At 65.7% G+C, this 57,671-nt stretch carries 50 protein-coding genes and 1 tRNA gene (2 of these 51 running past the window's edge); 24 read left to right on the top strand and 27 right to left on the bottom strand.

Annotated features, from left to right (window positions below; translation table 11 throughout):
- Nucleotides 1–309 carry the end of an ethanolamine permease gene (eat, locus tag ACYQML_RS10160; RefSeq protein WP_461235464.1) on the top strand. It extends 1,068 nt beyond the left edge of the window, so only the last 309 of its 1,377 coding nucleotides appear in the window; the start codon falls outside the window, past its left edge; it ends in the stop codon at nt 307–309.
- Between the two features lie 46 nt (nt 310–355).
- The gene (locus ACYQML_RS10155) at nt 356–1,054 is read left to right on the top strand and encodes a glutamine amidotransferase-related protein (protein ID WP_461235463.1); all 699 of its coding nucleotides are present in this window, start codon (nt 356–358) and stop codon (nt 1,052–1,054) included.
- Between the two features lie 43 nt (nt 1,055–1,097).
- Here the strand turns inward: ACYQML_RS10155 and ACYQML_RS10150 are convergent.
- Nucleotides 1,098–1,184, bottom strand: a tRNA-Leu gene (locus ACYQML_RS10150).
- A 143-nt stretch (nt 1,185–1,327) separates the two neighbouring features.
- Between ACYQML_RS10150 and ACYQML_RS10145 the strand changes: the two genes are divergently transcribed.
- Together ACYQML_RS10145 and ACYQML_RS10140 are read left to right on the top strand one after the other, a co-directional pair.
- On the top strand, nt 1,328–1,909 hold the full coding sequence (locus ACYQML_RS10145; protein WP_461235462.1) for a YqaA family protein: 582 nt from the start codon (nt 1,328–1,330) through the stop codon (nt 1,907–1,909).
- Nucleotides 1,906–2,397, top strand: coding sequence for a disulfide bond formation protein B (locus ACYQML_RS10140; RefSeq protein WP_461235461.1), 492 nt, complete (start codon nt 1,906–1,908; stop codon nt 2,395–2,397). Before ACYQML_RS10145 ends, ACYQML_RS10140 begins: the two co-directional genes overlap by 4 nt.
- Nucleotides 2,398–2,415: 18 nt before the next feature.
- Here the strand turns inward: ACYQML_RS10140 and ACYQML_RS10135 are convergent, their stop codons facing one another.
- The 4 genes from ACYQML_RS10135 to cpdR all read right to left on the bottom strand — a co-directional run bounded on the left by ACYQML_RS10135 (nt 2,416) and on the right by cpdR (nt 4,526).
- Nucleotides 2,416–2,901 (bottom strand): DUF1178 family protein, encoded by a 486-nt coding sequence (locus ACYQML_RS10135; protein WP_461235460.1) that lies wholly within the window; start codon nt 2,899–2,901, stop codon nt 2,416–2,418.
- Between the two features lie 25 nt (nt 2,902–2,926).
- On the bottom strand, nt 2,927–3,802 hold the full coding sequence (locus ACYQML_RS10130; protein ID WP_461235459.1) for a carbon-nitrogen hydrolase family protein: 876 nt from the start codon (nt 3,800–3,802) through the stop codon (nt 2,927–2,929).
- The gene (gene grxC, locus ACYQML_RS10125) at nt 3,799–4,071 is read right to left on the bottom strand and encodes a glutaredoxin 3 (RefSeq protein ID WP_207411540.1); all 273 of its coding nucleotides are present in this window, start codon (nt 4,069–4,071) and stop codon (nt 3,799–3,801) included. The genes ACYQML_RS10130 and grxC overlap by 4 nt, the downstream gene beginning before the upstream one ends.
- Before the next feature lie 98 nt (nt 4,072–4,169).
- Complete coding sequence (gene cpdR, locus ACYQML_RS10120; protein WP_003603128.1) at nt 4,170–4,526, bottom strand: cell cycle two-component system response regulator CpdR; 357 nt, start codon at nt 4,524–4,526, stop codon at nt 4,170–4,172.
- A gap of 208 nt (nt 4,527–4,734) precedes the next feature.
- Here cpdR and ACYQML_RS10115 point away from each other — a divergent pair, with 208 nt between their 5' ends.
- Nucleotides 4,735–5,643, top strand: a complete 909-nt coding sequence (locus ACYQML_RS10115; protein WP_207411539.1) for an N-formylglutamate amidohydrolase — start codon at nt 4,735–4,737, stop codon at nt 5,641–5,643.
- Between the two features lie 330 nt (nt 5,644–5,973).
- On the opposite strand, the gene galU is transcribed toward ACYQML_RS10115, so the two are convergent.
- Nucleotides 5,974–6,840: a UTP--glucose-1-phosphate uridylyltransferase GalU gene (gene galU / locus ACYQML_RS10110; RefSeq protein WP_461235458.1), complete on the bottom strand. Its 867-nt coding sequence runs from the start codon at nt 6,838–6,840 to the stop codon at nt 5,974–5,976.
- Between the two features lie 188 nt (nt 6,841–7,028).
- Between galU and galE the strand changes: the two genes are divergently transcribed.
- From galE to ACYQML_RS10095, 3 genes are all read left to right on the top strand, one after another.
- Nucleotides 7,029–8,021 (top strand): UDP-glucose 4-epimerase GalE, encoded by a 993-nt coding sequence (galE, locus tag ACYQML_RS10105; RefSeq protein WP_056431395.1) that lies wholly within the window; start codon nt 7,029–7,031, stop codon nt 8,019–8,021.
- Nucleotides 8,018–9,244: a lytic murein transglycosylase gene (locus ACYQML_RS10100; protein WP_461235457.1), complete on the top strand. Its 1,227-nt coding sequence runs from the start codon at nt 8,018–8,020 to the stop codon at nt 9,242–9,244. Before galE ends, ACYQML_RS10100 begins: the two co-directional genes overlap by 4 nt.
- Before the next feature lie 112 nt (nt 9,245–9,356).
- Nucleotides 9,357–10,763, top strand: a complete 1,407-nt coding sequence (locus tag ACYQML_RS10095; protein ID WP_461235456.1) for an SGNH/GDSL hydrolase family protein — start codon at nt 9,357–9,359, stop codon at nt 10,761–10,763.
- Between the two features lie 79 nt (nt 10,764–10,842).
- Here the strand turns inward: ACYQML_RS10095 and ACYQML_RS10090 are convergent, their stop codons facing one another.
- The 3 genes from ACYQML_RS10090 to gltB all read right to left on the bottom strand — a co-directional run bounded on the left by ACYQML_RS10090 (nt 10,843) and on the right by gltB (nt 17,700).
- On the bottom strand, nt 10,843–12,276 hold the full coding sequence (locus ACYQML_RS10090) for a glutamate synthase subunit beta (RefSeq protein WP_056431403.1): 1,434 nt from the start codon (nt 12,274–12,276) through the stop codon (nt 10,843–10,845).
- A 101-nt stretch (nt 12,277–12,377) separates the two neighbouring features.
- Nucleotides 12,378–12,980, bottom strand: coding sequence for a glutathione S-transferase family protein (locus ACYQML_RS10085; RefSeq protein ID WP_461235455.1), 603 nt, complete (start codon nt 12,978–12,980; stop codon nt 12,378–12,380).
- 7 nt (nt 12,981–12,987) lie between these two features.
- Nucleotides 12,988–17,700, bottom strand: coding sequence for a glutamate synthase large subunit (gene gltB, locus ACYQML_RS10080; protein WP_461235454.1), 4,713 nt, complete (start codon nt 17,698–17,700; stop codon nt 12,988–12,990).
- A gap of 652 nt (nt 17,701–18,352) precedes the next feature.
- Between gltB and ACYQML_RS10075 the strand changes: the two genes are divergently transcribed.
- Nucleotides 18,353–19,282, top strand: a complete 930-nt coding sequence (locus tag ACYQML_RS10075; RefSeq protein ID WP_461235453.1) for a hypothetical protein — start codon at nt 18,353–18,355, stop codon at nt 19,280–19,282.
- An 85-nt stretch (nt 19,283–19,367) separates the two neighbouring features.
- Here ACYQML_RS10075 and ACYQML_RS10070 read toward each other — a convergent pair whose 3' ends face one another.
- From ACYQML_RS10070 to ACYQML_RS10045, 6 genes are all read right to left on the bottom strand, one after another.
- Nucleotides 19,368–19,661 carry a formate dehydrogenase subunit delta gene (locus ACYQML_RS10070; protein WP_207411533.1) on the bottom strand — a complete coding sequence of 98 codons (294 nt, stop codon included), beginning with the start codon at nt 19,659–19,661 and terminating at the stop codon, nt 19,368–19,370.
- Nucleotides 19,662–19,704: 43 nt separating this feature from the next.
- Nucleotides 19,705–20,562: a formate dehydrogenase accessory sulfurtransferase FdhD gene (gene fdhD, locus ACYQML_RS10065; protein WP_461235452.1), complete on the bottom strand. Its 858-nt coding sequence runs from the start codon at nt 20,560–20,562 to the stop codon at nt 19,705–19,707.
- Nucleotides 20,549–23,410: a formate dehydrogenase subunit alpha gene (gene fdhF / locus ACYQML_RS10060; RefSeq protein ID WP_461235451.1), complete on the bottom strand. Its 2,862-nt coding sequence runs from the start codon at nt 23,408–23,410 to the stop codon at nt 20,549–20,551. The genes fdhD and fdhF overlap by 14 nt, the downstream gene beginning before the upstream one ends.
- A 13-nt stretch (nt 23,411–23,423) precedes the next feature.
- Nucleotides 23,424–24,983, bottom strand: coding sequence for a formate dehydrogenase beta subunit (locus ACYQML_RS10055; protein ID WP_056431425.1), 1,560 nt, complete (start codon nt 24,981–24,983; stop codon nt 23,424–23,426).
- Nucleotides 24,980–25,453 (bottom strand): formate dehydrogenase subunit gamma, encoded by a 474-nt coding sequence (locus ACYQML_RS10050; protein WP_018044994.1) that lies wholly within the window; start codon nt 25,451–25,453, stop codon nt 24,980–24,982. Before ACYQML_RS10050 ends, ACYQML_RS10055 begins: the two co-directional genes overlap by 4 nt.
- A 123-nt stretch (nt 25,454–25,576) precedes the next feature.
- Nucleotides 25,577–26,485: a LysR substrate-binding domain-containing protein gene (locus ACYQML_RS10045; protein ID WP_207411621.1), complete on the bottom strand. Its 909-nt coding sequence runs from the start codon at nt 26,483–26,485 to the stop codon at nt 25,577–25,579.
- A 410-nt stretch (nt 26,486–26,895) separates the two neighbouring features.
- Between ACYQML_RS10045 and coxB the strand changes: the two genes are divergently transcribed.
- From coxB to ACYQML_RS09975, 14 genes are all read left to right on the top strand, one after another.
- The gene (gene coxB, locus ACYQML_RS10040; protein ID WP_056431428.1) at nt 26,896–27,747 is read left to right on the top strand and encodes a cytochrome c oxidase subunit II; all 852 of its coding nucleotides are present in this window, start codon (nt 26,896–26,898) and stop codon (nt 27,745–27,747) included.
- Between the two features lie 107 nt (nt 27,748–27,854).
- On the top strand, nt 27,855–29,483 hold the full coding sequence (ctaD, locus tag ACYQML_RS10035; protein WP_056452074.1) for a cytochrome c oxidase subunit I: 1,629 nt from the start codon (nt 27,855–27,857) through the stop codon (nt 29,481–29,483).
- A 154-nt stretch (nt 29,484–29,637) separates the two neighbouring features.
- Nucleotides 29,638–30,600 (top strand): heme o synthase, encoded by a 963-nt coding sequence (locus ACYQML_RS10030; protein WP_311275014.1) that lies wholly within the window; start codon nt 29,638–29,640, stop codon nt 30,598–30,600.
- On the top strand, nt 30,597–30,770 hold the full coding sequence (locus ACYQML_RS10025) for a hypothetical protein (RefSeq protein ID WP_056431437.1): 174 nt from the start codon (nt 30,597–30,599) through the stop codon (nt 30,768–30,770). Before ACYQML_RS10030 ends, ACYQML_RS10025 begins: the two co-directional genes overlap by 4 nt.
- Nucleotides 30,771–30,813: 43 nt before the next feature.
- Complete coding sequence (locus ACYQML_RS10020) at nt 30,814–31,428, top strand: cytochrome c oxidase assembly protein (protein ID WP_056431440.1); 615 nt, start codon at nt 30,814–30,816, stop codon at nt 31,426–31,428.
- A 164-nt stretch (nt 31,429–31,592) separates the two neighbouring features.
- Complete coding sequence (locus tag ACYQML_RS10015; protein WP_056431442.1) at nt 31,593–32,444, top strand: cytochrome c oxidase subunit 3; 852 nt, start codon at nt 31,593–31,595, stop codon at nt 32,442–32,444.
- A gap of 151 nt (nt 32,445–32,595) precedes the next feature.
- Nucleotides 32,596–32,964, top strand: coding sequence for a DUF983 domain-containing protein (locus tag ACYQML_RS10010; RefSeq protein ID WP_461235450.1), 369 nt, complete (start codon nt 32,596–32,598; stop codon nt 32,962–32,964).
- Entirely contained in the window at nt 32,964–33,740 is a 777-nt protein-coding gene (locus tag ACYQML_RS10005) for an SURF1 family protein (protein WP_461235449.1), read from the top strand. Before ACYQML_RS10010 ends, ACYQML_RS10005 begins: the two co-directional genes overlap by 1 nt.
- Nucleotides 33,741–33,834: 94 nt before the next feature.
- The gene (locus ACYQML_RS10000) at nt 33,835–34,269 is read left to right on the top strand and encodes a DUF4864 domain-containing protein (RefSeq protein WP_461235448.1); all 435 of its coding nucleotides are present in this window, start codon (nt 33,835–33,837) and stop codon (nt 34,267–34,269) included.
- Between the two features lie 203 nt (nt 34,270–34,472).
- The gene (gene thrC, locus ACYQML_RS09995) at nt 34,473–35,885 is read left to right on the top strand and encodes a threonine synthase (RefSeq protein WP_056431453.1); all 1,413 of its coding nucleotides are present in this window, start codon (nt 34,473–34,475) and stop codon (nt 35,883–35,885) included.
- Between the two features lie 6 nt (nt 35,886–35,891).
- Nucleotides 35,892–37,187: a M16 family metallopeptidase gene (locus ACYQML_RS09990; protein ID WP_419951872.1), complete on the top strand. Its 1,296-nt coding sequence runs from the start codon at nt 35,892–35,894 to the stop codon at nt 37,185–37,187.
- A 322-nt stretch (nt 37,188–37,509) separates the two neighbouring features.
- Nucleotides 37,510–40,395 carry an EAL domain-containing protein gene (locus ACYQML_RS09985; RefSeq protein WP_461235447.1) on the top strand — a complete coding sequence of 962 codons (2,886 nt, stop codon included), beginning with the start codon at nt 37,510–37,512 and terminating at the stop codon, nt 40,393–40,395.
- Nucleotides 40,396–40,509: 114 nt separating this feature from the next.
- A complete protein-coding gene (locus tag ACYQML_RS09980; protein ID WP_207411522.1) occupies nt 40,510–40,887 on the top strand; it encodes a hypothetical protein in 378 nt (125 codons plus the stop codon).
- A gap of 76 nt (nt 40,888–40,963) precedes the next feature.
- Entirely contained in the window at nt 40,964–41,920 is a 957-nt protein-coding gene (locus ACYQML_RS09975) for a ferredoxin reductase domain-containing protein (protein WP_419951875.1), read from the top strand.
- Between the two features lie 101 nt (nt 41,921–42,021).
- Here ACYQML_RS09975 and ACYQML_RS09970 read toward each other — a convergent pair whose 3' ends face one another.
- From ACYQML_RS09970 to ACYQML_RS09960, 3 genes are all read right to left on the bottom strand, one after another.
- Nucleotides 42,022–42,732 (bottom strand): RlmE family RNA methyltransferase, encoded by a 711-nt coding sequence (locus ACYQML_RS09970; RefSeq protein WP_461235446.1) that lies wholly within the window; start codon nt 42,730–42,732, stop codon nt 42,022–42,024.
- Nucleotides 42,729–43,817 carry a Ppx/GppA phosphatase family protein gene (locus ACYQML_RS09965; protein ID WP_405030588.1) on the bottom strand — a complete coding sequence of 363 codons (1,089 nt, stop codon included), beginning with the start codon at nt 43,815–43,817 and terminating at the stop codon, nt 42,729–42,731. Before ACYQML_RS09965 ends, ACYQML_RS09970 begins: the two co-directional genes overlap by 4 nt.
- 130 nt (nt 43,818–43,947) lie before the next feature.
- Complete coding sequence (locus ACYQML_RS09960; protein WP_056431476.1) at nt 43,948–44,418, bottom strand: response regulator; 471 nt, start codon at nt 44,416–44,418, stop codon at nt 43,948–43,950.
- Nucleotides 44,419–44,810: 392 nt separating this feature from the next.
- Between ACYQML_RS09960 and ACYQML_RS09955 the strand changes: the two genes are divergently transcribed.
- Entirely contained in the window at nt 44,811–45,575 is a 765-nt protein-coding gene (locus tag ACYQML_RS09955; protein ID WP_461235445.1) for a cold-shock protein, read from the top strand.
- A gap of 416 nt (nt 45,576–45,991) precedes the next feature.
- Here the strand turns inward: ACYQML_RS09955 and lpxB are convergent, their stop codons facing one another.
- The 9 genes from lpxB to ACYQML_RS09910 all read right to left on the bottom strand — a co-directional run.
- Complete coding sequence (lpxB, locus tag ACYQML_RS09950) at nt 45,992–47,182, bottom strand: lipid-A-disaccharide synthase (RefSeq protein WP_461235444.1); 1,191 nt, start codon at nt 47,180–47,182, stop codon at nt 45,992–45,994.
- An 8-nt stretch (nt 47,183–47,190) separates the two neighbouring features.
- Complete coding sequence (locus ACYQML_RS09945; protein ID WP_461235443.1) at nt 47,191–48,075, bottom strand: LpxI family protein; 885 nt, start codon at nt 48,073–48,075, stop codon at nt 47,191–47,193.
- On the bottom strand, nt 48,072–48,884 hold the full coding sequence (lpxA, locus tag ACYQML_RS09940) for an acyl-ACP--UDP-N-acetylglucosamine O-acyltransferase (protein ID WP_461235442.1): 813 nt from the start codon (nt 48,882–48,884) through the stop codon (nt 48,072–48,074). The genes ACYQML_RS09945 and lpxA overlap by 4 nt, the downstream gene beginning before the upstream one ends.
- Nucleotides 48,881–49,336, bottom strand: a complete 456-nt coding sequence (gene fabZ / locus ACYQML_RS09935; RefSeq protein ID WP_409565651.1) for a 3-hydroxyacyl-ACP dehydratase FabZ — start codon at nt 49,334–49,336, stop codon at nt 48,881–48,883. Before fabZ ends, lpxA begins: the two co-directional genes overlap by 4 nt.
- Before the next feature lie 194 nt (nt 49,337–49,530).
- Nucleotides 49,531–50,595: a UDP-3-O-(3-hydroxymyristoyl)glucosamine N-acyltransferase gene (gene lpxD, locus ACYQML_RS09930; RefSeq protein WP_461235441.1), complete on the bottom strand. Its 1,065-nt coding sequence runs from the start codon at nt 50,593–50,595 to the stop codon at nt 49,531–49,533.
- 47 nt (nt 50,596–50,642) lie between these two features.
- Nucleotides 50,643–53,228 (bottom strand): outer membrane protein assembly factor BamA, encoded by a 2,586-nt coding sequence (bamA, locus tag ACYQML_RS09925; protein WP_461220856.1) that lies wholly within the window; start codon nt 53,226–53,228, stop codon nt 50,643–50,645.
- A 353-nt stretch (nt 53,229–53,581) separates the two neighbouring features.
- Nucleotides 53,582–54,742: an RIP metalloprotease RseP gene (rseP, locus tag ACYQML_RS09920; RefSeq protein WP_056431493.1), complete on the bottom strand. Its 1,161-nt coding sequence runs from the start codon at nt 54,740–54,742 to the stop codon at nt 53,582–53,584.
- 164 nt (nt 54,743–54,906) lie between these two features.
- On the bottom strand, nt 54,907–56,484 hold the full coding sequence (locus ACYQML_RS09915; RefSeq protein ID WP_461235440.1) for a DHA2 family efflux MFS transporter permease subunit: 1,578 nt from the start codon (nt 56,482–56,484) through the stop codon (nt 54,907–54,909).
- 9 nt (nt 56,485–56,493) lie between these two features.
- Nucleotides 56,494–57,671 carry the 3' portion of an HlyD family secretion protein gene (locus tag ACYQML_RS09910; protein ID WP_461235439.1) on the bottom strand. Its footprint extends 25 nt past the window's final position, so the window shows 1,178 of its 1,203 coding nt (coding positions 26–1,203); its start codon lies beyond the right edge, outside the window; it ends in the stop codon at nt 56,494–56,496.

Below are 57,671 nucleotides of genomic sequence, written 5' to 3'. Positions count from 1 at the left end.
CTCACCGCGAGCATCGTGACCATGGCGGTGTTCGGCGCGCTGGTGATGTACGGCATGAGCATGGCGGCCCTGTTCAAGCTGCGCCGCAGCGAGCCCGACCTCGCACGTCCCTACCGGGCACCGTTCTTCCCCATCGCCCCCGCCTTCGCCCTGGCCATGGCCGGCATCTGCTTCATCGCTCTGGTCGTCTTCAACCCGGTGATCTTCGCGATCTTCCTGGCCGTGATGGTGGTCGCGGTCGCCGCCTCGCATTTCCTGGCAAAACCGGTGGCAGCCGCTCCCGCCGCGACGCTCGATCCGGCTATCTGAGGGGCTGAGGCTCGCATCACGCGCGGGGCTTGGCCATAAGGCAGCGATGAAAATTGGAATCATCGAGGCGGGCGCACCGCCCGCCCGCCTGGCCGAGTCCTACCCGTCCTATGGCCGCATGGTCGAGACACTCCTCGGCGACCCCGCTGATGTCACGATCTTTCCGGTGGCGGAGGGACAGTTTCCCACCGCCCCCGAGGCGTTCGACGCGTTCGTCGTGACGGGATCGGCGGCGGGCGTCTATGACGACCTGCCCTGGATCGCGCCGCTGAAGAGCTTCCTGCGCGACGTCGACGGGCGCGCCAAGCTCGTCGGGCTCTGCTTCGGTCACCAGATCCTCGCGGCGGCGTTCGGCGGCACGGTGGAGAAATCGGCGAAGGGATGGGGCATCGGCCTCCACACCTATGACTTGTTCGAACGGGCGGACTGGATGGACGACGCGCGCCGCGTCTCGGTGCCCGCGATCCATCAGGATCAGGTGATCGCTCCCCCTTCGGGCGCGCGCGTTCTCGGCGGCAACGTCTTCACGCCCTACGGCATCCTGTCTTACCCGCAACGCCGGGCGATCTCGTTCCAGGTCCACCCGGAATTCGAGAGCGAGTACGCCACGGCCCTCATTGCAGGGCACCGACCCGCTGTGCCCCATGACGAGGCGTTCCAGGCAGCAGCCGTTGCGTCACTGCGCGGCGAGAGCGATGCTCCCCGCGTTGGCGGCTGGATCCGCCGCTTCCTGCAATCGAGATAAGCACCGTCCGGGGCTGGCTCACGGGCCGCGTTGCCGGGACGATTGGTGCGGGCGGTCGGAATCGAACCGACACTCTGTCACCAGAACCGGATTTTGAGTCCGGCGCGTCTACCAGTTCCACCACGCCCGCAACATCCGCCTCATGGCACAGGATCGCGCCGACGGCCAGAGGGGTTTTGCAGCGAGACCGCGCCGCGGTGGTTCCCGCTCGCAAGTCCGGCCGGGTTGTGCTCAAAGGGCCTCGCGCCCTCCCCTATCGGATAGAAGCTCTTCATGATCCGCCGCCTTTACGAGTGGATACTCGCGCTCGCGGGCAAGCCATCGGCCCCCTACGCGCTCGGTGCGGTAGCGTTCTCGGAGAGCTCGTTCTTTCCGGTCCCACCCGACGTGATGCTGGTGCCGATGGCGGTGAGCCGGCCCGACAAGGTCTGGCTCTACGCGACGATCACCACCCTGTCGTCGGTGGCCGGGGGTCTGCTCGGCTACGCCATCGGCGCGCTGCTCTACGATTCCATCGGAGTCTGGCTGTTCTCGCTCTATGGGTTGAACGAGAAGGCGGCGAGCTTTCAGGCCTCCTACGCCCAGTACGGGCATTGGGTGATCCTGCTGAAGGGCCTGACACCGATCCCGTTCAAGCTGGTGACGATCACGTCGGGCTTCGCCCATTACGACCTGTTCTGGTTCGTGCTGCTCTCGCTCATCACACGAGGCGCGCGCTTCTTTCTCCTCGCTGGGCTTCTGAAGCGCTACGGCGTATCCATTCGCGCCGTCCTCGACCGGCATCTGAACGTCGTCGCGGCCATCACGGTGGCCGTCATCATCCTCGGCTTCGTCCTGTTCAAGGTGCTGCTGTGATCGATTACTCCACCCTTCTCCGTCTTCGCCGGGCCGCGCTGGCGGTCCTGATCGGGTCTGTCCTGGCGATTGCCGGAGCGTTCTATTTCCAATGGGTCCTCGGCTACGTGCCGTGCAAACTCTGCCTGACAGAGCGCCTGCCCTATTATGCGGCGATCCCGCTGGCATTGCTGGCCCTGTTCACGCCCGAGCGCATCACCAGGCTGATCCTTGGGATCACTGCTCTCGGCCTCCTCTATGGGGCGGGCCTCAGCGTCTATCATGCCGGTGCCGAATGGGCGCTCTGGGCCGGGCCGTCCGATTGCGGCGGCGGCAGCGGCGCCAATCCCAGCGATGTCGGCGACTTCCTCGATACCCTGAAGGCGACGCGGGTCGCCGATTGCTCCACCGCCGCCTGGCGCTTCCTCGGCATCTCGCTGGCCGGCTGGAATGCGGCCATCGCCTTCATCCTGGCCTCCGTCGCCGGAACGGCCGCCCTCAAACGCTGAACGGGCGGCGGCGAATCTTCAGTTGAGGTCGCCGGGCAAGGCAGGGAGCGGGGCCACGTCGATCCCCTCCTCCACGAGGGCACGGGCCTCGGAAGGGCTGGCGACGCCGTAGATCGGGCGGGACTCGGCCTCGCCGTAATGCATGCGCCGCGCTTCTTCGGGGAATTGCGGACCGACATTGTCGGCCGTCCGGATCACGTGCTCGCGGACTGCACGCATCAGCGCGCGCAGCTGCCGCTCCGGCTCCGCCATCGGCAGTCGCTCGGCCGACGGTGCTGCGGCAGGATCGGTGGGCGACGCTTCTGCGAGGGCGCGGTTCGGACCGGGCAGCTGAGCCACGGTCTTCGCCAGCGCCGGCGCCATCATCGCCTTGGAGACCCGGGTCGAGCCGCAAGCGAGACATTCCACGAGACCGTCTGCCGCCTGAGCGTCGTAGGAATCGCTCGAGCGAAACCAGCCCTCGAAATCGTGTCCGTTATCGCAGACGAGCGTGTAGCGGATCATGGGCGGGATAGGACCGGACGCATGGTCACCCAGCCCGCCCGAGGCGCTCGACCGTGAAGGGGCGCGCGTGTTTGAGCGCCGGAATCCGCCCCCTCGCCTCTGTGACGCGGGCGAGGTCGATCTCGGCCAGGATCACGCCGGGCTCGGCACCACCGGCATCCGCCAGCACCTTGCCCCAGGGATCGACGATGATCGAGTGGCCGTAGGTCTCGCGTCCGTCCTCGTGGCGACCGCCTTGAGCGGCCGAGATCATGAACGATCCGGTCTCGATGGCGCGGGCGCGGTGGAGGACATGCCAATGCGCCTCGCCCGTCTGCTTGGTGAAACAGGCGGGCGCGCTGAGGATCGTCGCCCCGGCTTCCGCCAGAGCCCGGTACAGGGCCGGGAAACGCAGGTCGTAGCAGATCGCGATCCCGAGGGGCGCCCAGGGCGTTTCGGCGACGACCGCGCAGGCACCGCCGGTATAGGTATTGGATTCGCGCCAGCGCTCACCGTTGGGAAGGTCCACGTCATAGAGGTGGAGCTTGTCGTAGGAGGCGGTGATCGCGCCTTCCGCATCGATGAGGAAGGCGCGGTTCGCGATCTTGTCGCCGTTCCGCACGGCCAGCGAGCCGATATGGACGACGATGCCGCGCTCGCGGGCCACATCGCGCAGGGCGGCAAGGGTCACGTCCTCGTCCTGCTCGCGCACATTGGCAAACAGGCTGGCTTTATCCCGCTCCACCAGGGAGGTCATTTCCGGTGTCTGTACGTAGTCTGCCCCCTGGGACGCAGCCTCTCGCACCAGGGCGACGGCGGCATCCCGATTGGCAAGCGGATCGCGCCCGGACCGCATCTGGACACAGGCCGCGACGAAGCGAGGCTCGGTCTTGTCCTGTTCCGTCGGCGAACCGTCGCTCATGATTGCGGCGCCTCGGTCGACAGAAGCGGATCGAGCTTGCCTGACCGGTCGAGGGCGTAGAGGTCGTCGCAACCACCCACATGCGTCTCGCCGATGAAGATCTGAGGCACGCTGGTTCGGCCGCCCGCACGCTGGGTCATGGCCGCACGGGAGCCGACAGTCTTCTCGACGTCGACCTCCGTGAAGGTCACGCCCTTCTCGCGCAGCAAGGTCTTGGCGGCGGTGCAGTAAGGGCACCAGGCTGTCGTGTAGATGGTCACCGGAGGCATGGTTTGCAGACGTCCCGCTTCGCTCCCCTGAGCATATAGGGGAATGGCGGACGTCTTCCTACCGTGAAGGTATCATTGCGCCGACGCGCGAATCGGTTTCAGGCCGCCAGCAGCTTCTCGACCTCGTTGACGAGGTCACGCAGGTGGAAGGGCTTCGACAGCACCTTCGCGTCCTTCGGAGCCTTCGAATCCGGGTTCAGGGCGACGGCCGCGAAGCCCGTGATGAACATCACCTTGATGTCCGGATCGAGTTCGGTGGCGCGGCGCGCCAGCTCGATCCCGTCCATTTCCGGCATCACGATATCGGTCAGGAGCAGTTCGAAGGGCTCCTCGCGCAGGCGGTTATAGGCCGAGAGGCCGTTATCGAACGACAGCACGTCATAGCCGGCATTCTGCAACGCCTTGGCCAGGAACCGGCGCATGTCGTTGTCGTCTTCGGCCAGGAGGATCTTCATCGGTCGGTGTCCCGCACCCTTGAGTCGCTGTGTTCTTTTCATAAAGCGCAGACTTGGTAAACAAGGTGTTGAGATTGGCACCCGGACCGGGTGCAGGACGGCACACCGATCACTTCGCGACGGGGGGTGTCGCAGTGGACACGCACCGTCACACGCCGCAAAGTGCGGCCATGCGTTTCCCTTCCAGCACCTGGGCGCACACGCCGCGATGACCGAGCCTAGCCCTCGCTGGAATGCAGCGAATCCGGGAGATTTCGTACCGCCCTTCGCCATCGACGAGCCGGGCGAGCACACGCTTCCGTTCGTGTTCAACACGCCTCATTCCGGGGCGGTCTATCCGAAAGCCTTCCTCGCGGGCTCACGCCTCGACCCGTTGGCGCTCCGCCGCTCGGAAGACGCCTATGTCGACCGCCTGTTCGCGCCCGTGGTCGATCTCGGCGCGCCGCTCATGCGCGCGAACTTCCCACGGGCCTATCTCGACGTGAATCGCGAGCCCTACGAGCTCGACCCGCGCATGTTCGACGGCCGCCTTCCGCCCTTCGCCAACACGCGGTCCATGCGTGTCGCCGGCGGCCTCGGTACGGTGCCGAGGGTGGTGGCCGATGGTCAGGAGATCTACCGCACGCGGCTCCCCGTGGAGGAAGCGGTCGCGCGGATCGAGGAGCTCTACAAGCCGTATCACCGTACCCTGCGCGGCCTCATTCAGCGCACCGCACGTGCCTTCGGCCACGCCATCCTGATCGATTGCCATTCGATGCCGTCCTCGAGCCTCCCCCGCGACGAGGATGCGAAGGCCGATTTCGTGCTGGGCGACAGGTTCGGGACGAGCTGCACGCCGATCCTGATCGCGGCGTTCGAGCATCATCTGCGCGCGCGCGGTTTCCGCACCCTGCGCAACAAGCCCTATGCGGGCGGGTTCATCACCGAACATTACGGGGAGCCGAATATCGGCCGCCACGCGCTTCAGATCGAGATCAACCGTGGGCTCTATATGAACGAGAGCAACCTCGCGGTGACGCAGGGGTTCGCGGATCTGGTCTGGACGCTACGCGAGGTGGTGAAGGCCGTGGCCGAGGAAATGGACAGCCTGACACTCCGCAGGATCGCCGCCGAATAGACCGGATGGGTTCTGCCGCGCGGGCCGCGCGAGCAGACGTCCCAAATTACAAACCGCCAAATCACAAACCGATTTCCCAAGAAAAAAGGCCGCTCCGAAGAGCGGCCCGAAGTCTAGGGAGGAAACGCCCAAGAAGGGCTACGGGACCGCGACGCCATCGCGATCTCGCAATGCACAAAGTACAGTGCGCCGCACAAAGCGCAAGAGTGTTTCGCCGTCGAAAGTCTGCACTCGGTGCATGCCATGCCCGCGTCGCACGCACCGTACGGCGCAGCTTGCAGGTCTTGGCTCGACAGTCTCGGTTTGCGCGTACTCCTCCCGAGCCTTCCCTCAATGTTCCTTGAGCAGCCGGGCGATCTCGGCCTTGAGCGGCTCGGCGAGTTCCTTGCGCTGCAGCGCGTAGGCGATGTTCGCCGTGAGGAAGCCGAGCTTGGAACCGGTATCGTAGGTCCGGCCTTCGTAATGCATGCCGAAGAAGGATTGCTTCTCGGCCAGCTTGATCATCGCGTCGGTCAGCTGGATCTCGCCGCCGGCACCCTTCTCGCCCTTCTCCAGGATCGAGAAGATCTCCGGCTGCAGGATGTAGCGCCCGGAAATGATGAAGTTCGATGGCGCGGTGCCCTGTTTGGGCTTCTCGACCATGCCGTTGATCTCGAAGGTCTGCCCATAGGTCTCACCGACGCCGACGATACCGTATTGATGCGTCTCCTCCGGCTTGACCTCCTCCACGGCGATGACGTTGCCGCCATGGCGCTCATAGGCGGAAAGCATCTGCTGCATGCAGCCCTTGCTCAGCATGTCGGGCAGCAGCACGGCGAAGGGCTCGTCGCCGACGATCTCGCGGGCACACCAGACCGCATGGCCGAGGCCGAGAGGAGCCTGCTGGCGGGTGAAGCTCGTTTGCCCGGCAGCCGGAAGATCCCGCTTCAACTCTTCGTAGATCGCCTCCTTGCCGCGCTCCTGCAGCATGCGGTCGAGTTCGAAGGCAATGTCGAAATGATCTTCGATCACGGCCTTGCCGCGGCCGGTGACGAAGATGAAATGCTCGATCCCGGCCTCGCGCGCCTCGTCCACCACATGCTGGACGACCGGCCGGTCGACCACGGTGAGCATTTCCTTCGGGACGGCCTTGGTGGCGGGCAGGAAGCGGGTACCCAACCCTGCGACAGGCAGGACGGCTTTACGAATCGGTTTCATCAAGCGGGACCCGGTCTCTTAAAATGCGGTGGGAACAACCCGGAGGCGAGGGACGATAGCACGTTGTCGTGATGGAGCGAGCAAGAACAAAACCATTTCCACGCCCGACTCAGCCTAAAGCGCCGCATGATCACACGGAGGGTTTGAGGTATATCTTCCGCGACGTGCGCGGGAATGGAAGTGGGGCCATGGCGATTCTGGTGACGGGCGGCGCGGGATATATCGGCAGCCACATGGTGCTGGCGTTGCTGGATGCCGGCCACAAGGACATCGTCGTCATCGATGATTTGTCCACCGGCTTCGACTGGGTGCTTCCCCCCGACGTGACGCTGGTGGTGGGCGACGTGGCCGATCAGGCCCTGGTGAAACGGGTCATTGCCGAACACGGAATCGATGTGCTGGCGCATTTCGCCGCCAAGATCGTCGTGCCGGATTCGGTGGCCGACCCTCTCGGCTACTATCTGGCTAACACGGTCAAGACCCGGGCGCTCATCGAGGCTGCGGTGCATGGCGGGGTGAAGCACGTCATCTTCTCCTCCACCGCCGCAATCTACGGCGAGCCCGAAATCGTCCCGGTGCCGGAGGACCTCGTGGCCGCGCCGATCAACCCCTACGGCCGCTCGAAACTCATGAGCGAGTGGATGATCGACGACGCAGCCAAGGCCCACGGCTTCAGCTACGTCATCCTGCGCTATTTCAATGTCGCGGGTGCCGATCCTCGCGGACGCAGCGGCCAATCTTCAAGCGAAGCCACCCATCTCATAAAGGTCGCCACTCAGGCGGCGCTGGGCCGGCGCAGTCATCTGAGCGTGTTCGGTACGGATTACCCCACCCGCGACGGCTCGTGCCTCCGCGATTACATCCAGGTTTCCGATCTCGCCGATGCCCATTGCGTCGCCATCGATCATCTACGTTCGGGTGGCGCGAGCAAAACTCTCAATTGCGGCTACGGGCGCGGTTACTCGGTCCTCGAGGTGATCGAGGTGGTCAAGCGCATTTCGGGCCGTGATTTCGAAGTGAGGCTGTCGCCGCGCAGGCCCGGCGACCCGGCGCAGATCGTGGCGAAGGCCGACCGGATCCGCGCTGAATTGGGCTGGCAGCCACGTTACGACGACCTCGACGGGATCGTGGCCCAGGCCCTCGCCTGGGAAGAGACCCTGGCCCGGCGCAACCGCCTATGAAGACGGCCCTCCGCACCGCCATCGCCCTCTGCGCATTTCTTGCAGCGGAGAGTAGGGCCCAGGATTCTACTCGGCCGGCACCGCCTGCCAAACCGGAGGCGGCGGCAAACGCCTCGTTCCGCAGCTTCGTCGATGCCCTGCGGCCCGATGCCGAGGCGCGCGGGGTCAGTGCCGCGACCTTCGACGCGGCGTTTCGCGGCGTGTCTTCGCCCAATCCCGGCATCCTCGCCAAGACCACCGCTCAAGGGGAGTTCGGACGCCCCGTCTGGGACTACCTCGTCGGCGCGGTCTCGACCGGGCGGATCGCACGGGGTCGCTCACAAGCGGCCCGTCTGTCCACCACGCTGGCGGCGATCGAAGCCCGGACGGGCGTCCCGCGCTGGATCGTCCTCGCCTTCTGGGGGGTCGAGTCGGATTTCGGAGCGAGCGGCGGGACCGTCCCGACCATCCGCGCCCTGGCGACCCTGGCGCAGGCGCGCTTTCGCGGCACGCTGTTCCGGAACGAGCTCCTCGACGCATTAACGATTCTGCAGCGCGGCGACATCGCCCCCGAGGCGATGAAGGGATCCTGGGCCGGCGCCATGGGCCAGACCCAGTTCCTCCCATCGACCTTCCTGAAGCATGCGGTGGATTTCGACGGGGACGGTCACCGAGACATCTGGCGATCGGAGCCGGATGCCCTGGCCTCCATCGCCGGCTATCTCCAGTCTCTCGGCTGGAACCGCGACCTGTCCTGGGGCTATGCCGTGACGCTTCCCGGCGGATTCGACCTGACGACGTATCGGGCGGACCTGTCGGACTTCGCCAGACGGGGCGTCCGCAGGATCGATGGCGAGGCGCTGCCGGGATCGGGTGCGGCCAGCCTGTTCCTGCCCGGCGGCTCGGGCGGCCCGGTCTTCCTGATCACCGACAATTTCGAGGTGATCCGGGGCTACAACACCTCGGATTCCTATGCACTCGCCGTCGGCCATCTCGCCGACCGTCTTGCCGGCGGGCCGCCACTGGCGGCACCTTGGCCGACCGGCGCGCCACGCCTCGACAAAGCGGGCCTGCAGGCCCTGCAGAAAGCCCTGACGACCCGAAACCTCTATGCCGGCGATGCGGATGGCCGCGCCGGGCCAAAGATGCGGGAGGCGGTCCGCCAATATCAGATCAAGGAAGGTCTGGTGGCCGACGGCTACGCCACGCCCAGCCTTCTGGAGCACGTCACGGCGCGCCCCTGAGGCTCCGCCTCGTGAGGCGGATTTAGACGCGGGGCCGATCGTCCGATAGGATGGCGCGGTCTCGTCCTTCGACGATCAGCAGGCAGGTCGCAGCGTGGCACCAAGGACCTTCATGAACGTAGCGTACGGGGTGGCCGTTGCGGGACAGGTGAAGGACGCTCTTCTCCGTGTTTGCCTCCTCACCATATTCGCGACGCCCCTGCTCTTCGCCTCTGGCCCGTTCGCCGCGGCGCAATGGGGCGATTCCTACGATACCCCTCGCGGCGATTCTTACTACGCGCCGCGCCGCCGGCCGCGCGAGGAGGGAGATTACGGTGGCCGCCAAGCCAACCGGCGCTACGCCCCTCCCCCGCAGGAGGCGCCGCGTCAGTTCTACTGGCCCTGGGAAGATCGTCCGCAGCAGGTACAACCGACCCCGGCCCCGGTGCCATCGGCCCGACCCACCCGGCCGCGGCCACCGACGATCGGGGAGAGCCAGCGCTCCTATACGAGGCGGCCGCGTCCGGCCCCCGTGGTCGCCCAGCCGAAACCGGTCCAGCCGAAGGCGGAGCCGTCGATCCGCATCGCGGTCTTCGGCGATTCCCTGGCGAACTCTCTCGGCCGTGGCCTCGATGACGTGTTCGAGGACAATGCCGACGTGGCGATCCTCGACCGTTCGAAGGCCGATAGCGGTCTCGTCCGGAAAGACGTGGTCGACTGGCCTAAGGCGGCGGAGGATTTTCTGAAAACCAGCCCGAAAGTCGCCTACGCGGTGGTGATGCTCGGCGCCAATGATCGGCAGCCGATCCGGGAGGGGACCGAGACCGTGGAACCGGGAACGGAACGCTGGCGCGAGATCTACCGCGACCGCGTCGATGCCCTGGCCAAGGTCTTCGCCGCCCAAAAGATCCCCTTCATCTGGGTCGGCGCGCCGCCGATGCGCAGCGAGCCGCTGACGAAGGACATCGCCACCATCAACGACCTCATCCGCGACCGCGTGGCGAAGGCGGGCGGGACTTATGTCGACATCTGGCCGGGCTTCGTCGACGACCGCAACCGCTTTACCATGACGGGCCCCGACCTGGAGGGGCAGGAGGCCAAGCTGCGGACATCGGACGGCGTGCATTTCACCAAGGCGGGCGCCCGCAAGGTCGCGCATTTCGCCGATGTCGAGCTCAAGCGTCTCATGGGCACGAACCCCACGGAGGCGCCGACGGTGGCGCCCGTAGCGACGGTTCCGGGTCCCCTCCTGGATGGTGAGGCCCCGAAGCTCGATGACACAGCGGCGATCGATCGCCAGATCACCTCGATGCTGCCGAGCCTGCCGGAGCCCCCGGGTATCCCGGCCCTGCCGGTGAAACCGGCGGCTGGCCCGGTCATTCCCCTCGGCCGTGCAGAGGTGACGCCGGGCGGGACTCTAATGAGCGGGCGGCCGCGCGACGGCGACGCATCGGGGAACGTGGAGCGGGTGCTTCAGCGTGGCTCGGCGCCGATGCCACAGCCGGGCCGGGCCGACGATTTCAAATGGCCGCCGGGCTGATCCCGGCACGTCTGCGCCGGGTAGCGCGAAGAGATCCGGTGCCGGGGCTCGGCATGGAGCCGGCCCCGGACCTTGGGTTTCAGCGCGGCAGGACGCTCGATCCCATCAGGGCTTCGTCGATGGAGCGAGCGGCCTGGCGGCCTTCGCGAATCGCCCAGACCACGAGGGACTGCCCACGGCGCATGTCACCGGCGGCATAGATCTTCTCGTTGGACGTCCGGTAATCGAGTTCGTTGGCGGTGACGTTGCCGCGCTTGTCCATGACGACGCCGGATTCCTCGAGCAGGCCCTTGCGAACCGAACCGGCGAAACCGATGGCGAGGAACACCAGATCGGCCGGCAGGGTGAACTCACCTCCGGGAATGGGCTGACGCTTCTCATCCACGCGGGTGCAGACCACGCCGGTAAGCTTGCCCTTCTTGTTGCCTTCCAAGCGCAGGGTGGCGGCCTGGAACTCGCGCTCGGCGCCCTCCGCCTGGCTCGACGAGGTCCGCATCTTGGTCGGCCAGTAGGGCCAGACCGAGAGCTTGTCCTCGCGCTCGGGCGGGCGCGGCCGGATGTCGAGCTGCGTCACCGAGAGGGCGCCCTGGCGGAAGGACGTGCCGACGCAATCCGACGCCGTATCGCCGCCACCGATCACGACGACGTTCTTGGCGGTGGCGAGGATCGGCAATTCGCCGTTGCCCGGCATCGGCTCGGCACCCACCCTGCGGTTCGACTGGACGAGGAACGGCATCGCGTAATGCACGCCGGCGAGTTCCTGGCCGGGGAGCTGCGGGTTGCGCGGATCTTCGGCGCCGCCAGCGAAGAGCACCGCGTCGAACTCGGCGGTGAGTTCGTCGAGCGGCTTCGTCACGCCGACATTGACGCCGTAATGGAAGGTCACGCCCTCCGCTTCCATCTGCTTCACGCGCCGGTCGATATGGCGCTTCTCCATCTTGAAGTCGGGGATGCCATAGCGCAGCAGACCACCGGCCTTCGGCTCACGCTCGAAGACATGGACGTCGTGGCCGACGCGCGCGAGCTGCTGCGCAGCGGCCATGCCTGCCGGTCCCGAGCCGATGACGGCGACCTTCTTGCCGGTGCGGGACGCAGGAATTTCCGGCTTCACCCAACCGTTGTTCCAGGCGCGGTCGGCAATGGCCTGCTCGATCGTCTTGATCGCGACGGGCTGGTTCTCGAGGTTGAGGGTGCAGGCCTCCTCACACGGCGCGGGACAGACGCGGCCGGTGAATTCGGGAAAATTGTTGGTCGAATGGAGGTTGCGCGCGGCCTCCTCCCAATCCGACTGGAAGACGAGCTCGTTCCAGTCCGGGATCTGGTTGTGCACGGGGCAGCCGGTCGGCCCATGGCAGAACGGGATTCCGCAATCCATGCAGCGCGCGGCCTGCTTCTTCAGGTCGTGCTCGTCGAGGGGCAGCGTGAACTCGCGGAAGTGCCGCACGCGGTCCGCTGCGAGCTGGTACTTCTGCTCCTGCCGGTCGAACTCGAGGAAACCCGTGATCTTGCCCATCGTGATCGTCTTTCGCGAGTCTGTCTGATCCGTCGAGCGGCGGTTGACCGGCCCGGTCCGCCTCTGCTCGTCATCCCTGTTGTGCCGCCCGGTGCCGCCGACTAACCCGTCTTCAGCCTGTGGTCGGCGCGCTCGAAAACATTCGTGCAACGGGTGAGCCACGCCCTTATCGACGGTCTCGCCGCGAGGTCGAATCCGCCCTCATCGGCCCATTGCGTATAGGCGAAGAGCGACACGTCCGCGACGCTGAGCTCTTCTCCAACCAGCCACTCGACACCGCCGAGATGGCGCTCCATCACGTCCAAAGCCGCCTCGCCGCGGGCCACACGGGCCGGATCGCGCGCCTCCTTCGGCTTGCCGAGGTAGCGCATGTCGAACCGGCAGACCGCGATGGCGGGCTCGTGGCTGTACTGTTCCCAGAACAGCCACTCGTCCATCTTCGCCGCGAGAAACGCGTCACGCGGGATCAACGCGCTCCCGCGGGAAAGATAGCGGATGATCGCGTTCGATTGGGCCAGACACCGGCCGTCCTCGAATTCGACCCCCGGCACCTGCCCCGCCGGAAAGCGGGACAGGTAGTCGGGTGTTCGGCTTTCGCCCTTCAGAATGTCGATCGGGACCCAGCGATAGGAAAGGCGGAGGTAATCGGCGACGATCTTGACCTTTAGACAATTGCCCGAGACGAGATCACCGTAGACCCGCATACCGGCCTCACTCAGCCGCCACCGGCATCCGCGCCATCTCCATTTCGCGCAGGGCGCGGCGGTATTCCACCGGCATCACCTTCACGAACTTGGTGCGGTAACCCGCCCAATCATCGAGGATCACCTTGGCACGCGGGGACCCCGTGTACTTCAGGTGATTGGTGATGAGCTGGCTCAGCCGCTCCTCGTCGTGCCCGGACATGTCGGCCAGGATATCGACGCGGCCCTTGGTCTCGAGGTCGCCATCCTGGTGGAAGCGACGCATGACGTCGTCCTCCTCCTCGATGGGCTCCAGATCGACCATCGAGAGATTGCAGCGCGCGGCGAAGGAGCCGTCCGCATCCAGCACGTAGGCGATGCCGCCCGACATGCCGGCCGCGAAGTTACGCCCGGTCTCGCCAATGGACACCACGACGCCCCCGGTCATGTACTCGCAGCCATGGTCGCCCATGCCTTCGACCACCGTGATGGCGCCGGAATTCCGTACGGCGAAGCGTTCGCCGGCCGAACCGCGAATGTAGCATTCGCCCGCGATGGCCCCGTACAGGACCGTGTTGCCGGCCATGATTGTCCGCCCGGCGGGTGACCGCAGCGCGTCGCTCGGCCGGATGATCAGCTTGCCGCCCGAGAGGCCCTTGCCGACGTAGTCGTTGGCATGACCCGTCAGAACCACGGTGATGCCGGCGGCCAGCCATGCCCCGAAGCTCTGGCCGGCGGTGCCGGACAGGTTCACCGTGATGGTGTCGTCGGGCAATCCCTCGTGGCCGTAGCGCTTGGCGACGACGCCCGAGAGCATAGCCCCAGCCGTGCGGTCCGAGTTCCGGATCACCTCGTTGAGCACCACCGGCTCGGCGGTCTCGATGGCCGCCTTGGCGCCCTCGATCAGGCGGCGGTCGAGCACCGTGTCGATCGGGTGCTTCTGCTTCTCCGTATGGCGGATCGCCACGTCGGGGCCGACATCGGGACGGTGGAAGAGCTTCGAAAAATCGAGGCCCCGCGCTTTCCAGTGGTTGATGACCTCCAGCGTGTCGAGGAAGTCGGCGCGACCGATGAGGTCTTCGAGCTTGGTGTAGCCCATCTCCGCCATCAGCTCGCGCAACTCCTCGGCCACGAAGAAGAAGTAGTTCACCACGTGCTCCGGCGTGCCCTTGAAGCGCTTGCGCAGGACGGGGTCCTGCGTCGCCACGCCCACCGGACAGGTGTTCAGGTGGCACTTGCGCATCATGATGCAGCCGGCCGCGATGAGCGGCGCGGTGGAGAAGCCGAACTGGTCGGCGCCGAGCAGAGCCGCGACGAGCACGTCCCGGCCCGTGCGGATGCCGCCATCGGCCTGCAGCACGACACGACCGCGCAGGTGGCTGAGCACCAGGGTCTGCTGGGTCTCGGCGAGACCCGTCTCCCATGGCCCGCCCGCGTGCTTGATGGAGGTCAGCGGCGCCGCGCCGGTGCCGCCGTCGAAGCCCGAGATGGTGATGTGGTCGGCGCGCGCCTTGGCGACGCCGGTGGCGACCGTGCCGACACCGACCTCGGAGACGAGTTTCACCGACACATCGGCGGCCGGATTGACGTTCTTCAGGTCGAAGATCAGCTGGGCGAGATCCTCGATCGAGTAGATGTCGTGATGCGGCGGCGGCGAGATCAGTCCGACGCCGGGGGTGGCGTAGCGGACCTTGGCGATCTTGGCGTCGACCTTGTGGCCTGGCAGCTGGCCGCCCTCGCCGGGCTTGGCGCCCTGCGAGACCTTGATCTGCATCATGTCGGCATTGACGAGATATTCCGTTGTCACGCCGAAGCGGCCGGATGCGACCTGCTTGATCGCCGAGCGACGCGAACGGCCGTCGGCCATCGGCTTGAACCGCTCCACCTCCTCGCCACCCTCACCGGAATTCGAACGGCCGCCGAACGAGTTCACCGCGATGGCGAGGGTCTCGTGGGCTTCCTTGGAGATGGAACCGTAGGACATCGCGCCCGTGGCGAAGCGCTTGACGATGTCCACGGCCGGCTCGACCTCGGAGATGTCGACGGGCGCCCGGCCGAGCTCGGCCGCCTGCTTGATGCGGAACAGGCCGCGGATGGTCTTGAGGTGGTTCTCCTGCTCGTTCACGAGCCGGGCATATTCACGGTAGCGCTCGGGCAGGCCGAGACGCACCGCGTGCTGCAGGGTGGCCACCGAATCCGGCGTCCAGGTATGGCTCTCTCCGCGCAGGCGGTAGGCATATTCGCCGCCGACATCGAGGGCGTGACGGAACACCGGAGCGTCGCCGAACGCGTCGGCGTGACGACGGGCAGTCTCCTCGGCGACCTCGGCCATGCCGATGCCTTCGATCGTGGTCTTGGTGCCGAAGAAGTCACGGGCCACGAAGGACGAGTTCAGGCCGATCGCGTCGAAGATCTGCGCGCCGCAATAGGATTGGTAGGTCGAGATGCCCATCTTGGACATGACCTTGAGCAGGCCCTTATCGATCGACTTGATGTAGCGATAGACGATCTCGTCGTCGGTGAGATCCGGCGGGAACTCGTCCTTCATCGCGATCACCGTCTCGAAGGCGAGATAGGGGTTGATCGCCTCGGCGCCGTAGCCCGCGAGACAGGCGAAGTGATGCACCTCGCGCGGCTCGCCGGACTCGACAACGAGACCGACGGAGGTCCGAAGTCCCTTGCGGATCAGGTAGTTGTGCACCGCAGCCGTGGCCAGCAGGGCCGGGATCGCGATACGGTCCGGCCCGACGCCGCGGTCGGTCAGGATGATGATGTTGTAGCCGCCGCGCACCGCCGCCTCGGCCCGGTCGCACAGCCGGTCGACCGCGCCTTCCATGGCGACGGCGCCGGACTCGGCCGGGAAGGTCATGTCGAGGGTCTTGGTGTCGAAACGGTCCTCGAAATGGGAGATCGAGCGGATCTTCTCGAGGTCCCCGTTGGTCAGGATCGGCTGACGGACCTCGAGGCGCTTCTTGCGGGAAGCCCCCTCCATGTCGAGCAGGTTCGGGCGCGGCCCGATGAACGAGACGAGGCTCATCACGGCCTCCTCGCGGATCGGGTCGATCGCCGGATTGGTGACCTGCGCGAAGTTCTGCTTGAAATAGGTGTAGAGCGGCTTCGGCTTATCGGAGAGGGCCGAGAGCGGCGTGTCGGTTCCCATGGAGCCGACCGCCTCCTGGCCGGTGACGGCCATGGGGGCCATCAGCAGCTTGAGGTCTTCCTGGCTATAGCCGAACGCCTGTTGCCGATCGAGCAGCGACACGTCGGAGCGCGAGGCGCGCGGGATGACGGGCTTCAGGTCTTCCAGCACGATCTGGGTGTTCTTCACCCATTGTGCGTAGGGATTGGCCGCGGCGAGCTCGCTCTTGATCTCCTCGTCGGAGATGATGCGGCCCTTCTTCAGGTCGATGAGCAGCATGCGGCCAGGCTGCAGGCGCCAGGATTCGACGATGCTCTCGTCCGGGATCGGCAGAACGCCCATCTCGGAGGCCAACACGACGAGGCCGTCTTCCGTGACGATGTAGCGGGCGGGGCGCAGGCCGTTGCGGTCGAGGGTCGCGCCGATCTGGCGGCCATCGGTGAAGCACACGGCGGCGGGGCCGTCCCACGGCTCCATCAGCGCGGCGTGATATTCGTAGAACGCCTTGCGCTCCTCGCTCATGAGCGGATTGCCGGCCCAGGCCTCCGGGATCAGCATCATCATGGCATGGGCGAGCGAGTAGCCGCCCTGCACGAGGAATTCGAGCGCGTTGTCGAAACAGGCCGTGTCGGACTGGCCCTCGTAGGAGATCGGCCAGAGCTTCGAGATGTCGTTGCCGAACAGATCCGAATCGACGCTGGCCTGACGCGCCGCCATCCAGTTCACGTTGCCGCGCAGGGTGTTGATCTCGCCGTTATGGGCGACCATCCGGTAGGGGTGCGACAGCTGCCAGGTCGGGAAGGTGTTGGTGGCGAAACGCTGGTGCACGAGGGCGAGGCCCGAGACGTAGCGCTCGTCCTGCAGATCCTTGAAATAATGGCCGAGCTGCGTGACCAGAACCATGCCCTTGTAGACGATGGTCCGGGTCGAGACGGAGACCGGGTAATAGGCCTTCACGCGCGGATCGTTGAGGCCGTAGACCTTGTTCGAGATGACCTTGCGCGCGATGAACAGACGGCGCTCGAAAGCGTCTTCGTCCGTGATCGCGGCCGGGCGGCCGATGAAGACCTGCTTGTGGTGCGGCTCCGTCTCCTTGACGCGCACGCCGAGGTCGCTCGAATCCACCGGCACGTCGCGCCAGCCGAGGAAGGGGAGCCCTTCGTCCTGGAGGGACTTCTCGACGATCTCCTCGACGATGCGGCGGCCTTCCTCGTCCTTCGGCATGAAGAACTGGCCGACACCGTAATGGCCAGGCTCGGGCAAAACGATGCCGAGGCCCTCGCACTCTTCCTTCAGGAGGAAATGCGGGATGTGGGTGAGGATGCCGCAGCCGTCGCCCATCTTGGGATCGGCGCCGACGGCGCCGCGATGGTCGATATTCTCGAGGATGAGCAGGCCCTGAGCCACGATGGCATGGGTCCGCCGGTCATGCATGTCCGCGACGAAGCCGACACCGCAGGCATCGCCCTCACGGGCCGGATCGTAAAGACCCTGCTTATGCGGCAGGGCGGAATCGCGAACGACGAGCGGCGCGACGCCGTCCCGCGTGGCGGGGATCGGGTTCTGGACGATCCCGGCAACCTCAGATGCGGCCATGCTCATAACCCCTCAGCCTCATTCGTCCGTGCCCGCATGCGAGCATGTTTCATGCCCGAATGCCATCCGGCACTCAGGCCCCTACCTCGACGCGGTCGGATTCGTGCAGGATCTTCGGTAAGGAAGCGCCCGCACTCCGCGGGCTCAACGCCGGCTTGAGTTCAAGCCGTGCGGGCCCGGATCGCCGTAATGGCGACCGGCTTGGAATCTCGTTTTTTCGTGAGATTCGACACCCGCTCGAGACCTTCCGCGTTCCTCGAAGGCAATTGTCCTCGGAGACGAATCGCCGCCGGAACACCCTGCCGAAAAATGGGACAGCTGTACTGTCCTAATTGCGGAAGGTGACAGATTTTAAACGCTCCAGCAAGAGGCTCGCGCGCGTGATGGACAGGTTTGATGTGCGCTGCGACCATGCATACATTTTGAGGTCAACAAAACGGGCTGATGCTGACAGCGGGATCGGTGACAGGGCCGGGAAACCGATGGATACCGATCGCCCGCGACTTGCCGCGCTTCACTCGCATTCCCGCCCCAATCAGGCGTTCTACAGGGCTCGCCAAGCACAAGCGGCATGCGGGGTGATGGACCGCACGGAGACCTCCATAGACCTGCGTCAACAGTAGGCTACGGAACGAACGACCAAGCAAGACGAGGCACCATGGAATCGAGCCGCAGGGCGCCTGTGCGCTCCCATAAGTTCAGCCGGTCTCAGATCGGCCTGACCATGCTGGCGGGGTTCATCTCCCTGTCGGCCCTCGGGACTGTCACCGCTCAAGCGCAATACGGTTACGAGCCCGACCTTATCCTTCCCCCTCGCGCCGTCGTCTGGCGCCTGAACGACCGCGGCTTCACCGAGGTGACGCGGCCGCGATTCGACGGCCGTGCCTATATCGTCGAAGCAACGGGCCCCTATGGCGACAGGGTGCGGCTCTTCGTGGATGCACGGGACGGCGCGGTCCTTGACCGCCAGCGTCTCGGTGCACCGTTGCCGCCTGCGCCGATTCCGGTCGCCCGTCCGGCGGCGCCCGGTTACGGCTGGACCGAGGCGGACGAGCAGCCCCGTCAACCGATGCGCGAGGCGGCACGGCCTGTTCCCCCCGGTAGGATCCCAAACGGAGATGGTGTGAGCCGGCAGCCGCGATTCGACGTGGCGGCGCGCCCAGACGCGCCTGCCCGCGCGGAACCCGCCGATCGCAACCCGTTGGGTCTCAACCCCGATGCCCGCACCGGCGACGCGAGACGCCCGTTAGAACCGGCGCCTGCCCGCAAAGTCACCAGGTTGGCCCCGCCGGCGAAGCCGGCAGCGCCCCGGCTCGCTCCGGAAGCCCCCTCCCCGGCCGCGACGGACGCAACGTCCGATGCCCGGACCAGCACGCCTCCGGTTGCCGCCATCGATGAGCCGAAGGTCGAACCCTCGACACCCGCCGCGAATCAGCCCCGCCGAGACGCCGCGCAGGCTCCCTCGCCCAAGGCTCAGGCGTGGAGCGATCCGCCTGCGGACAGGAAAGCCGTTCGGGTCATCGGTGGCGCGACGGTCGTACCGGGATCGACCGACAAGGATCAGCAAGGCGACCGTCCGGCCGAGTAGCCGACGTCATCATCGCTACCGAGACGAACAAAGGCGTCGAGCGACGAAGGCTCGGCGCCTTTTTCTTGAACACGCTCGCGGCCAATCAGCCAGCATCGCTCGCGCCGGCGCCCTGTAGATGGGGGTCGTTCGTGGCCGCCCGGACGGGGCTGTCACTCTGGCTCGGCGAAGTCGTGATCGCCTTCAACGCCAGCGGGTCGAGGTTGCTTCCCTCGGTTGGGCCATAGGCTTCGAGGGCACGGCGCATCTTCGGCGTCCAGAATGCCACGATGTGCTTGTGGATACCCGCCACGGCTTCGTCATCCGGATAGGATCTGAAGAAGCCGGCGATCTGGTTCGCCATGCGGACGAGCTTGTCGTTGGTGGTCAGGGCGCTCATGGGACTGGCTCTGTCGACGGGTGAAGGATCGGCCGCGCGCGACTTAGCGTTCGGCGGCAAGACGAAGACGTTCACGGCCGGAAAAGACCGTGAGGGTGTCCGACCGGGCGATGGCGCAGAGCGTGATGTCGTGCAGTCGCGCCCGGTCGATGGCGAGGGAGGTCGGGGCGGAGATCGCCACCAGAACGGCAGCGCCGAAGGTCGCAGTCTTCTCCACCATCTCGAACGAGCAACGGCTGGTGATGACGACGAAGCCATCGTTGGGATCGGTCCCGGCCCGCATCAGCGCACCGATCAGCTTGTCGAGACCGTTATGGCGCCCGACATCCTCGCGGACGGCGAGAAGATTGCCGTTCCGATCCGCCCAGGCCGCGGCATGGACGGCGCGGGTCGTGTGGTTGAGAACCTGCGCATCGCCCATTCCGAGCAGGGCGCGCTGGATCGATTCGATCCCGACTACCTGCATCGCGTGAGAACGCGGCTCTGCCTTCGGCAGGGCCGCGAGATCGTCGATGCCGCAGACGCCGCATCCGGTGCGACCGCTGATGGCGCGTTTCCGCGCAAGATGCTCGCGCAGCCGTCCCGGAGCGAGATCCACGACGAGGCGCAATCCCCCGTCTCCGTCCTCGACCCGAACCGACCTGATCTCGTCTGCGGACTCGACGATCCCCTCGGTGAGGCTGAACCCGTAGGCGAAATCCTCGAGGTCGGACGGGGTCGTCATCATGACCGCGTAGGGCACGCTGCCATAGACGAGGTTGACGGGCATCTCGACGGCGAGATCGCGATGCCCTTCGCGGGCCGTGGGATCGTCGTAGGCCACGACCAGGGTCGGGACACGCCGGCTCGTCGGAGCCGGCGTGTCGGTGTCGTTCAGATCGTTCCGTTCACTCGGCAGCATTCAATTGCGTCGCGATTCTCGTGAGCGAGAAGTCCTCCTCGAAGAACTTCGCCTGCCAATCCGACGGACGGTTCGTCCGCCGCACCTGTACCGCCGTCACCTTATACTCGGGGCAGTTGGTGGCCCAGTCCGAGTAGTCGGTGGTGATGACATTGGCACCGGTCTTGGCATGGTGGAATGTGGTGTAGACCACGCCCGGCTGCATCCGCTCGGAGACGATCGCCTTGAGGGCGATGTCGCCGGAGCGGCTCTCGAGAGCCACGAGATCGCCGTCGAGAATGCCGCGAACCTCGGCATCGAACGGGTGGATCTCCAGCACGTCCTCCTCGTGCCAGCGCGAGTTCTCCGTGCGGCGCGTCTGTGCGCCGACATTGTACTGCGACAGGATGCGGCCGGTGGTGAGGATGAGCGGGAAGCGCGGTCCGGTGCGCTCCTCGGTCGCCACGTACTCCGTGATCATGAACTTGCCGAGGCCGCGCACGAACCGGTCCACGTGCATCATCGGCGTACCGTTGGGAGCGGCGTCGTTGCACGGCCACTGGATCGAGCCGAGTTCGTCGATCTTGGCGAAGCTCACGCCCTTGAAGCTCGGGGTGAGCGAGGCGATCTCGTCCATGATCTCGCTGGGATGCGAGTAGTTCATTGGGTAGCCGAGGGCGTTCGAGAGCAGCATCGTGCCCTCCCAATCACCGACGCCCGAGAGCGGCGGCATCACCTTGCGGACGCGGGAGATGCGACGCTCGGCATTGGTGAAGGTGCCGTCCTTCTCCAGGAACGACGCGCCCGGCAGGAAGACATGGGCGTATTTCGCCGTCTCGTTCAGGAAGATGTCCTGGACGACGATGCATTCCATCGCCATCAGGCCCGCGGTGACGTGATGCGTGTCGGGGTCCGACTGGGCGATGTCCTCGCCCTGGATGTACATGCCCTTGAAGGCGCCATCGACGGCCTCGTCGAGCATGTTGGTGATGCGCAGGCCCGGATCCTTGTCGAGGGAAACGCCCCAGAGCGATTCGAAGGTCTCGCGGGTGGCGTCGTCCGACACGTGGCGGTAGCCCGGCAGTTCGTGCGGGAACGAGCCCATGTCGCACGAGCCCTGCACGTTGTTCTGGCCGCGCAGCGGGTTCACGCCGGCACCCAGCATGCCGATATTGCCGGTGGCCATGGCGATGTTGGCCATGCCCATGACCATGGTCGAGCCCTGGCTGTGCTCGGTGACGCCCAGACCGTAATAGATGCCCGCGGCCCCGCCGGTGGCGTAGAGGCGGGCGGCGCCCCGGATGTCCTCGGGGTTCACGCCGATCTTGTCGGCCTGAGCCTCGGGCGAATGACGCTCCTCGGCGATGAACCGGGCCCAGGATTCGAAATCGTTGAGGTCGCAGCGCTCGCGGACATAGGCCTCGTCGATCAGCCCTTCCGTGACGATGACATGCGCCATCGCGTTGATGAAGGCGACGTTGGAGCCGGGCTTCAGCGGCAGGTGGTAATCGGCCTCGATATGGGGCGACTTCACCAAGTCGATCTTGCGCGGATCGGCGACGATGAGCTTGGCGCCCTCACGCAGGCGCTTCTTCATCCGCGAGCCGAAGACCGGGTGACCGTCGGTCGGGTTCGCACCGATGACGAGGATCACGTCGGAATGCGCCACCGAGGCGAAATCCTGCGTGCCGGCCGAGGTGCCGAGCGTCGACATCAGACCGTAGCCGGTGGGCGAGTGGCAGACGCGCGCGCAGGTGTCGACGTTGTTGTTGCCGAAGGCGGCGCGCACGAGCTTCTGGACGAGGTAGGCTTCCTCGTTGGTGCAGCGCGACGAGGTGATGCCGCCCACGGAATCCTTGCCGTACTGAGCCTGGATTCGCTTGAACTCGGAAGCGGCGCGATCGATCGCGACCTCCCACGACACTTCCTGCCAGGGGTCCGTGATCTTGTCGCGGATCATCGGCTTGGTGATGCGGTCCTTGTGGGTGGCGTAGCCGTAGGCGAAGCGGCCCTTGACGCAGGAATGGCCGTCATTGGCCTTGCCGCCCTTGTAGGGGACCATGCGGACGATGCGGGTGCCCTGCATCTCGGCCTTGAACGAGCAGCCGACGCCGCAATAAGCACAGGTGGTGATCTCGGAATGGTCCGGCTGGCCATGCTCGATGATCGACTTTTCCTGAAGCGTCGCCGTCGGGCAGGCCTGAACGCAGGCGCCACAGGAGACGCATTCGGAGTTGAAGAAGTCGGTGGGGCCGGCAGCCACGCGGCTGTCGAAGCCACGGCCCGAAATCGTGAGCGCGAAGGTGCCCTGCGTCTCTTCGCAAGCGCGGACGCAGCGATTGCAGACGATGCATTTCGACGGATCGTAGGTGAAATACGGGTTGGACGTATCCTTGGCCAGGTACTGGTCCGAAGACGGCTTGACGTGGTTGGCGCCGTCATAGCCGTAGCGCACGTCGCGCAGGCCGACCGCGCCGGCCATGTCCTGCAACTCGCAATCGCCGTTGGCGGCACAGGTCAGGCAGTCGAGGGGGTGATCGGAGATGTAGAGCTCCATCACGCCCTTGCGGAGCTTGGCGAGCTTGTCCGTCTGGGTCGAGACCACCATGCCGTTCTCGGCCGGGGTGGTGCAGGAGGCGGGCGTGCCGCGCCGCCCCTCGATCTCGACGAGACAGAGCCGGCAGGAGCCGAAGGCTTCCAGCGAATCGGTGGCGCAGAGCTTGGGGATCTGCGTGCCGGCATGCATCGCCGCCGCCATCACCGAGGTGCCGGCGGGAACGGTGACGCTCATGCCGTCGATGGTGAGGGTGACGGTCTGCTCGTTCACCCGGATCGGGGTGCCGTAATCGATCTCTTTGATGAGGGCCATGGGTCGCGCCTCCTTATTCAGCGGCCACGGACATCGGTCCGCGCTGCTGGAAATCCTCGGGGAAATGGGTGATCGCGCTCATGACGGGCATCGGTGTGAGGCCCCCCATGGCGCAGAGCGACCCGTCGGTCATGACGTCGCAAAGATCGGCCACGACGGCGAGATTTTCGGTGGGGCGGATGCCGGCGATGACCTTGTCCATCGTCTCGACGCCGCGCGTCGCGCCGATGCGGCAGGGGGTGCACTTTCCGCAGGATTCCACCGCGCAGAACTCGAAAGCGAAGCGGGCCTGTTTGGCCATGTCGACGGTATCGTCGAACACCACGATGCCGCCATGTCCGACGAGGCCCTTCTTGGCCGCCATCGCCTCGTAATCGAGGGGCGTGTCGAGGAGATGGTCGGGGAAGTAGGCCCCGAGCGGGCCGCCGACCTGCACGGCGCGGACAGGACGGCCGCTCTGCGTACCGCCGCCGAAATCCTCGATGATCTCGCGCAGGGTGATGCCGAACGCGAACTCGATCAGGCCGCCATGCTTGATGTTGCCGGCGAGCTGGATCGCCAGCGTGCCGAGCGAACGGCCCATGCCGTAATCGGCATATGCCTTGGCACCGTGCTCCAGGATGTAGGGCACGGCCGTGAAGGTCATGACGTTGTTGACGAGGGTCGGCTGGCCGAGGAAGCCCTTCAGTGCCGGGATCGGCGGCTTGGCCCGGACGATGCCGCGACGTCCCTCCAGGCTCTCCAGCAGCGAGGTCTCCTCGCCGCAGATATAGGCGCCGGCGCCCAGGCGCACTTCGAGGTGGAAGGCCTTGCCCGAGCCCGCCACGTTGTCGCCGAGATAGCCGGCGGCCTTGGCATTGACGATCGCTTCCTTGAGGGTCGCGAAGGCCTGCGGATATTCGGAGCGCAGATAGATGTAGCCTCGCGTGGCCCCCGTCGCGATGCCCGCGATGGTCATGCCCTCGATGAGGTTGAAGGGATCGCCCTCCATCATCATCCGGTCTGCGAAGGTGCCCGAATCGCCCTCGTCCGCATTGCAGACGACGTATTTCTGCTCGGACTGGGCGAGCATCACCGTGTTCCACTTGATGCCGGCGGGGAAGCCGGCACCACCGCGTCCGCGCAGGCCGGAATCGCGCACCTGGGCCACGATACCGGCGGCGTCGAGCTTCAGCGCGGCATCCAGGCCGTTATAGCCGCCATGCGCCCGGTAATCCTCCACCGAGACGGGATCGATCACGCCGCAGCGATGGAAGGTCAGGCGCTGCTGCCGGGCGAGATACGGCATCTCCTCGGGCTTGCCGAGGCGAAGGGCATGTTCGCCGCCATTCACCAAGCCGGCATCGAGAAGGCTGTCGACATCGCCGGGAGTGACGGGACCGTAGGCAATGCGGCCCTCAGGCGTCGCGACCTCGACCATGGGCTCCAGCCACAGCATCCCACGCGAGCCCGTACGGACGATGGTGACGTCGAGACCGCGGCGCTCGGCGCCGGCGAAAATCGCGCGGGCGACACGGTTGGCGCCGAGACCGAGCGCGACGGCGTCGCGCGGGACATAGATGGTGATGCTCACGACTTCATCTCCGTGAGGGCCGATTCCAGGGAATCTGCGGTGAGGCGCGCCAGCGGCTCATCGTCGACCAGGGCGCCCGGGCCGTTGGCGCAGAGGCCGAGGCAGTAGACCGGCTCCACCGTGATCTGGCCGTCCGGCGTCGTGCCGTGCCAATCGATGCCGAGGCGGGCGAGGATATCGGCGTGAAGAGCGTCCGATCCCATGGCCTGGCAGGCCTCGGCGCGGCACAGCTTCACCTGATGCTTGCCCGAGGGGGCACGGCGGAAGTCGTGGTAGAACGTGATGCAGCCATGCACCTCGGCCCGCGACAGGTTCAGCGCGTCCGCGATGAGTGGAACGGCACCCTCGTCGACGTAGCCAAAGGTTTCCTGCAAGGCGTGGAGGATGGGGAGCGTGGCGCCTTCGAGATGCGTATGGTCGGCGATGATGCCGGCCGCACGCTGCGCGCTCCATGGCTCATGCTGCAGCATTGTTCCTACCCGGATGAACTTGTTGTCATTCCAAGGTGGTATATCTCCACCCATGAATCAATCGTCCGCTTCGGTCGTTCAACAATGCTTTTTTGTTATAATTCCATTGTGCGACGCAAAAACTCAGAGTGACGAGATGTTTTCGGCGATTGTCGGTGCGATCGCCTGCCCCTCGACGATGAGTGCGGCACAGAGCGGTGTCATCGGATCGCGCTCCGGCACGACGAGCCCGATCATGTGGCTGACATCGGGTTCGACGATGGGCACGGAGCGGACCCGCTCGCTGAGGCGGAAACTGTCGGCGAGAACGGCGGGCATCACGCTGGCCCATTTGGCCGTGCGGACATGGGTCAACAACACGATCATCGAGTTCGACTGAAGCAACGGCTCCGCATTCCATCCGGCATTTTGGAGATGGCGGTCGACGATGCGGCGATTCTGCATATCGGGCGTCAGAAGACAGAGAGGAAGACGGCCGACCTCGTCCCAGGTCACCGAATCCCGTGTTCCATAGATGCCGTCCACTGCGGTGAGCAGGCGGTAGCGCTCGCGATAGAGCGGCACGGCAATGACTTTGCCGAGCGGCTCGTTCTCCAGATAGGTGATCCCGGCATCGATCTCGTGGTCGGCGATCAACCGGCCGATCTCGCCGGAGGTAGTGGATTGCACCGAGAATCGCACGTCGGGATGGCGGGCGCGGAATGGGGTGGTCAGCGAGGCGACGATCGGCGTGGCAGTGGGAATCGCGGCAAGGCGAAGAGTGCCCGACAATCCCCGACGCAAGCTCGCGACTTCCTCCCGCATGGCGCGCGCATCACCGACGATCCGGCGCGCCCAGTCGAGAACACGCTCACCTTCCGGGGTGAAACCCTGGAATCGGGAACCGCGCTCCACCAGCAGGACGCCGAGCCGCTCTTCGAGCTGCTTCACTCCAGCCGAGAGCGTCTGCTGGGAAACGTTGCAGAATTGCGCGGCCCGGCCGAAATGCCGCTCGCGAGCCAGGGCTAGGAGGAATTCGAGGCGTTCGATCACCGCCACGACCTTATGGTGTTCATCCCCGAATTCGCTTCCCGGAATATGCGCCCGCATGTCTCCTGCGTAGCCGGTCACTCTCCATAGCGGGAACCGCGCTATACTGGCGAGGGATTCACGGTCGAAGACGGCGGCAATACAAATTTAAGTTTGCCGTCGAGCAAAATTGCTTTGATTCCCCCAGTCATTCGGGCTCCACGGGTGCTGCACTACGGGGAAAGGCACAACCATGCGACGCTGTTGCGGTTGCGCCATCGACCTCCATGTGGTCTGACACCCGCAATGGCGACCCGGATTTCACATCCGAGGTCCGCCTTTCCCGTTAAGCGAGGACTTGCGCGCGACGTCAAAAGTCGCAAGACGCTTCGGGACGACGTAGAACGATACCAAAGGGGAGCCACGAGAGGCACATGCGGACCACGCAGGCGCAACACCGGTCATCATGGGGACTTGCTGCGGGCGCTCTTGCTGCGCTCGGCACCACCCTCGTTTCTTCAGCTGCCCTGGCGGCCGGCATCGGCCAGCCCGAGCCGTGGCAGATGGACCGTCAGGTCGCCGTCACCGAGAACGCGCGGGACATCCACACGTTCGAGCAGGGGATGCATTGGCTCTCCTTCGGCATCTCGGCTTTCGTGCTGGGATTGATCGTCTACTGCATCTTCAAGTTCAACGCGAAGGCCAACCCGGTCCCCTCGAAGACCACGCACAACACCATGATCGAAGTGGCCTGGACGATCGTCCCGGTGCTGATCCTCGTGGCGGTCGCCATCCCCTCGTTCCGCCTGCTCCGCACCCAGCTCTCGGATCCGAAGGCCGACGTCATCGTCAAGGTGATCGGCCATGCCTGGTACTGGTCCTACGAGTACCCGGCGGTCGAGAATGGCGGCGGCTTCACCTTCGACGCCAATATCGATGAAGAGAAGCAGCCCAAGCTGCTCGGCACCGACAACGACATGGTCGTCCCGGTGAACAAGATCGTGAAGATCCAGGTGACCGCCGCCGACGTGCTGCATTCCTGGGCGATGCCGTCCTTCGGCTTCAAGATCGACGCGATCCCCGGCCGCCTGAACCAGTTCTGGTTCAAGGCCGAGCGCGAGGGCACCTATCACGGCCAGTGCTCAGAGCTCTGCGGCGCCCGACATGCCTACATGCCCATCACGGTGCAGGTGGTGAGCGACGAAGCCTATGCGGCCTGGCTCGCAGAGGGGAAGACCAAGTTCGCCCGCCTCGACGACGGTTCGAAGTTCGCAGAAGCCAAGTAGCGGCTTTTTCCGGCGCCGCTCGACGGCTCCGGCTGGACCGGCCCTTGATCGGGCCGGTTCATTCGCAAATCGAGAGATTTAGAGAAACCTGAACAGGGTCTGCATCGATGGCAACCGCCACAGCACAATCAGGGCATCACGATGCCCACGCCTCCCATACGCCGTCCTTCTTCGCCCGTTGGTTCCTGTCGACCAACCATAAGGACATCGGCACTCTCTACCTCCTGTTCGCGTTCTGCGCGGGCATCATCGGCGCGTTCCTCTCCTTCGGCATCCGCATGGAGATGGAAGAGCCCGGCCTGCAGTACTTCTCGAATCCCGGCACCTACAACGTGTTCGTGACCGGCCACGGTCTCATCATGGTGTTCTTCATGGTGATGCCGGCGCTCATCGGCGGCTTCGGCAACTGGTTCGTGCCCCTCATGATCGGCGCGCCGGACATGGCGTTCCCGCGCATGAACAACATCTCGTTCTGGCTCACCGTCTCCGGCTTCGCGAGCCTTCTCTGCTCGCTCTTCGTCGAAGGCGCGCCGGGAACGTCAGGCGCCGGCACCGGCTGGACCGTCTATCCGCCGCTCTCGACCTCGGGCCATCCCGGCCCCTCCGTCGATTTCGCGATCTTCGCCCTTCACCTTTCCGGTGCTGGCTCGATCCTCGGCGCCATCAACTTCATCACCACCATCCTGAACATGCGCGCGCCGGGCATGACCCTGCACAAGATGCCGCTGTTCGCCTGGGCTGAGCTCGTCACCGCGTTCCTGCTGCTCCTGTCGCTCCCGGTCCTCGCCGGCGCGATTACGATGCTGCTCACCGACCGCAACTTCGGCACGACCTTCTTCGATCCGGCCGGCGGTGGTGATCCGGTGCTCTACCAGCACCTGTTCTGGTTCTTCGGTCACCCCGAAGTGTACATCATGATCCTGCCGGCCTTCGGCATCGTCTCGCACATCATCTCGACCTTCTCGCGCAAGCCCGTCTTCGGCTACCTCGCCATGGCCTACGCCATGGTCGCCATCGGCGTCGTCGGCTTCGTCGTGTGGGCCCACCACATGTACACGGTCGGCCTGTCGCTGCAGACGCAATCCTACTTCGTCTTCGCCACCATGGTCATCGCGGTGCCCACCGGAGTGAAGATCTTCTCCTGGATCGCGACGATGTGGGGTGGCTCGATCCGCTTCACCGCCGCCATGCACTGGGCGGTCGGCTTCATCTTCCTCTTCACGGTCGGCGGCGTCACCGGCGTCGTGCTGGCGAACTCGGCGGTCGATAAGTACCTGCACGACACCTATTACGTCGTCGCCCACTTCCACTACGTCCTGTCGCTCGGCGCCGTGTTCATCATCTTCGCCGGTGTCTACTACTGGTTCCCGAAGATGACCGGCTACGTCATCCCGGAATGGGCCGGCAAGCTGCACTTCTGGCTCGCCTTCATCGGTGCGAACATCCTGTTCTTCCCGATGCACTTCCTGGGTCTGGCCGGCATGCCGCGTCGCTACGCCGATTACCCGGAGGCCTTCGCCGGCTGGCACAAGGTCTCGACCTGGGGCGGTCATATCTTCGCCCTCGGCATGGTGGTGTTCTTCATCGGCGTCGTTCTCGCCTTCCGCTCGAAGGTCCGCGCGGCAGACAATCCCTGGGGCGAAGGCGCCACCACCCTCGAGTGGACGCTCTCCTCCCCGCCGCCCTTCCACCAGTTCGAGACCCTCCCGACCATCGTCGACGAGCACGGTCACTAAGACACGAACCGAAACGACACGGATTGCGAGGACCGCGCCAGCGGTCCTCGCTCTTTCCCGGATGACTCTCCCAGAGAGGGGCGTCCCGCAAAGGGCGGCGCCTCAGACGGCGTGATCCGAACCCCGGCCAGACCGACAACAGCATCAGGTACCCATGACGAGCCTGTCGAACAGCGTATCCGCTGCCGCCGAGCCGCAAGATTTCGCCCCCGCCCCGATGATGGTGGGCGGCGAGGTCTCGGACTTCTTCGCGCTCTTGAAGCCCCGCGTGATGGTGCTGGTGATCTTCACGGCGCTGGTCGGCATGGTGGTATCCCATGTCCAGATCCAGCCGGTCGTCGGAGTGATCTCTCTCCTCATGATCGCGGTGGGCGCCGGTGCCTCCGGCTGTCTCAACATGTGGTGGGACGCCGATATCGACGCGGTGATGACCCGCACGGCGACGCGCCCGATCCCCGGCGGCCGTATCCAGCCCGGTGAAGCCCTGGCCTTCGGCCTCGTCCTGTCGGTGGGTTCGGTCCTGGTGCTCGGCCTCGCCTCGAACTGGCTGGCCGCCTCGCTGCTCGCTTTCACGATCGTCTTCTACGCGGTCGTCTACTCCATGTGGCTGAAGCGGGCGACGCCGCAGAACATCGTCATCGGCGGCGCCGCCGGCGCCCTCCCCCCGATGATCGGCCAGGCTGCCGTATCGGGATCGGTGGGCATCGAATCGACGGTCCTGTTCCTCATCATCTTCATCTGGACGCCGCCGCATTTCTGGGCGCTCGCGCTCATCAAGGCGGGAGAATACGCCAAGGCCGGCATCCCGATGATGCCGAACGTCGCCGGGCCTCAATCCACTCGACGCCAGATCATCTATTACTCGATCCTGCTGTTCCCGGTGGGCCTCGCCCCGGTCTTCCTCGGCTTCGGCGGATGGCTCTACGGCGTCACCGCCTTCCTCGGCGGCCTCGGGATGCTGGCCTTCAGCGTCCACGTCTACCGCAACCGTGAGGGCGAGGCGGAGCGCAAGGCCGCGCTCGGCATGTTCGGCTTCTCGATCCTCTATCTCTTCCTGCTGTTCTCGGCGGTCTTGGCCGAGCAGGGCCTGGGACTGTTCCGTGCGGTGCTCGCGTGACCTCGGTGCCGGGTAAATCCACTCCACCGCGGCAGCTGACGCCCGAAGAGCGCCAGCGCCAGCGCAGGCGCTCCATCGCCATCGCCACGGTGCTGTTCGTCCTCGTGGCCATCTTCTACGCTTTGACCATCGCCAAGCTCGGACCGCAGATCCTCAATCGCCCGCTGTGACCGCATCGACCGGGTCGTTCAGCGAAGAAAGTCGGACGTCATCATGACCGACGTGAAAAGCCCACGAAGCGGCAATCCGAACCGCAAGGCCTCGGTCACCGCCCTCGCCTGCGCGGGTCTGGCGGTGGGCATGATCGGCTTGGCCTTCGCGTCAGCGCCGCTCTACGACATGTTCTGCAAGGCCACCGGCTTTGACGGCACGCCTCGCGTCGGGCTCGCATCGACGCAGGTCGCCACGGATGACAGCATGGTCGTCCATCTCGATACAAACGTCGCGTCGACCTTGCCCTGGCGCTTCGTCGCCGAGACGCCGAAGATCGAAGTTCGCCTCGGCGAGACGAAGACCGTGTTCTTCCGGGTCAAGAATACGGGGACGACCCCCTCGACGGGGATCGCGACCTACAACGTCCAGCCGGGACTGATGGGGAGCTTCTTCGTGAAGATCCAATGCTTCTGCTTCAACGAGCAGACGCTCCAGCCCGGGGAGACGATGGATTTCCCGGTGGTGTTCTACATCGATCCGGCCGTGAGAGCCGATTCGAACACCGCCCACCTGCAGGAGCTCACGCTCTCCTACACGTATTTCGCGTCTAAGAATGGCCAGCCCTCGGCCGCGCTCGCGACGACGGATGGCAAGAATGCGAAAACCAATTTCTGAGGCCATCAAAAATCTTGGCGGGACGCGTTTTCGACGCGCCAGATTTTTGAGGTCTCAAGCGTGACAACACTGCGCCGTCCCGATTAAGGGTTCCGGTGTAGCCGAACGTTCAGAAGGTCAGAGCCGTTCGCGGCATTGGGCCCGGGGTGAGGAGAAGAGTTAAGATGGCCGAGGCGCACGCCAAGAATCACGACTTCCATATCTTGAGCCCGAGCCCTTGGCCGCTGTTGGGTGCCTTCTCCGGCTTCCTCATGGCGTTCGGCGCCGTGTTCTGGATGAAGAGCCTTCAGATCGGCACGCTCAGCCCCGGTCCCTACATCTTCGGCGCCGGAACGATCGGCGTGCTCTACGTGATGTTCGCCTGGTGGCGTGACGTCGTCCACGAGGCGAATGCCGGCGACCACACCCGCGTCGTGCAGCTTCACCACCGCTACGGCATGATCATGTTCATCGCCTCCGAGGTGATGTTCTTCGCCGCCTGGTTCTGGGCCTATTTCGAGGCCGCCCTCTACACGGCCGACCCGATCCAGACCACGCGCCTGGACTTCACGGGCGGCACCTGGCCGCCGAAGGGTATCGAGGCGTTCGATCCCTGGCATCTGCCGCTGCTCAACACCCTGATTCTACTGACCTCGGGCACCACCATCACCTGGGCTCACCACGCCCTGCTCAACAACGACCGCAAGGGTCTGAAATACGGCCTGTGGCTCACGATCATCCTCGGCGTGCTGTTCACGGCCTGCCAGGCCTATGAGTACAGCCACGCGCATTTCGGCTTCTCGGGCAGCATTTACTCCGCCACCTTCTTCATGGCGACGGGCTTCCACGGCGCGCACGTCATCATCGGGACGATCTTCCTGGCGATCTGCCTTTACCGGGTCTATCTCGGCCAATTCACGGTCCAGCAGCATCTCGGTTTCGAGTTCGCCGCTTGGTACTGGCACTTCGTCGACGTGGTCTGGCTGTTCCTGTTCGCCTCGATCTACGTCTGGGGCGCCGGCACGGCGGCTCACTGAGGCGTCGGCCCGATCAGGGCCGAACGGTACGGCGAAGCGACACAGGTATGAGAAACAGGGCGGCGCGAGCCGCCCTTTTTCGTGCGATGGATCGTTCGGTTTCCCATATGCGGCAGAGGACAGACATGTCCGTCGCCGAGGAGCATGCATCGTGAATCAGCAGCGGCCGCTACCGCCTCCCATCCCGACCGGATTGCGTTGCCGCTGCCCCCGCTGCGGCGAGGGTGCGATGTTCGACGGATTCCTGACCTTCAAACCGTCCTGCGACGTCTGCGGTCTCGACTACTCGACCTTCAATGCCGGCGACGGGCCGGCCTTCTTCGTTATGTCCATCGTCGGCATCGTCGTCGTCGGACTGGCGCTTTGGCTCGAAATCACCTTCGAACCGCCGATCTGGGTCCATGCCTCCGTGGCCATCACACTCTCGGTCGGTCTCAGCCTGCTGCTGGTTCGACCGTTGAAGGGGATGCTGGCCGCCTTGCAGTTCGCCAATAAAGCCGAGGAGGGGCGCTTTCGCTGATGTCGACGGAAGTTCGTCCCGGTGCCCTGCGGTCGCTGCTCGCCCCGGGCATCGTCTCGCTGATCTGCCTCGCCATTCTGCTGAGCCTAGGTATCTGGCAGTTGCAGCGGAAGGGCGAGAAGGAAGCCCTGATCGGCCGCATCGTGGCCCGTTCGCGTGTCGAGCCTCCGGCGCCTCTCCCGGCGCGCGGGGATTGGGACGTGGCGCGGGACGAGTTCAAGCGCGTGCGGGTGACAGGGACGCTGCTGAACGACCAGGAGACGTTGGTCCACGGTCTCGCGGCCGGTGCCGTACCAGGTAATGCCCTGCAGGGTTTCTACGTGCTGACGCCCCTGAAGCGGGATGACGATGGAAGTCTCGTCATTATCAACCGTGGCTTCGTCCCCACCGAATTGAAAAGCCCGTCGCGGCGCCCATCAGGGCAGATCGCCGGATCGACGACGATCACCGGTATGCTGCGCGGCCCGGAGACCCGCACCATGTTCGTGCCGCCGCCGGAGCCCGCCAAGGGCGAGTGGTTCCATCGCGACATCGACGGCATCGCTGCGGCTCGGGGGCTGACCGTGATGCCCTACCTCATCGAGGCGGATGCCACGCCCAATCCCGGCGGCTGGCCGAAGGGGGGACAACTCCGGGTCGATCTTCCCAACAACCACATGCAATATGCCTTCACGTGGTTCGGCATCGCGGCCTGCCTCGTCGGCGTCTTCGGCGTCTTCGCCTGGAAACGTCTCTCCGACGTGGGGGACGATACGGCAGCGAACCCGGCCCGCTAGCGCTGGCGCTTCGTCGACGATGATGGCCCGCTCTTGCCGTCGGCAAGCGCCGCGCTATCCTGCACAGGGTCGCCCCGATTGCGGAGTGTGATCCATGCGTGCTGTCGCCTCACTGCTGATCGGTCTCCTGTCTCTGGCCGCGATCCATTCGGCCTCGCCGGCCCATGCCGCCGACGAAGCGGCGAAGCTGAAAGCTCGGGCGACGGTGGAGCGGCAGATCGAGGCGTTCCGCAAAGACGACGCGGCGACGGCTTATGCACAGGCCGCCCCGTCGATCCAGGGGATGTTCACCTCGCCCGAGACATTCATCGAGATGGTGCGGAAGGGATACGCCGCCGTCTACCGCGCCCGCAGCTTCAGCATCGACCGTGTGGAAGAGAGCGGCGAGGATGGGATCGCCCTCGGCGTCAAGCTGCAGGACGAAAACGGTATCGACTGGATGGCCCTCTACAGCCTCGAGAAGCAGAGCGACGGCGATTGGCGGATCAGCGGATGCCGCCTCGTCAAGGCGCCGGGCAGCGCCGCGTAGGGGGATGAACCGGTCGACATACCTCGGCGCCGAACGAAGGCGCGGGTCGAGCGGTTTCTGGATGAGGTTCGGACGCGCCGATCGATCCCGTCCCTCGGCGTCCCCGTCGCGGGCCGGCAGACTCTCTTCGCGCAGGCGGCAATTTCCCGCTTTCGACAGACCGACCCACATCGTGTAGACCGGCGCCCTTCCCGGAGGCCCCTTTGCTACACGTTTCGACCCGCGGCGCCGCGGCGCCCCTCAGCTTTTCCGATGCTCTCCTCGCCGGTCTCGCCCGCGACGGCGGTTTGTACCTGCCCGAGAGCTGGCCGCAGATTTCCCGTGACGCGATCGCCGGACTGGCGGGACAGCGTTATGCCGATGCGGCCAAGCTCGTCCTGCGGCCGCTGATCGACGGTGAGATCGCGGATGCCGATCTCGACCGGATGATCGAGGAATCCTACGCCACGTTCCGCCACCCCGCGGTGTGCCCGCTGGTGCAGCTCGACGACAACCTGTTTCTGCTGGAGCTCTTCCACGGTCCGACGCTGGCGTTCAAGGACGTGGCGATGCAGCTTCTCGGCCGGTTGATGGACCATGTCCTGCGGTCCCGCGGCTCGCGCGCCACCATCGTCGGCGCCACCTCGGGCGATACCGGCAGCGCCGCCGTCGAGGCTTTCCGCGGGCTCGATCAGGTCGATATCTTCATCCTGTTTCCCTATGGCCGCGTCTCCGAGGTGCAGCGCCGCCAGATGACCTCGGTGGGGGCGGACAATGTCCACGCCATCGCCATCGACGGTAATTTCGACGATTGCCAGAACATCGTCAAAGCCCTGTTCCAGCACGCGGATTTCGCCGATGAGCTGCGGCTCTCCGGCGTCAACTCGATCAACTGGGCGCGGGTCGCCGCGCAGGCGGTCTATTACTTCACCAGCGCCGTGGCCCTGGGCGCCCCGCACCGCCCCGTCTCCTTCGCGGTGCCGACAGGCAATTTCGGCGACATCCTCGCCGGATGGGTCGCCAAGCGCATGGGCCTGCCCATCGAACGCCTGATGATCGGCACCAACGCCAACGACATCCTGGCCCGCACCCTGGAACACGGTGCCTACGAGGTTCGCGGTGTTCAGCCGACCACCTCGCCCTCCATGGATATCCAGATCTCGTCGAATTTCGAGCGGCTTCTGTTCGAGGCCCTGGGCCGCGATGCGTCGAGCCTGTCGCGGCTGATGGCGGGATTGAAGCAATCGGGCGGATTCCATCTCGACGAGACGGTACTCAAAGCCGTCCGCGACGAGTTCGACGCGGCCTCGGTCCCCGAAGAGGCCGTCATCGCCGAGATCGCACGGGTGCACCGGGAGATCGGCATGGTCATCGACCCGCACACCGCTATCGGCGTTCATGCCGGCCGCCGCCTTCTCGAGAAGGATGCGAAGACGCCGGTCGTCGCCCTGGCCACCGCTCATCCGGCCAAGTTTCCGGATGCGGTCTCCCAGGCGACAGGCGGCCTTCGCCCTGTGCTGCCGCCGCATCTCGCCGACCTGCTGGATCGGAAGGAGCGCTTCGACCGCGTCGCCAACGACCAGGCGGCGGTGGAAGCCTTCATCCGCGCACATTCACGCATCACGGCCGGGAACTGAGACAGCATGAACCAGCATTTCGCGACCCATGGCGCCTCTCCCGGCCTGAAAGTATCCCGCCTCTCCAACGGCATCACCGTGACCACGGAGACGATGCCGGGTGTCGCGACCGCGACACTGGGAGTCTGGGTGGGCGCCGGATCGCGCCACGAGCGGGCCGATGAGGGCGGCCTCAGCCATCTCATCGAGCATATGGCGTTCAAGGGAACCGAGACCCGCTCCGCCCGCCGGATCGCCGAGGACATCGAGAATGTCGGCGGCGACATCAATGCCGCCACCAGCGCGGAGGGTACCAGCTACACCGCGCGCGTGCTCGGCGAGGATGCCGGCGTCGCGCTCGACGTGATCGGCGACATCCTCACGCGATCGGTCTTCGACGCGGGCGAACTCGCCCGCGAGAAGGGGGTGATCCTGCAGGAATACGCCGCCATCGAGGATACGCCGGACGACGTGGTCTACGAGGCCTTCACCGCGGCGGCTTTCCCGGATCAGCCGATCGGCCGTCCGATCATCGGCACGCCGCAGACCATCGCGAGCTTCGACCGCGACGCCATCGAAGCCTATCTCGCCCGCGAATACACCCCGGACCGCATCGTCGTGGCCGCAGCGGGCGCCATCTCCCACGAGGCCATCGTCGAGGCGGCCGAGCACCATTTCGGCGGGATGCCGGCGACGGTCGCCCCGGAAATGGTCCCCGGCACTTATGTCGGCGGCGAGAAGCGGATCCAGAAGAAGCTCGAACAGGCCAATCTCGTGCTGGGGCTCCCCGGACTCTCCTTCCGCGACGAAGACTATTACGCACTTCACATGTTCGCGCAGGTGCTTGGCGGCGGTCTCACCTCGCGGCTGTGGCATGAGGTGCGCGAGACCCGCGGCCTCGCCTACGAGATCCAGGCGTTCCACTGGTCCTTCGTCGATTGCGGCCTGTTCGGCATTGGCGCCGGCACGTCCGGCTCGGATCTCGCCGAACTCGTCGACGTGACCCTGGCCGCCACGGCGAAGGCGGCGCGTGACGCGGATTCGGTCGAGGTCGCTCGCGCCAAGGCCCAGGTTAAGGTGGCTTTGCTGTCGGCCCTGGAGACTCCCGGCGGTCGGATCGAACGCAATGCCCGCCAGATGCTGGCCTGGGGCCGGGTGATCCCGCCGCCGGAGGTCATCGCCAAGATCGATGCTGTCACCGTGGACGATGTGAGAGCGGCGGGTTTGCGTCTGCTCTCGGGCGCTCCGACGCTGGCGGCGATCGGGCCGATCAAGAAGCTTCCGTCCCTGGAGAAGATGAGGGGCGTGCTTCAGGCAAGCTGAGCAGCGTTCCCGGTTCGACGCGGATGCGCCGGACCGGGAACAGAAAAACGGAAAGTTCCTGGTCGCAATGGGTCCTGCCCCGTCAATGCCGCCGCGCGCAGCATTTTGGCGGTGAAGCTCCACCATCGTGAAGCGTTACCGGCTTGTTTTGGCCGCAAAGGAGCGCGATCCCATCCTCCTCGGCGCTACGCCAAGAAGCAGTGGGTGCCGCAATGCGAGGCAGACCGCTCGCCTTGTCCGTGGACCCCCCCCGCCGGTACGACTGGGCTACAAGCTGAGCCGTATTCCTCATCAGTGCCCGCCCGGCCGGAACACTCGCCCGTTGCGCAGATCCCTCTACGTCCTCAACGTTTTCGTCTCCCTGCTGATCGGCATCCTGGTAACGGGAGCGCCGGCTTCGGCCGTGGAAGCCGTGCGGGTGACCCTCGACGCTCCGGCCATCGACCTGACGCCGATGATCGAGCGCTACCGCTCCGATGGCGACCTGATCCAGATCTCCACCGCCCCCGGCAAGGACGGCATCGTCCGCCGCATCGTGGTGAAGGCTCGGGATAGTGGCGCACGACCGGACTGGATGGTGTTCGCGCTCACCAACGACACCGACGAGCAGATCGACCGGGTTCTCGTGGCCCCGCATTTCCGTCTCGTCGGGTCGGGGGTGATCTGGCCGGATCTGGGAGGCTCGCGCATCGCGGCGATCACGGCGAGCCAGGGCATCCGGCCCGAACGCGACGAGAACCCGGAAGCCGACCAGTTCGTCATTACCCTCGATCCCGGCGCGACCGTGACCTTCGTGGCCGAGCTGCATGGGCCGAACGTGCCGCAGGTCTATCTCTGGGACCAGGAAGCCTACCGCAAGAAATCCACCGGCCTGACGCTCTACAAGGGCATCATCATCGGTATTGCCGGCCTTCTCGCCCTGTTCCTCACGATCATCTTCGTGGTGAAGGGTGCGATCATCTTTCCGGCGGCCGCGGCTTTGGCCTGGGCCGTTCTCGCCTATGCCTGTATCGACTTTGGCTTTCTACAGCGGGTCTTCCCAGTCACCGAGGTGGCCGAGCGGGTCTACCGCGCATCCGCCGAGGCCGTGCTCGGCGCGACGCTCCTCGTCTTCCTGTTCGCCTATCTCAACCTCAGCCGCTGGCATGTACGCTACGGCCACGTGGCGTTCTTCTGGCTTGCCTTTCTCGCCGGCCTCGTCGGCCTTGCGGTCTTCGATCCGCCGGTCGCGGCCGGCGTCGCCCGCATCTCCATCGCCGCCGTCGCCGGCGTTGGCCTGCTGCTGATCGTCTATCTGGCCATTCATAACGGCTACGACCGCGCGATCCTTCTCGTACCGACCTGGTTCCTCCTTCTCGTCTGGGTCGTGGCTGCGGGCTTCGCCATCACCGGACAGATCGGCAGCGACCTCGTCCAGCCGGCCCTGATCGGCGGTCTCGTCCTGATCGTCATGCTCATCGGCTTCACGGTGATGCAGCACGCCTTCACCGGGGGCGGGATGACCCATTCCCTGGTCTCCGACACAGAGCGCCGCGCTTTGGCCCTGACGGGCGCCGGCGATGTGGTGTTCGATTGGGATGTCCCGGGAGACCGGGTCTTCGCCGGCCAGGAGATCGAGAGCCAGCTCGGCCTGAAGCGCGGCACCCTGGAAGGCCCGGCCTCGAACTGGCTCGGCCTCGTCCATCCCTTCGACGTGGACCGCTATTCGACGGCGCTGGACACGGTGATCGAAGAGCGGCGCGGTCGCATCGTTCACGATTTCCGCCTCCGCTCCACGGAAGGCCTCTATGTCTGGTACCGGCTGAAGGCCCGGCCGGTGATCGGGCCGGACGGCGAAGTCATTCGCATCGTCGGCACCATCTCGGACGTTACCGAAGTGAAGACGGCCGAGGAGCGCCTGCTCTACGACGCGATCCATGACAGCCTCACCGGCCTGCCCAACCGCGAATTGTTCAACGACCGCCTCGACGCCGCCCTCGCCTTCGCGAGTCAGGATGCGCGCCTGAAGCCGACGACGATCCTCCTCGACGTCGACCGGTTCAAGGCGATCAACGATGCCATCGGCCTCTCGGCTGGCGATTCGATCCTGCTCACCCTGTCGCGCCGTCTCGGCCGGCTGCTGCGCCCTCAGGATACCTTGGCCCGCATCGCCGGGGATGAATTCGGTTTGATCCTGCTGTCGGAGCGGGAGCCCGACCGCATCATCGCCTTCACGGACATGATCCGCCGGGCGATCGCCACGCCCATCACCTATGCCGACCGCGAGATCTTCCTCACGGTCTCGGTAGGGATCGTCCTGCATGAGGTCGGCACCGCCCTCAAACGCGAGGACGTCTTCAAGAACGCCGAGATCGCCATGATCCAGGCCAAGCGCAACGGCGGCGACCGCACCGAAGTATTTCGTGCCTCCATGCGCAACGAGCGCAGCGACCGGCTGATGCTCGAAGCCGACCTGCAGCGGGCGATCGAGCGCAACGAAATGAAGGTGCTGTTCCAGCCCGTCGTCCGCCTCGAGGACCGCACGGTGGCGGGTTTCGAGACGGTCCTGCGCTGGGATCACGCCAAGCTCGGCCGTATCCCCTCCTCCACCTTCATGCCGATCGCGGAGGAGAGCGGCTTCGTCGTCACGCTGGGCATCTTCGCGTTGGAGCGCACCGCCCTCGAACTCGCGGCCTGGCAGCGATCGCTCGATGTCGATCCCCCGATCTTCGCCTGCGTGAACGTGTCCTCGCGGCAGATCCTCCGACACGACCTGCTTCATGACGTGAAGACGATCATGGCCCGGTCGGGCGTCCTTCCCGGTTCGCTCAAGCTCGAATTCGGCGAGGGTCTGGTGATGGAGAACCCGGAATATGCGGCCCAGATGCTGAGCCGCATCCACGAACTCGGCGCCGGCCTGTCGCTGGACGATTTCGGCACCGGTTACTCGGCCCTGTCCTATCTCCAGCGGTTCCCGTTCGACACGATCAAGATCGACCCGACATTCGTGCGCCAGATGGCGGGCGGGCAATCGGTCATGCTGCGCTCTATCGTGAAGATGGCCCAGGAACTCGGCCTCGCCATCATCGCTGATGGGGCGGAGAACGAATCCGACGCGCAGACCCTGGCCGAGTTCGGTTGCGAATACGCCCAGGGGACGGCATTCGGCGATCCGATGTCGATGCTTCAGGCCCGCCAATTGGTCGGCGCGGCGCCTGAAGCGGCCTGATCGCCAAACCGTCACGGTTGAATTAAACGTCCCTTAACCATGATCGCGCATCGTCATGATCGAGATGGATCGAACGGCGCGGCATGACCTGCCGTTCGTCAGGAGGCGGGCGTGATGGCCGAAGCGGCATTGCGATTAGGCAACGAATTCGGTCACGGCGAGGATTTCGGCTCGGATATCGTCAGGCGTCTGATGGCCCGGCCGATCCGCACCGGCCCCACCCCGAAGCGCGCGGACGCCTCCCCGGTGGCTTTGCCGGCCGAGCCGGTAGTGGAGGCGGTCGAAGAGATCGCTCTCGACACCGATCTGGCGCGGCTGCGTTCAGAGATCCTGGTGATGAAGGCGGTGCTGCGGGCCGAGCGGGAAGAGAACGCCGGCATCCGCGCCAGCGTCGAACGCCTTGCCGGACCGGAGCCGCTGTCGCCGGAAGCCCGTGCCGTGCGCGACCGCTGGGCCGCCCTCGTGGACAAGCTTCTCGACGGACCTCGTTGAGGTTTCCGCCATCGGCCGGCGCACGTCACCCGACGCCGGCCTCCTTTCGACTTCTCTCATCCTCCGAGGCTCGACCATGAGCGCGCGCTGCTCGCTTGTCGTCAACGGCAAGGCCGTGCGGGTCTCGACCGGCGATACGCCGCTCGAAGCCGCCCTTGCCGACGGCGTCATCGCCCCCACGACCGGTCTGCACGGTTCCCATCTTCTCGGGCAGGGTTCCAACCCTTCGCCGCGCCGGGCGCAGGCCCGTCTGCACCGGGCCGAACCCGTCAAGCTCTCTTCACTCCGCCCCTCCAAGGCGGGCGAAAGCCTCGTCTTCGCCGAAGTGAAGCCGGCCGCGCAGGCGCGTCGGGTCGGTACGGTCACGCAGATCGCGCCGCTCGGCGCCCATGTGATCGAGGTCGTCGTCACGATCACGCGCCGACTCGATCTCGAGCCCGGTCACCAAGTGACCGCCACGTTCGAAGGGTTCGAACCGATCGACGTGAGCCCGACCCTGCGCCTCGACGGTACGACGGAGCTCAACGAGCTCGTCTTCCACCTCCGCCTCGGACATGCGTGCAACGCGATCACTCACGCCCTCGGCGAGGAGATCCTTCTCGGACATCCGGTCAAGATCAAGGGGCCGGTCGGGCGCGGCTATTATCGCCCCGGCGGCGGCCGACTACTGCTGGTGGGCCGGGAGACGGGCTTCGCCCCGATCTGGTCGATCGCCCGGGCGGCGCGCTACATCGAGCCCAACCGCGAGATCGTGGTGGTGATCGGCGCCAGCGATCCCCTCGACCTGTACATGCGTCCGTCGCTCGATTGGCTCAAGGCCACGGGTGTGTCGCGGATCACCCTCGTCGCCGACAGGATGAGGCAGCGGCCTCCGGACGTGCGTCCCGGTCCCCTCACGGCGCATCTCAGTGGCCTGAAGACCACCGATGTCGTGCATGTGGCGGGGGATGCCTCCACCGTGGGCGCCGTCGAGGTTCTGGCGGCGGGTGCCGGAGCGCGGTGCTACCCGATCCTGATCCCGCCGGGTCTTTAGCCGCGGCGCCTCGTACTGAGCGGCGCTGATCCCGGCCGATCGCGATCAGACCGTTCGGTGGATGAGCAGACAACCTTGAGCTCACTCGTCGCCGCCCGATATCAGGCGTCGTCCTCGACGGCTTCCGCCGACCCGCGAAACCCGGTGGCCAGCACGTAGAGCTCGCTCGAATCGGCACGGCTCGCCGAAGGCTTCACGTGGCGCACCAGGGTGAAGTCGCGCTTCAGGTCGGCGAGCAGGGTACCCTCGGTCCCGCCCTGGAAGACCTTGGCGAGATAGGTGCCTCCGGGCGCCAGCACCTCGCGGGCGAATTCCGCGGCGGTCTCGGCCAGGCCGATGATGCGCAGGTGGTCCGTCTGCTTGTGGCCGGTGGTGTTGGCCGCCATGTCGGACATGACGATATCGGCCTGACCGCCGAGGAGATCGATCAGCCGCTTCGGAGCGTCGGGATCGAGAAAGTCCAGGGTGATGAACTCGACGCCGACCATCGGCTCGATTTCGAGCAGATCGATGCCGACGATACGGCCGCTCGGCCCAACGATCTTGGCGGCGACCTGAGACCAGCCTCCGGGCGCCGCGCCCAGATCGATGATCTTCTGGTTCGGCTTCAGGATCTTGAAGCGCTCGTCGATCTCGAGGAGCTTGAAGGCCGCGCGCGAGCGGTAGCCCTCGCGCTTGGCCCGCGCCACGTAGGGATCGTTGAGTTGCCGTTCGAGCCACCGCTTCTGAGACGCGGTGCGGCCGCGCCCCGTCTTCACCCGCTGCTTGAGATCGCCTCGCAACCCGCCGCCCGCGCCACGCCTGTCGGTCAACGGTAGCCTCCGCGGCGCCAGACGCCGTCTTCGCGCATCATGTTCATCAAGAGACCTTCGCGCAGCCCCCGGTCGGCGATGCGAAGCCGTTCGGAGGGGAATGCCCGGCGGATCGCTTCCAGAATGGCGCAACCCGCGAGGACGAGATCGGCGCGATCGCGGCCGATACAGGGATTGTCTGCCCGCTGGTCCAGGCGGGTGTCGAGCAAATCGTCGATGGCATCGCTCACGTCGCCATCGCTCATCCACAGCCCATCGACGCGGCGGCGCTCGTAGCGCGCGAGACGCAGATGCATGGCGGCAAGGGTCGTCACCGTTCCCGAGGTGCCGAGAAGATGAAAATGCCGGGCATTCGCGGCGGGTGCGGCGCGGATGGCGAAGCGCGACAGCATGTCGGCCACCTCCTCCACCATGCCCTCGAACATCAGGCGTGTGACGTCGGCGGCACCGTGCCGCTCGGCCAGCGTCACGACGCCGACGGGAAGCGAATCCCAAGCGCGGATCCGCAAGGTGGGGTCCGCAGACGGGTTCGTGGCCGCGCCATCGAGCCAGGCGATCTCCGTGGACCCGCCGCCGATATCGAAGATGACGACCGATTCGGAGTAAGGATCGGCCAGGGCCGCACAACCGGTGACCGCGAGATAGGCCTCGGTCTGTCGGTCGACGATCTCGAGGTCGAGGCCCACCTCGTCTCGCACGCGCGCCACGAAATCGGCCCCGTTCACGGCGAGCCGGCACGCCTCCGTGGCAATGATCTTGGCACGGGCGACGCCACGCGATTCCATCTTGGCGCGGCAGACCCGCAAAGCCTCCAGCGTTCGCTCCACGGCGGCATCGCTGAGACGATCGGACGTCCCGAGCCCCTCACCGAGGCGGACGATCCGGGAAAACGCGTCGATCACGCGAAAGCCGTGGGAGGCAGGCTCGGCGATCAGCAGGCGGCAATTGTTGGTCCCCAGGTCGAGGGCGGCATAGGTGTTACGCCGTCCGGGGCGAAATCCCGCCGCCGGTGAACGACCCGTATCCGGCAAGGCGGGGGCGGCGTTCGGTGAAGTCGTGCCGGCCATGGGGCGGGCCGGCGTCATGGCGGCACTCTCTTCCCTCATCGGCCTTGCCGGAATCCTCGATCGTGGCCCCACCGGATAGGCCGGCCATCATTCGATAGGAAGCCTACAGGCCTTGGGCGTCAGTGCAAAGCCTCGATCTATGATCGGCTTAGAGACCTTTGCCGGCAGCCGACATTCTGGGGACAGGCCTCAGGAGGCTCTTCACCTGGGAGAACGGTCTCGGCCGATTGATGACTTCGTCCAGACGCGACCACAAGGTCTTCGGTGAGAAAGGCTTGGCGATGATCTCGTTGACCCCGAGGGAGATGGCGCGGTCCACGACGTTGCGGCGGGGCTGAGCCAGCATCAGGATGATCGGCACGGTGGGCGACGGGGAGGTGGTGGGGGTGCGCGCGAGCCGGATGAACTCCTCGCCCGACAGAATCGCCAGATCCCAGTCGATGATCGTGATGTCCGGCTTGCTCTCCGCCAACACGCCGAGCGCCTCCGCACCATCGGGGGCTTCGAGGACGCGTTTGATCCCCACGCGCATCAGCATGTCGCGAACGATTCGGCGGATATAGAGGCTCTCGTCGACGACGAGGGCCGAAAGATCCGGAAATGATGGGGTAGCGATCATCGGACAGGGGTTCCGGGCCACCTGTTTTCGCAGGTGCCTCGGCGCATCTTAACGGCCATCGATTTGCATTTTCCTAACGCGATCGAGAAAAATTCGAGACGCGAAGTCGTTCAACCGCATGACATTTGGGGATTCTGTACGCACTGCCCTGCCGGCGCGCCGGGGCGCTTCGCCCGGACTTGATTGCGTAATCTGCCGCAGGAAATCAGAGGAACCTTACCGAGAGGGGCGACAAGCATCTTGCGATGAAGCCCAGATTCAGTCAGGACTATGGCGTTATTCTTGGTCACCGCTGCCGAGAGTGATGATAGTGTGGTGAAGCGCCCGTCTGGGACGGCGCGCACCCGGTATTCGATGACAGATGGTCGGCGGACGGTTTTTGCGAGCTTTCGATGGGACGTGGTCGTGATTTCAGGGGGCCGCAGAAGCGCGGCTTCGATGAGGGTGGTGCCGAGCCTCGCTGGCCGGATCAGGCACCCCCGAGCAGTGGCTTCGGCGGTGGGTACGGCGGTGGCGGCGGCGGTTTCGATCGCGGTCCGGCCCGTGCGGCAGCCGCTCCCTCTGGGCCGGAGCGCGACGCGACGGTCAAGTGGTTCAACAAGGAGAAGGGCTTCGGCTTCGTCGAACTGGCTGACGGTTCGGGCGATGCGTTCCTTCACATCCGCGCTGTCGAGGCCGCCGGCCATGCCGACCTCCTCCCCGGCACGCGCCTGACCGTCCACACCGCGCAGGGCCAGAAGGGTCCGCAGGTGACGGACGTGACCAGCGTCGACACGTCGACGGCCGAAGCTGAGCCCCCGCGTCGTGCGCCTGCACCCCGCGCCGGTGGTTTCGGCGGCGGTGACCGCTTCAGCGGCGGCGGCTACGGCGGCGGCAATGATCGCTTCGGCGGCGGTGGCGGTGGCGGAGCCGGCGGCGGCGGTGGTCGTTTCGCCAGCGGACCCTCGGTCGAAATGAGCGGCACCGTGAAGTGGTACGATCCGGCCAAGGGCTTCGGCTTCGTCTCCGTGAATGACGGTGGCAAGGACGTGTTCGTGCACCGTTCGGCTCTGTCGCGCGCTGGGCTCGAGTCCCTCGCCGAAGGCCAGCAGGTCACCCTCAGCGTGATCGACGGTCAGAAGGGCCGCGAGGCCCAGAGCATCAACGCCGATTACTGATCGACGTCGATGCCTCTCGAGAAGGTCGCGTTCGCGGGGCCTTGGAGATCATCGAAGAGACATGACGGCGGCCTTCGGGTCGCCGTTTTTCGTCGTCAGCATTGCCGGAACGACCGGATGACAGGTTCCGGCCCGTCGATCCGGTGAGACATTTCAGGTGCTGAGAGCAGCGATGCGTGCCGTCTTCTTGACGATGAGCTTGTGCCTGCAACTGGCTTTCAGCGGCTTGGCGAAGGCCGAGGATTTCACTGGCTTCTATGCCGGCGTGAATGCAGGCTACGCTTTTGGACGCGAACGAAACGCTACAAGCCCGGACCTACCCTCGCTGTCATCGTCGCCCAAGGCGGACGAGAGGGCCCTACCGCCCAGCGCCGTCCAAGCCTCCGAGGCGATGAGAAGCGGGCGACCCAAAGCGGCTATGCCGACGACGATCCGCTGACGGGCGGGCGCGCCATCGACAACACGATCCTGGCTGCCTTGCGACTCGGTTCGTCATCGCCCGCCAGCCGCATCGCCCCGTCGATGCGCTGAAGCGACCGCACCTGCGCGTCACGAGCCTCGCCGCCCTTGAGAAGCGGGAGCATGGCCTCGCCCAAGCGGCCGGGGGTGCATTCGGCCTGGATGAATTCGGGCATGGCATTCTCGCCGAGGATCAGATTCGGCAACACGATGGTCGGCACCTGGATGAGCCGCCGTGCCACCGCCTCCTCCAGGCGCGAGACTTTATAGGCCACCACCATCGGCACGCCGGCGAGAGCGAGTTCGAGGGTGACCGTGCCCGAAGCCGCCAGAGCGGCACGAGATCGCCGGAAGGCTGCGTATTTCGCCGCCTCCCCGTGCACGATGGTCACCGGCCGCGACCAGGACAGGGCCAGGCGCTCGATCATCGCACGATGGCGCGTGACCGCCGGGAGCACGGCATCGATCGGCCCGTAGCGCTGGACGAGCAGATCCAGGGTGGCACCGAAGACCGGCATCAGCCGCTCGATTTCGGAGCGGCGCGAACCGGGCAGGATCACGAGAGCCGGGGGCGTCCCCTCCCGAGCCGCCGCCTCATCGGCTTTCGGGCGCAATTCGGCGAGTCGCTCGATGAGGGGATGCCCGACATAGGTGCAGTCCGGGCCGCCGAGCCTGCGATGCGCGTCCGGCTCGAAGGGCAGGAGCGCCAGGACGTGGTCGATGAAAGGCCGCATCTTCGCTGCGCGCCAGGGTCTCCACGCCCAGACGCTGGGAGAGACGTAATCGACGATGGGAAGGCTCGGCAGGCGCTTTCGCACCCGTGAGGCCACGGCGTGGGTGAAACCGGGACTGTCGATGATGACGAGAATGTCGGGACGCGATTCGACGATGTCGCGCACGGTCTGCCGAATGCGGCGCAGGAGGGTGCGCAGGCGCGCAGCCACGGGCAGGTAGCCCATCACCGCCACGTCATCGAGGGGAAACAGGGAGACGAAGCCCTGCGCCGCCATGGCCTCGCCACCGACCCCACCGAACGCCACAGGCCCATCGGAGAGGTCCGACAGCGCCCGCATCAGCTTGGCGCCGAGCTGATCGCCGGAATCCTCGCCGGCGACGAGCCAGATTCGTTTGGACGGCGTGGTCGTCATGCCGCGATTCATGCCTCGATCCGCAAACCGATGAGGAACAGGCCCGCGCGGTCGGCCTCGGCCACCGTGGCGTCCCTGTCGATGATGAGGGTATAACCGGCCTGAATGGCGATGCCGGCACAACCCGCCGCGGCGGCGGCCTTGACCGTCCGCGGCCCGATGGCCGGCAGATCGACGCGCAGATCCTGCCCCGTCTTGGCGAGTTTGACCAGCACGGTGCCCGGCTGGGCTGAGCCCAATCCGAAGGGCTTGCGGCCGAGGGCACGCGCACGGGCGAGCATCCGGTCCGTTCCCTCGGGTCCCTCCACCGCGAGCGCCCGTTGCGCCGCCACGACGATGGCCTGGCCGACATCATGGGCGGCCAGCGCCGCGAGAATATTGCAGCCGGTCGCGATGGATGCCTGAGCCGCGAGGTCGGGAGCGAGCCGGCCGAGTTGCCCCTCCGGGCTCAGGAGGTCCGGCGCCACGTCATGGATGCCGACGACGCGGTGGCCGTTATCCTCGAGGAGGACGAGGGCGCCCCGTAGCAACCGATCGTCCCCTCCCCCCGAGATGGCTCTGAGCGCCTCGCGGTTCCGCAACGCTGCCGCGGCGTTGAGGATCGCCGCCGGATTGGGGCGTGAGACTCCGCCCACCGGTATGACGCAGGCCGGCCCCCAGGCCTCCAGGATGGCGAGCGCTCCGGCAATGTCGAGGAGATCGACCGTGGCGTCGGCTCGCGCGCGCATCGGACGTTCGGCAAAGCCGCGAATGGCCAGCACCCGAAACGAGCGCCCCGCCCTGTCGAGAGAGTCGGCGACCAGTTCGGGGAGCCGGCCGGCCCCCGCCACCAGAACCAGACGCTCTTCCAGATGCGGATCGAGGAGGGACACTGGCTGGAGAGAGGCGGTCAAGCCGAGCCCGAATTCTCACGCGGGGTGCAGATCGAGCGCTTACCGCCCTCACGGATGAAAGCGATGATCTCCGCCACCGCACGATGCGCTTCGAACTCCGCCGCCACGTCCTCGACGCGCTCCATCAAGGTGCCCTCCTGGGCGAAGAGCAGGCGATAGGCCCGGCGCAGGGCATGGATGTCCTCACGCGCGAAACCACGGCGCTGCAGCCCGATGATGTTGAGGCCAGACAGATACGCGCGATTGCCGAGCGCCATGCCGTAGGGGATGCAATCGTTCTCCAATCCGGAGAGACCGCCGACGAAAGCATGGGCGCCGACCCGCGCGAACTGAATCACCGCGGCGCCGCCACCGAGGATCGCGTGGTCGCCAACAGTGCAATGGCCCGCGAGCATGACGTTATTGGAGAAGACGACGCCATCGCCCACACGGCAATCGTGGCCCACATGGGAATTGGCGAGAAAAGTACACTTGTCGCCCACGGTCGTCTCGAGCCCGCCTCCGGCGGTCCCGGGATTCATGGTGACGCCTTCACGGATCAGGCAATCGGCGCCGATGGTCAGCGTCGACACCTCGCCGCGAAACTTCAGATCCTGCGGCGGGTGTCCGATGGAGGCGAAGGGATAGAGCTTGGTGCGGGCACCGATGCCGGTTCGCCCGGCCACGACGACATGGCTGATGAGTTCGCAGCCTTCGCCCAGAACCACATCCGGTCCGACATGACAGAAGGGGCCGATGCGGACGCCTTCGCCGACCGTGGCTCCATCCTCGACAACGGAACTCGGATGGATTTCAGCCACGTCGCTCACTCCGTCACCAGCATGGCACCGATCTCGGCTTCCGCCACGAGGGTGTCGCCCACGCGGGCCTCGCCCCGGAACCACCACATGGTCCGGCGCTGGTTCATCTTTGTCATATGATACCGCACCGTGTCGCCCGGTACGACCGGCTTGCGGAACTTGCACTTGTCGATGGTCATGAAGAAGACCTGCTTGGCCCGCACATCATCTGTCTTGATGTGCTGGCAGCAGATGGCGCCGGCGGTCTGGGCCATGCCTTCGATCAGCAGAACACCCGGAAAGACCGGCAGGCCGGGAAAATGCCCGGTAAATTGCGGCTCGTTGAACGACACGTTCTTGATGCCGATGCAGGAACGGTCCCCGTCGATCTCGATGATCCGGTCGATCATTAGGAACGGATAGCGATGGGGCAGAAGTTCCAGGATCTTCTGGATGTCGGCCGAGCCCAGATCTTTCGGCATGTCACTCATCGATCGAACAATCCCATGGCGCGCCGGCGCCCCTGACGCCTCGCCTCATCCCCTGAAAAATGGAATGTTGTCTTCGGCATAAACGCCACCCGATGCAAGTCTTGCGGTTGCGAAGTCTTGCGGAGGGATGACGTCGGCGATCCGAGACCGGTCGGCAATCCCATGCGACCGGTCTTGGATCTCTCTCAATCCTTCTGCGGCTCGCTCGTGTCGCGCCCGGACTTCTCCGCGAGCCGGGCCAGGGCCGTGAGCTCACGGAACCAAGTGCGCACGGGCTTTGCAGGCGTACCGCCCCAGCGGCTTCCGGGCGGGACGTCGCGATTGACGTTCGAGGAACCGGCGATCTGCGAGCCCATGCCGATCCGGAGGTGCCCGACCACGCCGACCTGACCGCCGAGGACAACGTAATCCTCCAGCGTGGTCGAGCCGGAAATGCCGACTCCGGAGACGATGACGCAGTGGCGGCCGATGACGACGTTATGGGCGATCTGGACGAGGTTATCGATCTTGGTCCCCTCCCCGATCGTGGTGTCGCGGCCGGCGCCGCGATCGATCGTGGTGTTGGCACCGATCTCGACATCGTCCTGCACGATGACACGGCCGGTCTGGGGAACCTTCAGGTGCCCGCCCGGCCCCATGGCGAAGCCGAACCCATCCTGGCCAAGGCGCGCACCAGGATGGAGGATCACGCGGTTGCCGACCAGCGCATAGGCCAAGGTCGCCCCCGCACCGATGGAACAGTCGCGGCCGACGCGGACATTCGGGCCGATGACGGCGTTCGGTCCAATGACGGTCCCCGAACCGATTTCGGCACCGGGACCGATCACGGCGCCAGGATCGACGATCACGCCGTCTTCGAGATGCGCCTTGGGATGGACATGGGCGCCCGGTGATACGCCCTCGGTGGTGAATTGCGAAAGCGGCCGCATGGCCTCCGGGTGGAAGCGCGCCAACAGGCCTGCATAGACCCGGTAGGGATCGCGCGTGACGAGCGCCACCGTGGATGCGGGAACCTTGGCCGCGAAGCGCGGCGAGACGAGGCACGCCAGCGCCTTCGTCTGGGCCAGGACATCGCCGTAACGGGCATTGTCCATATAGGCGAGGTCGCTCGGGCCGGCAGTCTCGAGAGGAGACGCGCCGCTGACCATCAGCTGAGAATCCGCTCCCTCGGGGAGCGAAATGCCTGCAGCCCCGGCGATGTCACCGAGGCTGAGGGCCGTGCTGGATGCGAAGAAGATGGGATCAGACATGATGCGACAACGCACGGGCTTCGAGAATGAAGCCCGTGCGTCTTGGCTCAGAAGCGCGAACCGCCGGAGAAGCGGAAGGCCTGGAGCTGATCCTTGCCCACGCGGCCGAGGAAGCTGCCATCGGCATTGTAGATCTTCTGGCCCTCGTCCTTGGTCAGGGCGTAGGCGTAATCGAAGCGGATCGGGCCGAGCGGCGAGTTCCAGAGGATGGACGCACCGATCGAGGAGCGGATCGTCATCTTGTCGCGGACGTTCAGGCATTCCGGCTCGACGGTGATCGCTCCGGCACCCAGCGCCGTGTAGGCGCAGGCCCCGCCGGGGGCGATTCCGTTGATGATCGCGTCGCCGTTCACGTTGAACTGCGTGCGGCTGTTGTAGCCGAACAGCGTACCGGCGTCGGCGAAGACGGCGCCCTTCAGACCGAGATCACGCGGAATACCGTAGATCGGGAACTGAACTTCGAGCGTACCGCCGAAGTAGGTCGTACCGCCGACAGCGTTCGAACGGGAGTCGGCGCTGCCGACGTCGCGCGGACCGATACCGTTGGGCGCAAAGCCGCGAACAAGCGACGGGCCGAGGAAGTACTGATCGGTGATGCGCAGCTTCTCGTCGGTGAGCGGCGAGATATGGCCGCCCTGGAAGCGGGCGAAGCCGACCACGTCCTCGTAGAATTCCTTGTAGTAGCGAACGTCGCCAGCCACGCGGAAGAACTTCGAGTCACCGCCGAGACCGGCGATTTCGGGTTTCAGCTCGGCATAGAGGCCGTTCCGCGGCTGGGCGAGGTTGTCCAGCGTCGAATAGGCAAGCGTCACACCGGCAAGCGAGGTGAGCGTGTTACCAGTCGAGCCCTTCAGAGCAATCGAGGCTTCGCCATTGAAGGCGCAGTTGTTCGGGTAAGAAGCCAGACCACCCGTGTTGAGGCCGGAGACGGGATCGATCGTGCCCGCCGGGTTCACCGCCGTGAAACCGGGGATCGGGTTCGAACAGTCGTTATACGGCCGCTTGGTGCTGTTCGGGATCGTCAACTCGGTGTTGTAGAGCGAGTAGCGCAGCGTGACGCCGAACTCTTCCGTGATCGGCAGGCCGACGCGGATCTGACCGCCATAGACGGTGGTCTCGTAGCGCGAGTAGCGGGTCAGATCGCTGTACTTGTAGAAGGCGTCGAAGCCGGCGGCGAGACGGTAGCCGAGGAAGTATGGCTCGGTGAACGAGAAATCGACGCCGCGCGAGTACTGGCCGCCGGTGCCGGCGACACGGACGTACTGACCACGACCGAGGAAGTTCGACTCGGAGACCGAGACTTCGCCGATGATGCCGTCCTGGGTGGAGTAGCCGCCTGCCACCGAGAACGAACCCGTGGGCTGATCCTCGACATCGATGTTGATGATCACGCGGTCGGCGGAAGAGCCCGGCTCGTTGGAGAAGCGGACCTTCTTGAAGAAGCCGAGGCCGTTGAGGCGACGCTCGGCACGATCGGTCAGGACGCGGTTATAGGCGTCGCCCTCGGTGATATCGAGCTCGCGGCGGATGACATAGTCGCGGGTACGGGTGTTGCCGCGGATGTTGATGCGCTCGACATAGACGCGCGGGCCGTCTTCGACGACGAAGCCGAGCGCCACGGTGTGGGTGGCGCGGTCGCGCTGGCCGGTCGGGCGAACCTGGGCGAAGGGGAAGCCCTGACGGGCGACCTGATTGGTCACGCCGGAGAGGGTCTTCTCCACGTCCTCAGCATTGTAGACGTCGCCCACGGCGGCGCGGACCTCGCCGTCGAGGATCTGGGTGTCGACACCCGGCAGACGCGAATCGATGGCCACCGCACCGACGGTGTATTGCTGACCCTCGTCCACCGTCACGGTGATGACCCAGCCGGCATCGCCTTCGCCTTCGACGTAGCGCGCATCGGCATTCACCACCCGGAAGTCGGCATAGCCATTCTTCAGGTAGTAGCGGCGCACGAGGTCGAGATCGTTGGTGATCCGGTCGGGATCATAGACGTCGGACGTCTTGATGAACGAGAGGAAGTTCATCTCCGACGAGCTCATCAGCTCGCGCAGCTTGCTCTCGGAATAAGCGCTGTTCCCGACGAAGTTGATCGCCTTGATGCCGGTCTTGTCGCCTTCCTCGATCACGTAGATCAGGTCGATACGGCCATTCGGCAGATCGACGGTGCGGAAGCTGACCTTGGCGGTGCCACGGCCGGCGCGGCGGTAGATTTCGCGGATGCGCTGAAGATCGGCCTGGACGATGCCCTCGCTGAAACCGCCGCGGGCCTTCGCCTCGACCTCGGCTTCGAGCGTCCCCTTCTCGACCTTCTTGTTCCCCTCGAACACGACCCGGTTGATCAGGTTGTTCTCGCGAACCGTCACCACCGTCCCGGCGCCGCTGCGCGAGACCTTGACGTCGGAAAACATGCCGCTCGCCAGCAGGTTGCGGCGGGCCTCTTCGGGAGATCCGGAGGCCGTGCCGGTCACGTAGGACCGGATCGTGTCGGCATCGACGCGCTTGTTACCCTGGACGACGATCTGCTGCGCCTGAGCCGTGCCGCCCAGAACCAGCCCTGCGGCCGCGGCAGCGACTAGGACGATGGTCCGTTCGGCCGACTTACGCCGGCGCTTCCCCGTCATCGACATCATGTAATCGCCCGTCTCTATTTATTAACAGTCCGGGTTTGCACCCGCAGACAGGCGGTCGTTATCCGACCGTCCCGTCACCTGGTCCCAAGCTCAGCTTCTACCGAGTTTCCCGAGCGAAGCAAACGCTCGGACCTGGGCTGTAGGGGGGATTTTGGGGAGACGTGGCCTTCCGGTCACTTAACGGTTCCCGTTCATCGCTCGATAAGGTGAATCAATCGTCAATTTGCAGCAAAAAGCCCGCTCCGGTGACCGGGCGGGCTTTTCGAATGTCGAGTGCAATCAATATGTTGTGGAGAAATCCACAACCTTGCGAGAGGACTGCTCCGCGCAGCGGCCGAGACGGCGGCGTCCGGTCAGGAGCCCCGGCCGGACCAGGACGCACCGAGGTTCAGGATATCGTTCCAGGCGGCGAACAGCATGAGGAACAGGACCAGTGCGAGCCCGATCCGGAACCCGATCTCCTGGGTCTTCTCGCTCAACGGGCGGCCGCGAACGGCCTCGAACGCGTAGAACAACAGGTGCCCGCCATCGAGGAGGGGAACCGGAAAAAGGTTAAGCAGGCCGATCGAGACGGAGAGAAGCGCCACGAGACCGATGAGCCCCCCGACGCCACCGACCTTGGCGACCTCGCCCGAGACGCGCGCGATCCCGATCGGACCGGAGAGCTGATCGGCGGATTCCCGGCCCGTCACCAGCTTGCCGAGGTAGTTCATCGTGCGGTCGACGACGAAATAGGTCTCCGACACGCCGAGCCCGAGGGATTGGAACAGGCCGTAATGCCGAACCTGGGCATCGGCACCGTTCGGCCCCTTGATGCCGAGGCGGCCGAGGCGATGCTTACCGAACGGGGTCCGCTCTTCCACCGCGTCGGGCACGGCGGTCAGGGTCTTGGTCTCGCCGCCGCGATCCACGGTGACGGCGAGGCTGGCGCCGGCGCTTCCGGAAACGGTGCGCTGCATGTCGAGAAAGTTGGTGACACTCGCCCCGTCGATGGACGTGACCACGTCGCCGGGCTGGAATCCGGCACGCTCCGCGGCGCTGCCTGGCATTACGCCATCGATGCGCGGCGGAAGCTCGTAGCGACCGACGAAGTAAATCGCCCCGGCGAAAAGCGCGATGGCGAGGAGGAAGTTGGCGATGGGGCCGGCAGCCACAATCGCCGCCCGCTTACCCAGGCTCTGCGTGGGAAAGCTCGTCGCACGCTCCTGGGGCGTCATCCGCGCCAGGGCGGCGGGATCGGCCACGCTGGCGCCATTGGCGTCGCCATGGAACTTGACGTAGCCGCCGAGCGGGATCGCCGACACCTTCCAGCGTGTGCCGTGACGGTCGTTGAAGCCGAAGAGCTCGGGACCGAAGCCGATGGAGAAGGCGTGAACGCCGACGCCGCACCAGCGACCGACGAGGAAATGGCCCATCTCGTGGACGAAGACCACGATGCTGAGCACGATGACGAAGGGGATCACCGACCCGAAGAAGCCGGAGGCGGTTCCCCCCATCGAAGCTAGAAAGTCCATTCGTCGATCCTCAGGGCCTCGCGAGGGGCCAACACACGTCCATAGCAGATCGGATCGCGGACGAGCGAACGCAAACCGGGCGGGGCCGGTGAGATCGTCGCATGCGGCTCTCCCGTCCCCGCTTTCCTCGGTGGAGGGTTAAGGGCCAGGCGATGACGACCGCATCAATGCCCGCCTCCCGCTGGCGCGGCGGCACGCGGCCGGCGGATCAACGGGGTCGCGCAGGCCATGGCGAGGAACAGGAAGGTCAGCACCAGGAAGACGTCGGTGAAGCCCATCACCAGCCCCTGCATCCGCACCGTGTTCATCATCGCCTTGAGGGCCATGGCGTTGCCGTCGAGGCCCAGCGCATCGAACTGGCGGCGTGTCATATCGAGCCGCTCCAGCACGGTGTTGTTCGTCCAGGTGAAGCGCTCGTGCAGCCGGGCGAGATGCAGGTCCCAGCGGTCGTTGAGGACGGTGTTGATGAGGGCGAGGCCGACCGCCCCGCCGAGGTTGCGGGTGAGGTTGTAGAGGCCGGACGCGTTCTTCATCCGCGCCGGTGGAAGCGTGCCGAGCGCGATGTTGTTGATCGGGATCATGCACAGCATCAGCGAGCAGCCGCGCAGGACCTGGGGCAGCAGCAATTCCCAGAAATCCCAGTCCTTGGTCAGCCCGGTGACGATCCAGGTGCCGGCGGCGAAGCCGGTGAAGCCGATTCCCATGAGGATGCGCGGATCGACCTTGCCCGAAAACCGGCCCGCGATGGGCGCGGTGGCGAACATGCACAGACCGGAGACGAACATCGTCTCGCCGATCTGCAGGGCGGAGTAGCCGCGCACGCGTCCGAGATAGACTGGGTAGAGATAGGTGAGGCCGTAGAGGCCGATGCCGAGGACGAAGCTGAAAATGCAGCCCGCCGCGAAATTGCGGTCGGAGAAGGCACGTAGGTCCACGATGGGCTCGGCCGCCGTGAGCGCGCGCCAGAAGAAGGCGACACCACCCACGACGCAGACGATGGCGCAGGCGAAGACCGCCTCGTCCTGAAGCCAATCGTGATTCGGCCCCTCCTCCAGCACGTATTCGAGGCAGCCGAGGAAGGCGGCCATGAAGGCCAGGCCTAACCAGTCGAAACGCTTAAACAGGTCGAGGTTGGGCTCGTCGAAATCCACCAGCATGTAGGTCGACACGGTGACGACGATGCCCGGCACCACGTTGATGAGAAACAGCCAGTGCCAGTCGAACGCATCCGTCAGGTAGCCGCCCACCGTCGGGCCGATCGTGGGGGCGAGCGTCGCCACGAGGCCGATCATCGGCGAGACGATGGGACGCTTGGAGGGCGGGAAGATCGTAAAGGCGGAGGCGAAGACGGTGGGGATCATGCCGCCGCCGATGAAACCCTGCAGCGCCCGCCACAGGATCATCTCGTTAATCGAGGTCGAGGTCGCGCACATCAGGCTCATCAGGGTGAAGCCGCCGGCCGAGACCACGAACATCCACCGGGTCGAGATCACCCGCGACAGGAAGCCGGAGAGCGGGATCGCGATGACCTCGGAGATGAGGTAGCTGGTCTGGACCCAGGGGATCTCATCGCCCGAGGCCGAGAGCCCCGCCTGGATCTCGGCCAGCGACGCCGAGACGATCTGGATATCCAGGATGGCCATGAACATCCCGAACACCATGCAGACGAACGCCACCATGCGGCGGCGATCGAGGGGCGGTTCGGCGGCGGGTGCGGGCGCGATGGTGGCGGTATCGGCCATGATCGCCCCCTAATACCGCCACGCCGTGCGGACGGGCTCGCCCCCGTCGCGGGTATCGACGCGCACGGTGACGGAGAGGCCCGGACGCAGGAGCCCTTCCCGCGCCACGTCCGCCGGCACATGGATGCGCACCGGCAGGCGTTGCACGATCTTGGTGAAGTTGCCGGTGGCGTTGTCGGGCGGCAGCAGGCTGAAGACGGAACCCGAGGCCGGCGACAAAGATTCGACCTCGCCGACGATGTCACGGCCCGGATAGGCATCCACCGCGATGTGGACCTGCTGGCCGGCATGCATCCGCTCGACCTGCGTCTCCTTGAAGTTCGCGTCGACCCGCACGCTCTCCAAGGGGACCAAGGCCGCGATGCGCGAGCCCGGCGCAACATAGGCGCCCGCCTCCACTGCCTTGTTGCCGACGACACCGTCGAAGGGCGCATGGATCACCGTGAAGGCGAGGTCGCGGTCGGCCCTGTCCTCGGCGGTCTTCAACTCGGCCGCGAGCCCTTCCGCCTCCCGGCCCTGAGCCCGCAGAACCTCGACATTAGCCTTCATCATGGCGAGGTTCGCCTCGGCTCCTTTCACCGTGGCCTCGGTGCGGTTGCGATCGGCCAGGGCCTGCTCGATCCGCGATTTGGCGACGAAATCGACCTTCTCCAGCTGCTGCTGCCGGGCATAATCGGCAGCGGCGCGGATGGAATCGGCCTTGGCCGCATCGATCTGCGCCGCGCTCTGGAGGAGTTGCGCCTGTGCGGCCTCCACCTGCCGGCCGATGCGGGCGATGGTAGCCTGCTGAGTCAGGAGCTTGTCATGCGCGGCTTGGGCGGCGAGGCGATAATCGCCGTCGTCGAGGCGGGCGATCACGTCGCCCTTCCGCACCGCCTGCCCGTTCATCACCGGCACGGCGGCGAGATAGCCGGGAACCTTGGCCGCCAGGATCGAGATGTCGGCCTGGACGTAGGCATCGTCGGTGGAGACGAAGAAGCGCCCGACTGTCCACCATTCGTAGCCCTTGTAGCCGCCGCCCGCGAGCGCGAGCGTGAGCACGGTCAGCATCATGGCCTTGCGGAGCAACCGCCGCTTCGGCGGCGTTGCCACCGTGGCGGCGACCGGCACCGGGGAATGCGCAACGACCGAAGTCGCCAGTGGCGCTGCGTCGTTCGGCATGTCGCCGCTGCCAGAGGCGGCAGAAT

The organism is Methylobacterium sp. CM6244 (assembly GCF_054817885.1).
Note: the sequence above shows the minus strand (reverse complement) of the source record. Positions and strands in the feature narration are given on the sequence as shown.

Excerpts from the sequence above, each read along its gene's own strand:
- ACYQML_RS10155 (WP_461235463.1), top strand. The coding sequence starts at position 356 with ATGAAAATTGGAATCATCGAGGCGGGCGCACCGCCCGCCCGCCTGGCC.
- ACYQML_RS10145 (WP_461235462.1), top strand. The coding sequence starts at position 1,328 with ATGATCCGCCGCCTTTACGAGTGGATACTCGCGCTCGCGGGCAAGCCA.
- ACYQML_RS10135 (WP_461235460.1), bottom strand. The coding sequence starts at position 2,901 with ATGATCCGCTACACGCTCGTCTGCGATAACGGACACGATTTCGAGGGC.
- ACYQML_RS10130 (WP_461235459.1), bottom strand. The coding sequence starts at position 3,802 with ATGAGCGACGGTTCGCCGACGGAACAGGACAAGACCGAGCCTCGCTTC.
- grxC (WP_207411540.1), bottom strand. The coding sequence starts at position 4,071 with ATGCCTCCGGTGACCATCTACACGACAGCCTGGTGCCCTTACTGCACC.
- cpdR (WP_003603128.1), bottom strand. The coding sequence starts at position 4,526 with ATGAAGATCCTCCTGGCCGAAGACGACAACGACATGCGCCGGTTCCTG.
- ACYQML_RS10115 (WP_207411539.1), top strand. The coding sequence starts at position 4,735 with ATGACCGAGCCTAGCCCTCGCTGGAATGCAGCGAATCCGGGAGATTTC.
- galU (WP_461235458.1), bottom strand. The coding sequence starts at position 6,840 with ATGAAACCGATTCGTAAAGCCGTCCTGCCTGTCGCAGGGTTGGGTACC.
- galE (WP_056431395.1), top strand. The coding sequence starts at position 7,029 with ATGGCGATTCTGGTGACGGGCGGCGCGGGATATATCGGCAGCCACATG.
- ACYQML_RS10100 (WP_461235457.1), top strand. The coding sequence starts at position 8,018 with ATGAAGACGGCCCTCCGCACCGCCATCGCCCTCTGCGCATTTCTTGCA.
- ACYQML_RS10095 (WP_461235456.1), top strand. The coding sequence starts at position 9,357 with ATGAACGTAGCGTACGGGGTGGCCGTTGCGGGACAGGTGAAGGACGCT.
- ACYQML_RS10090 (WP_056431403.1), bottom strand. The coding sequence starts at position 12,276 with ATGGGCAAGATCACGGGTTTCCTCGAGTTCGACCGGCAGGAGCAGAAG.
- ACYQML_RS10085 (WP_461235455.1), bottom strand. The coding sequence starts at position 12,980 with ATGCGGGTCTACGGTGATCTCGTCTCGGGCAATTGTCTAAAGGTCAAG.
- gltB (WP_461235454.1), bottom strand. The coding sequence starts at position 17,700 with ATGAGCATGGCCGCATCTGAGGTTGCCGGGATCGTCCAGAACCCGATC.
- ACYQML_RS10075 (WP_461235453.1), top strand. The coding sequence starts at position 18,353 with ATGGAATCGAGCCGCAGGGCGCCTGTGCGCTCCCATAAGTTCAGCCGG.
- ACYQML_RS10070 (WP_207411533.1), bottom strand. The coding sequence starts at position 19,661 with ATGAGCGCCCTGACCACCAACGACAAGCTCGTCCGCATGGCGAACCAG.
- fdhD (WP_461235452.1), bottom strand. The coding sequence starts at position 20,562 with ATGCTGCCGAGTGAACGGAACGATCTGAACGACACCGACACGCCGGCT.
- fdhF (WP_461235451.1), bottom strand. The coding sequence starts at position 23,410 with ATGGCCCTCATCAAAGAGATCGATTACGGCACCCCGATCCGGGTGAAC.
- ACYQML_RS10050 (WP_018044994.1), bottom strand. The coding sequence starts at position 25,453 with ATGCTGCAGCATGAGCCATGGAGCGCGCAGCGTGCGGCCGGCATCATC.
- coxB (WP_056431428.1), top strand. The coding sequence starts at position 26,896 with ATGCGGACCACGCAGGCGCAACACCGGTCATCATGGGGACTTGCTGCG.
- ctaD (WP_056452074.1), top strand. The coding sequence starts at position 27,855 with ATGGCAACCGCCACAGCACAATCAGGGCATCACGATGCCCACGCCTCC.
- ACYQML_RS10030 (WP_311275014.1), top strand. The coding sequence starts at position 29,638 with ATGACGAGCCTGTCGAACAGCGTATCCGCTGCCGCCGAGCCGCAAGAT.
- ACYQML_RS10020 (WP_056431440.1), top strand. The coding sequence starts at position 30,814 with ATGACCGACGTGAAAAGCCCACGAAGCGGCAATCCGAACCGCAAGGCC.
- ACYQML_RS10015 (WP_056431442.1), top strand. The coding sequence starts at position 31,593 with ATGGCCGAGGCGCACGCCAAGAATCACGACTTCCATATCTTGAGCCCG.
- ACYQML_RS10005 (WP_461235449.1), top strand. The coding sequence starts at position 32,964 with ATGTCGACGGAAGTTCGTCCCGGTGCCCTGCGGTCGCTGCTCGCCCCG.
- ACYQML_RS10000 (WP_461235448.1), top strand. The coding sequence starts at position 33,835 with ATGCGTGCTGTCGCCTCACTGCTGATCGGTCTCCTGTCTCTGGCCGCG.
- ACYQML_RS09990 (WP_419951872.1), top strand. The coding sequence starts at position 35,892 with ATGAACCAGCATTTCGCGACCCATGGCGCCTCTCCCGGCCTGAAAGTA.
- ACYQML_RS09980 (WP_207411522.1), top strand. The coding sequence starts at position 40,510 with ATGGCCGAAGCGGCATTGCGATTAGGCAACGAATTCGGTCACGGCGAG.
- ACYQML_RS09975 (WP_419951875.1), top strand. The coding sequence starts at position 40,964 with ATGAGCGCGCGCTGCTCGCTTGTCGTCAACGGCAAGGCCGTGCGGGTC.
- ACYQML_RS09965 (WP_405030588.1), bottom strand. The coding sequence starts at position 43,817 with ATGACGCCGGCCCGCCCCATGGCCGGCACGACTTCACCGAACGCCGCC.
- ACYQML_RS09960 (WP_056431476.1), bottom strand. The coding sequence starts at position 44,418 with ATGATCGCTACCCCATCATTTCCGGATCTTTCGGCCCTCGTCGTCGAC.
- ACYQML_RS09955 (WP_461235445.1), top strand. The coding sequence starts at position 44,811 with ATGGGACGTGGTCGTGATTTCAGGGGGCCGCAGAAGCGCGGCTTCGAT.
- lpxB (WP_461235444.1), bottom strand. The coding sequence starts at position 47,182 with ATGACGACCACGCCGTCCAAACGAATCTGGCTCGTCGCCGGCGAGGAT.
- fabZ (WP_409565651.1), bottom strand. The coding sequence starts at position 49,336 with ATGCCGAAAGATCTGGGCTCGGCCGACATCCAGAAGATCCTGGAACTT.
- lpxD (WP_461235441.1), bottom strand. The coding sequence starts at position 50,595 with ATGTCTGATCCCATCTTCTTCGCATCCAGCACGGCCCTCAGCCTCGGT.
- bamA (WP_461220856.1), bottom strand. The coding sequence starts at position 53,228 with ATGATGTCGATGACGGGGAAGCGCCGGCGTAAGTCGGCCGAACGGACC.
- rseP (WP_056431493.1), bottom strand. The coding sequence starts at position 54,742 with ATGGACTTTCTAGCTTCGATGGGGGGAACCGCCTCCGGCTTCTTCGGG.
- ACYQML_RS09915 (WP_461235440.1), bottom strand. The coding sequence starts at position 56,484 with ATGGCCGATACCGCCACCATCGCGCCCGCACCCGCCGCCGAACCGCCC.